Source organism: Pseudomonas sp. NPDC087615, assembly GCF_044743445.1.
In the GTDB taxonomy this organism is placed as follows: Bacteria; Pseudomonadota; Gammaproteobacteria; order Pseudomonadales; family Pseudomonadaceae; genus Aquipseudomonas; species Aquipseudomonas baetica_A.
Map to the genome: position 1 here is coordinate 57,672 of NZ_JBIUWM010000004.1, position 57,671 is coordinate 115,342.

Genomic DNA, 57,671 nt, shown 5'->3' on the forward strand with positions numbered 1-57,671 from the left:
AGCTGAGTGAATGCAGCCTGCGCGAGCAACGCTGGGTCGTGCTGGACCTGGAAACCACCGGGCTGAACCTGAACAAGGATCGGGTGTTATCGATTGGCGCCGTGGTGATCGAGGACGGCGCGATCGATTTCAGCCAGCAGTTCGAACGCACGCTGCAATGTCGTGAACTGAAGCTCAGTCCCAGTGTGTTGATCCACGGTTTGGGGCCAAACGCGATTGCCGCCGGCAGCGATCCGGCCGAGGCGTTGCTGGCGTTCATGGAGTTTGCCGGTGACAGCCCCGTGCTGGCGTTCCATGCACCGTTCGATCAGCACATGCTTGGGCGGGCACTGAAGGAACATCTGCGGCACAAGTTGCAGCATGTGTTTCTGGATGTCGCCGAGATTGCGCCGATGGTGTGCCCGCAAGCGAACATTCGTGAGGCCGGGCTGGATGAGTGGATCGACTGGTTCAAGCTTGAGGTGTTCGAGCGGCATAACGCGAGTGCCGATGCGCTGGCGACGGCAGAGCTGGCGTTGATTCTCTTCAGCCGAGCACGGGGGCAGCAGATTGATAGCCCGTTGAATCTTCAACAGCGGTTGAGTCAGTGGAAGCGACGGCAGCAGGTGCCGTCCTTCTAGATCATCACCCATCACATCCCTCGCCAGCCACGCCGCATCTGAATAGGCTAACCTCCTGCTCTTCGCCGACCACCGAGGTTCACCCATGTCCACACCCAGCATGACCCTGTTCCACAACACGCTCTCCCCGTTCGTTCGCAAAGTGATGGTGATGCTGCACGAAACTGGCCAGCAGGATCGCGTCGCCTTGCAAGCTTGTGTCCTCAGCCCGGTCAGCCCTGATGCGGCGCTCAACGCCGACAATCCGTTGGGCAAGATCCCGGCCCTGCGCCTGGCCGACGGCAATGTCATCCATGACAGCCGCGTGATCCTCGACTACCTCGACCACCAACACGTCGGCAATCCGTTGATCCCCCGTGACGGCTCGGCCCGCTGGCGGCGTCTGACCCTGGCCTCGATGGCCGACGGGATCATGGATGCGTCGGTGATGGTGCGTTACGAGCAGGTGCTGCGTGCTCCGGAAAAACACTGGGACGAGTGGATAGAGGCCCAGCGCGACAAGATCCGTCGCACCCTGGCCCTGCTGGAAAGTGATGCGATTGCCGAGCTGACCAGCCATTTCGACATTGCCGCGATCAGCGTGGCCTGTGCCCTGGGTTACCTCGACCTGCGCTTCCCGGATATGGGCTGGCGCGAGGCCAATCCGCAATTGGCCAACTGGTTCGTTGAAGTGAGCCAGCGACCATCCATGATCGCGACCCTGCCCAAACCTTAAATCGGCGGCGCTTGTTCCGGCCTCTTCGCGAGCAAGCCCGCTCCCACACTGGATTTCGGTAGGCAAGTCCTGTGTGTGGCTTGCCAGCGATGGCACCACCGCGGTGCCGGCGGAAGCGACGCAAAGATCAGCGTCACCAACACCTCTGCCTCTCGCTGATCCTCACGCAACCCGCTCATTGCATCGCCCCCACGTCAAACTCCAGTGGCTTGGCTGGCTTCTGACCGATCCCGTACCAATCCAGTTTGCGCGTCAGCACCATGAACACGCCGAGCAAGCCGAACAGCAACAGCGAGCCCATCAGCAGCGCGTAATCCTCGGCGCTGAGCAACCCGTAAAGCAGGCCATACAACGCTGCCAATCCCGCCGAAAAACACAAACCGTGTCGCACGCTGTGCAAGACGTGGCAGACGTAAAACCCGATCAACAACACGCAGCCACTGGCCGACAGCAGATACGCCAGGGCAAAGCCGATGTGCTCCGATAACGACAGCAGCAACAGATAAAAAAACGCCAGCGCCACACCCACCAACGCGTATTGCACCGGGTGCACTGCCAGGCTCTTGAGCACTTCGAACAGAAAGAAACCGGCGAACGTCAGGACAATGAACAGCAGCGCATATTTGATCGCCCGGTCACTCTTCAAATACTGATCCACCGGATCGATGAAGCTCACACCAAAGCTGCGACCGTTGAATGCCTCGCAATCATTGCCGCCAACACAACGACTCATGGCGTCTTGCAGGTTGGTGGAGAAGAACGTGGTCTGCCAATCGGCATTGAAACCGGCATCGGTGATTTCACGCTTGGCCGGCAAGAAGTTGCCGACAAAACTTGGATGCGGCCAGTTAGCGCTGAGGTTGACGCGGGTGGTCTTGCCCACGGGCAGCACTTGCAGCGAACCGGTACCTTGCAGGCGCAGGTCAAAACCGAACGCCAACTCCGTGGTTTGGCTGGTATCAAGCGACGGCAACGTGACCCGCACACCTTCACCCAGCCACCCCACCTGAGTACCCGGCACGAAGTCCAGACGCAGACCGTCGAGTTCCAGTTGTAGCGCATTTTCGATGCCGCGAATGTCGCTGATGCCCACGGCGAGAAACGGCGCATCGAACTGGTAATCGCTGAAATCTTCCTGGATGCCCAATTGCGCCGGTAGCGAAAAACTGCCGGTGATGCGGTTATCAGCATGGAACAACCGCGCCTCGTAAATACCCCGGGCACGCAATTCGGTTTGCACCTGGCCATCGAGTTCGAAGCGCTCGGGCAAGAAGTACAAACGCCCACGCTCTTCGCTTGGTTCGTCGTAACGCTGCTCGGTCTTGTCGTTGATCTTCCAGTTGTGAATCACTTTGCGATACGGCACCACCATCACCGGCCCGCTCAATTGCTGGCTGTAACTGGAACTGCGGGCAATGTCTTCCAGCACCCCGTCGCGCAGTTGCTGGCGGTCATCGATGATGCCGTCAATCATCAGCAAAGGGATGAGCAACAGCAGGATCAACAGGGCAATCGCCCCGAGCTTTATGGTCAGATTCTTGTTCATGGGACTCTCCCTGTTTTGATCGGCAGAGTCTGGTTGGGGGGTGTGGGGGTTTTGTGGGGGGAATGTGGAGATTGTGTGGAGACTTCACCGGCCCCTTCGCGAGCTTGCTCGCGTCGGCAGCGACTCGGTCTTAAGGCAAGCGCAATGTCACTTCAACGCCATTTTCAACATTACGGATGGTCATCGACCCACCATGTAATTTGACGACCTCTTCGACAAAGTTCAGCCCAAGCCCGGTGCTCTTGCGCCCACTGTCAGGGCGAGGCAACGAGTAAAACCGCTCGGTCAAACGAGGCAAGGCGTAGTCGGGAATCTGCGCCGTTTCATTGAACAAGCGAAACTCAACCTGCTCGCCCACCCGCTCGGCGCTGAAGCGCAACAACCCCTGCAGTGGCGTGAAATCCAGCGCGTTCTCCAGCAGATTGCCCAGCGCCTGACGCAACAGAAAGGGCTCACCCATCAGCAGCAGATCCGCCGCCACAGCCTGCTCAATGCGCAACTGTTTACCCTCGATGCGCGCCGCCTGCCCTTGCAGCAACTCATCCACAAGCACCGCCAGAGGCACCGCAGTGCGCTCTTCCAGCCCCTGACGCTGTTCAACTTGCGCCAGATTGAGCAACCGCTCGATCAACTGCTGCATCCGCGCACTTTCGCTGTCGATGTTGCTGACAAAACGCATTCGCTGAACCGCGGGCATTTCACCTTGCAGCAACTCCGCCGCACCACGAATCGCCGCCAGGGGGCTTTTCAGTTCATGGGTCAGCGTGTGCACGTAACGCTCGACGTAGGCCTTGCCTTCCAGTTGCGTGCGCATCTGCTCCACCGCTGTCGCAAGCTGCTCCAACTCACCACCGCGATAGTGCGGCACTTCCATCCGCCGCCCTTCGCTGACGGCCTGGGCGTAACCGGTCAAACGATGCAGCGCACGGCTCAACCACCACGACAGCAAGGCGCCGAACAACAGACCGAGGCCGATGAGCCCGGCACCATAAAACAGCAGGCGCCGTTCGGTGCGATCAACATAAGGTTGCAATGAGCTGTTGGGCTTGGCGACGGTCACCACACCAATGATCTGACCCTTGTCGCGGATCGGCGCGCCGACGTGCATCACCGAGGACGCGGGGTCATCCGGATCGCTGCGGCTGGAGCGTGCGCCGTACTCGCCACGCAACGTCAGATAGACGTCGTTCCAGCGCGAATAGTCCTGACCGACCGCCACACCACTGGAATCGAGCACGACGATGCCCTTGGCGTCGGTGACGTAAATGCGATGGTTGACCTGGTTTTTCGGCAGCCCCCAGATCGTCGCTCGCGGTTGGCGTTCGCCGTAGGCGCGCAGCAACTCGGGCCAGCGGTTCTCGCTGAGGGTGCCGGCCTTGAAATCGTCGCGCAGGATTTCCGCCAGCAGGTTGGCGGTGTCGACCAGGGTTTCTTCGGTGGACTGACGCACGCCGGGACGGATCTCCTCCATCACCGTGTTGAGCACGAAATAGCCGGTCAGGCCGACAAACAGCACATACACCAGGAATATCCGCAGGCCCAACGACATCAGCTATGCCCCGGGCTGTAGCTGTAACCGAGGCCGCGATGCGTCTGGATCGGCTCGGCGTCGGCCCGCACCAGACGCAACTTGGCGCGCACGCTTTTGATGTGGCTGTCGATGCTGCGCTCGTAACCGGCGTCGGCCGCGACGCCCAGTGCATCGAGCAATTGCTCGCGGCTGAACACCCGCTCCGGTTGTTCAAGCAGGCATTGCAACAGACGGAATTCGTGACGGGTCAGGCTCAGCGCCTGGCCGCGATAGCTGATCTGCACACGCTCCGGATCGATGCGAAACAGCCCTGACGTGGCGTCGATGATGGGGCGCGGCGCCATGCGTTTAAGGATAGCCCGGACCCGCGCCGCCACTTCCCTTGGGCTGAAAGGCTTGACCACGTAGTCGTCGGCGCCGATCTCCAGGCCCACCACACGGTCGATTTCGGCATCGCGGGCGCTGAGGAACAGCACCGGCACTTCGCTGAAACGCCGCAACTGTTTGCAGGTCTCGAAACCGCTGATGTCCGGCAGACCGATATCGAGGATGAGCAGATCCGCCGGCGTCTGCCGTTGATGTTCCAGCGCCGCCGCGCCGAGGCTCACCCAAGTGGTGGTGAACCCCTCGCCCTGCAAGGCAAAAATCAGCGTGTCGGCAATCGCCGCTTCGTCTTCGACAATCAGGATATGAGGCATGGCGTCCGAGCCTGTGGGTTAGGTGCGCGAACGGTGCCCCAAGCCTGACGCTACGTCAATGAGACCACTTAGCAGTCCGGCTTGTCGGCAGTGAAGCGCCGCGCCGGGTTCACCGCCGCGCCGAACTCACGCAAGGCCTTGGCACCGATCAGCAGCGGATAGTTGAAATTGCTGCGGTCGGTCAGGTTGACCTCCACGGTGCGTTTGACGTCACCCAGGCACAGTTCCAGATCGACCACCGGGCGCTTGGCGACTTCAGTGGTGTCGCCCTCGTCCTCTTCATCCGAGCGGCTCTTGATCTTGCTGATCCGCGCGACTTTGTGTTCGTAGACCTTGTTGCTGGCGTCCTTGGTGGCGAGGCGGAAGCGCACCCAGTTCTCCCCGTCGCGGGTGAAGGTCTCGATGTCTTTGGCCGACAGCGAGGCGGTCAGCGCGCCGGTGTCCATTTTGGCCTTGAGCACCTCACCGCCGATTTCCGGCAGCGCAATGTATTCGTAGCGCCCGTACAGGGTCGGCTCGGCGGCCATCACCGGCAGGGCGACGAGGGCAAACAGTGCAAGGAGGGATTTCACGTAAGGGGCTTCCTTGAAAAATGAGGGCGGCAGACGCGAGATTTTAGACACTCATTGAAGAATTCGTTCGCCTTGACCGGCCTTCGCGAGCAAGCCCGCGCCCACAAGCGGAACGCATTTCAAAATGTGAGAGCGGGCTTGCTCGCGAAGAGGCCAGAACAGTCGATACACATTTAACCCGCACAATACCGGTACAAAAGTGAAACATTCGTCAGCGCAAATTTGGCCTGCCGCCCGAAGCTGCTTATCATGGCGCGCCCATCCAACGTCATAGAGTTGCTTATGCGCCGCCTGCTCACCGGCTGTTTCGTCACCCTGCTGCTGTTGCTCAACACCCTGATCCTGATCGGGCCGTTGATGGTCTTTGCCCTGCTCAAACTGGTGGCGCCCGGCCGCTGGCGCGATTACGCGTCGTGGGCGGTGATGTGGATCGCCGAGACCTGGGCCGAGATCGACAAGCTGATTTTCCGCCTGTGCATCCCCACCCAATGGGACATTCGCGGCGGCGACGATCTGCGCGGTGACACCTCTTATCTGGTGGTCAGCAACCATCAGTCGTGGGTGGATATTCCGGCGCTGATCCAGACGCTCAACCGGCGCACGCCGTTCTTCAAGTTTTTCCTCAAGAAAGAGCTGATCTGGGTGCCGTTCCTGGGGCTGGCGTGGTGGGCGCTGGATTACCCGTTCATGAAGCGCTACACCAAGGCGTTTCTGGCGAAACACCCGCAACTGGCGGGCAAGGATCTGGAAATCACCAGGCAGGCCTGCGAGCTGTTCAAGCGCCAACCGGTCACCGTGGTGAATTATCTGGAAGGCACTCGCTACACCTGCGCGAAAAGTGCGCAGCAGCAATCACCGTTCAAGCATTTGCTCAAGCCCAAGGCAGGCGGCGTGGCGTTTGTATTGGCGGCGTTGGGTGAGCAACTGGATGCGATTCTCGATGTGACGGTGGTTTATCCACAGCCAAACATCCCGGGCTTCTGGGACTTGATCAGCGGCAACGTGCCGAAGGTGATCATCGACATCAAGACCCGCGAACTCGACCCGGCGCTGTGGCAGGGCGATTACGAAAACGATCCGGTGTTTCGCCAGAAGGTCCAGAGCTGGGTCAACCAACTCTGGAACGAGAAGGATCAGCGCATTGGCGAACTGAAAAACGCGCGCCGCTGAATCAGCTACCGGTGCCCGCGCCCCAGATGCTGCCCAGGCTCTGCAGGAGCGGGCCACCGACACCTTGATCACCGAGGTATTTGAGGAGCACCGGGGCAAACTGGCCGATCATCCCGCTGTCCATGCCCAAGGCGCCGAAGGCGTTGTTCAGATCGCTGGTGTTCTTGACGTTGCCCAGTGCGTTTTCCAGACCGGCTGACTTGCCCGACGAGCCCAGCAACCCGCTCAACGCCGCCAGGTTGCCGCTACCGCCCGACAGCTTGTCGATGCCCGGCACTTCTTTGGCCAACTGCGAATAATCGGTGCTGCTCAATTGGTTCTTGGCCAAGCCAAGCATGGCGCTCGTGCCGCCGACGGCTTGCTGAGGGGTAACCCCCAGACCAGTGACGGCTTGCAGCAAACCGGCCGTTTCCGAGGTCGGCGCAGCGGCGGTGGCAGCATTGCCGCCCTGCATGCTCGAAGCGGCCTTGGTCACATCGTCCAGGCTGAAACCGGCAAACACCGGGCTGGCCGCAAGGGTCATCAGCGAAGCCATGGCAATACCGCGTGAAATCTTCATTCAGACATCCTCTTGCGCTGTGAAAACCGCCCGTCAATGAACGGTAAAACTGCCGATTTGACCGGGCATCCGCCGGCATGTTCCAAGCCAGCGCATCCATTTTCAGCATAGCCACGTATACAGATCGTGAAACCCCTGGAATGATCGCGATGAATGGCATAACCGCTGTCGCTGAACTAGCCTGTGAACAGCCCGATATTCACCCTCGTCGCCGAACCTTTGCCTGGAGAGACGTCATTTCCCTCGCCGACACCGATCAGTTGCGACACCTGTTGGCCCAGTGTTCACTGGGCGACCGTCGCGCCTTCGAAACCCTGTACCGCAGCGTCGGCCCGCGCCTGCACGGCGTGGCCCTGCGGTTTATGGGCCGCACCGATCTGGCGGAAGAGGTGCTGCAGGAAAGCTTCGTGCGCATCTGGAACAACGCCTCGCGCTACGAAGCGCACCTGTCGGCGCCGATGACCTGGATGATCAACATCACTCGCAACCAAGCCATCGACCAGTTGCGCAAACACCGCGACCGGCCGCTGAGCGATGTCGAACAGGACGCGCTGGCGGACGAAAGTCCTTCAGCACACGACCAATTGAGCAGCGCCCGCGAAGCTCACGCCTTGAACCGCTGCCTGGACAGCCTCGACGGCATGCAACGTCAGTCGATCAGCGTCGCCTATTTTCAGGGTTTGTCCTGCACGGAGCTGGCCGAACACCTGGCCACGCCGCTGGGCACGGTGAAATCGTGGATTCGCCGTGGCATGGAACGCCTGCGCCGGTGCCTTGAATCATGAACTACCAGACCCCAGCCCTGCGCCGCGCCCTCGCCGCCGATTACGCCATTGGTTTGATGGGCTCGGCGGCGCGGCGACGTTTTGAACAGTTGCTGCTCGATGACGCGGCACTGCGGGCTGAACTGGCGCAATGGCAGGAAAGCCTGGTTTCTTTGACCGAAGCGCTGCCGGAACATCCGGTGCCTGACCGCGTGTGGCACGGCATCACCGCGCGGATCGAGCCACAAGTGCTGCATGTACCCGAGAAGCGGCCGTTCTGGAACTGGCTGCGCGTCACTGCCGCAGCCAGTTCACTGGTCGTGTTGGTATTGCTCGGCTCCCTGTACAACCGCGACGACACCCGCTACACCGCGACCCTTCTGAGCGCCGACGCGCAACCGGCGTTGAAGGTCCAGGCGCATGCCGATTACCTGCAAGTCGAACCGCTGACATTGGCGGCAATTGATGCGGATCGCAGCCTGGAACTGTGGGCAATTGCGGCCGATGGCAAACCGATCTCGCTGGGGGTGATCCCGGCGGGAGGCAAAGGCAAGGTTGAGTTGAGCGAGGCGCAGAAGGTGTTGATCGGCAAGCCGATAGCGCTGGCGGTGAGTCTGGAGCCCAAGGGTGGTTCGCCGACCGGGCAGCCGACGGGGCCGGTGCTTTATCAGGGTGCTTTGGCAGCCCTCTAATTGCCAAGATCAAAAGATTTCAGCCTTCGGCAGCGCCTTGGATTGTGTAGGCGCTGGCGAAGGCTGCGATTTTTTAAGTCCTTTAGTTGCAAGCCATGCGAATCGATATTTCAAAATGAACTATAAACCTGTCAGATCTGACAGTAGAAAAATTCATGGGGTGCTTGAACAATTGGCACTCCACGAAATGTAACGGAGTACACAACATGTTGAAAAAACTTACCGCTGGCGCTTTGATTGCTTTGGCTCTCTCGACTACTGCCTATGCGAGTACCTGTCCGCCTGCCAGTTCTTTCACGAAGAAAAATGATGGCACATTTGAGGTGAGTGGACCGACCAAGAAGCTGACTGTCGACGTTGACCCTGCGAGCACCAGCGAGAGTGCTGTGCAAGCGCTCAAATTTACTGCGGCACGCATCAAGGATAAAGACAGCAATGACGCCAGAGTCGTCTGCCAGTTCGAAGACGGCAAAATGAAATCGGATATTGGGGCATCGCTCGTCTGGCCAACGGGAAAACCAACTGCCGGCGACGGTGGCAATTGGCAAGGCGATGATTGCGCCACCAAAGACGGTGACGTTAAAAAGTGCGAGTTCAAATAACGTACGCAAGGTTAAGCATCTACAACAAAAAAAGGCAGCCCATGGCTGCCCTTCCCAAGCTTGAGATCCGGATGGTTGGACACCGCCGCCGCGACGTACATCAACAACTGGTCGGTGCGCGAGCGACAGAGCAGGTCGTTGAGGCAGTGATCGGCCAAGGACACCATGATCACCACTTTTCGCCGGTAGTTCGGCGCGGTCATTTCAAAGTCCATGCCGAGCGCCTGCCCTGACTCGACGAGACCGGGTGCAGAAGGTCGTAGGTGACGGTAAGCCTTGAGCCCAAAGCAGGATTGTAGACCGGGCATCCGACTAGGCCGGTTCTCTATCAAGGGGCATTGGCCGCTACCTAAACTTTTTAGACCTTTGAATGACTCAATCTAATGTTTAACCGATTTATCAAATAGGAATCACGGGCATGTCAGTCAGAGAAACCGGTACGGTCAAATGGTTTAACGACGAAAAAGGCTTTGGTTTCATTACTCCAAGTGGCGGCGGCGATGAACTTTATGTCCATTTCTCGGCTATTGAGATGAAAGGAGATAAAACTCTCAAAGAAGGGCAAACGGTTTCATTCTTAGCCGTGACGGGACAAAGAGGAATGCAAGCAGCCGCAGTTCGCCTTGAATGATCCATGGTCATAAAAAACCAAACAGAAACGGCACCTTTATCGGTGCCGTTTTTTCATCTTGGTTAAGCGTTACGCCGCACTAAACAACTTGTGCGGATCAATCACAAACTTCTTCGGCACGCCGGCATCGAACTCGCCGTACCCTTCCGGCGCCTGATCAAGGCTGATGACTTGCACGCCGACCACTTCGGCAATGTTGATGCGGTCCCACATGATCGCCTGCATCAGTTGGCGGTTGTACTTCATCACCGGGGTCTGGCCGGTGTGGAAGCTGTGGGATTTGGCCCACCCCAGACCGAAGCGGATGCTCAGGCTGCCCATTTTCGCGGCAGCGTCCACGGCGCCCGGATCTTCGGTGACGTACAGACCGGGAATACCGATCTTGCCCGCTACGCGCACCACGCCCATCAGCGAGTTGAGTACGGTGGCCGGCGCTTCGGATTTCACGCCGTCATGGCCGTGGCCGCGTGCTTCAAAGCCGACGCAGTCCACCGCGCAATCGACTTCCGGTTCGCCCAGCAGTGCGGCGATCTGTTCGTGCAGCGGCGTGTCTTTGGACAGGTCGACGATTTCGAAACCCTGCGCCTTGGCGTGGGCCAGGCGGATGGTGTTGACGTCACCGACGATCACCACCGCAGCGCCCAGCAAACGTGCCGAAGCGGCAGCGGCCAGACCCACCGGGCCGGCGCCGGCAATGTAAACGGTGCTGCCCGGGCCAACGCCGGCAGTGACTGCGCCGTGATAACCGGTCGGCAGAATGTCGGAGAGGCAGGTCAGGTCACGGATTTTCTCCATGGCTTTGTCGCGATCCGGCAGTTTCAGCAGGTTGAAGTCGGCGTACGGCACCAGCACGTATTCGGCCTGGCCACCGGTCCAGTCGCCCATGTCGACATAGCCATAGGCGCCGCCGGCACGGGCCGGGTTGACGGTCAGGCAGACGCCCGTGTGTTGCTCTTTGCAGGAACGGCAGCGCCCGCAAGCCACGTTGAACGGTACGGAAACCAGATCACCGATTTTCAGGTTTTCGACGTCGGAGCCTTTTTCGATCACCTCACCGGTGATCTCGTGGCCCAGCACCAAACCGGTCTGCGCCGTGGTACGGCCGCGCACCATGTGCTGGTCGGAGCCGCAGATGTTGGTGGAAACCACTTTGAGAATGACCCCGTGCTCGATCTTGCGACCGCGCGGGTCCTGCATTTTCGGATAGTCGATTTTCTGTACTTCGACCTTGCCAGCGCCGAGATACACCACACCACGATTGCCAGACATGCTTTCACCTCGCTGTTGTTTTTATGGAACCGCGCTGCCCAGGCAGGCAGCGCGTTAAGTGCTCGGGTACAGATGCTGATTGTTGTGTTGCCTGTTATGGCCTCATCGCTGGCAAGCCAGCTCCCACAGGATTCGGGCTGGATTCAGATTTTGTATACGACACAAATCCCTGTGGGAGCTGGCTTGCCAGCGATGGCGATTTAGAGAACGACCGTGCGATTGGCGTTGAGAAACACCCTGCGCTCAATGTGATAACCAACGGCCCGGGCCAACGTCAGGCCCTCGATATCCCGCCCCTTGGCAATCAGATCTTCCGGGTAATGACTGTGATCCACCGCCTCGACGCCCTGGGCGATGATCGGCCCTTCATCCAGATCGTTATTGATGTAATGCGCCGTCGCCCCCACCAGTTTCACGCCTTTGTTATAGGCCTGGTGATACGGCTTGGCGCCCTTGAAGCCCGGCAGCAGCGAGTGATGAATGTTGATCGCCTTGCCATCAAGCTTGCGGCACAACTCCGGCGACAGTACCTGCATGTAGCGGGCGAGGATCACCAGCTCAGCGCCGGACTCTTCGATCACCTGCCACACCTGACGCTCCTGCGACGGCTTGTCGTTGGGGTCGAGGGGGAAATGGTAGTAGGGAATCTGGTGCCAGTCGGCCAACGGCTTGAGGTCCGGGTGATTGGACACCACCGCCGCCACGTCCATCGACAACTGGCCGATACGCTGGCGGTAGAGCAAGTCGTTAAGACAGTGATCGGCCTTGGAGACCATGATCACCACTTTTGGCCGGTAGTTCGGCGCGGTGAGCTCGAAGATCATGCCGAAGGCCTGACCACGCTCGCCGAGGCCGGCGCGAAAGGATTGTTCGTCGAAACCGTCAGGCTGGCGGAATTCCACGCGAATGAAAAAGCGGCCCGAGAGCCGGTCATCGAAGGAATGGTGCTCGGTGACGTAGCAACCCTGCTCGAACAGAAAACGCGTCACCGCGTCCACAGTGCCGAGAACGCTGGGGCAGTCGGCGGTCAGAATCCATGTGTCTGGGGCGCGGCTCATCGTTTTGTCTCCTAGGCTTGGACGCTGAGGCCGTACTCGGCCGATGCATCCTGCAACCACAACCACCAGTAATCCGAAAAGCTGCGGCGGATCAGCAGTTCCCAGGTGTCTTCAGCGGTATGACGGATCATCAACTGCGATTTGGCGAACACCGTGCCGACCGCTTTACCGACCGGGAAGTTATTCGGATGCACGTCGTAGCTGGTGGATTTCATCAGGACCTGACGCACATTCGGACCGCTCAGTTCGAGCACTTGCTGGCCGCCGCTGACGTTGACGATGGCGATGTGCAGATCGCCCAGCGCTTCACGCAGCTTTTGCTCGGCAGCGAACTCTTCACCGCTGGGCACGATCAGCAGCCATTCATCCGGGCCCATCCATTGCAGACTGGTTTCACCTTTGACGATGACGCTCAGGGCGCCGGGCAATTCGATGCCCAGGGCTTTGTGCACACCGGCGGCGAAAGCAGCATCGTGGCCATCGCCACGAAGGGTCAGGTGGCCGAGGAGTTTTTTCTCACGCACGATCACGCCGGCGTTCTTGCGGCCCTTGCCGACCAGGCTGGCGAGGTCGGCATGATGCAGCGACGACTCGGCACGGGCACCGGTGGTCGGGCGTTGTTGGTACACGTTGGCTGTGGTCATAAAGCACCTATATCAATTCTGTTGGTCCGGCCCTTGTGGTGGCTGGACTGCCGCCTTCGCGAGCAAGCCCGCTCCCACAGGGGACTGATGCCTGACACAAATTCCATTAACGATTCGATACCTGTGGGAGCGGGCTTGCTCGCGAATCGATCAGACGAATCACACCCACTGACACCCCACAGGATCCGAACCATCAAATATTCTGCCGATCACCCTTCGGATCGAAGAACACCGAAGACACAATCTCCGCCTCGATCACGCTGCCATCAGCCAGCGGTGCAAACACCCGCTCGCCCATGCGCTTCAGACCGCCCTTGACCACACCCATGGCAAACGAATAACCGAGGGAGTTGTGTGCATAACTGGAGGTCACGTGGCCGACCATGGTCATCGGGATCGCTTGTTTGGTGTTGAACACCAACTGCGCACCTTCCGGCAGCCACACATTCGGGTCGATCGGTTTCAGGCCCACCAACTGTTTGCGCTGATCACGCACGCAGTCTTCACGGTTCATGCCGCGCTGACCGATCCACGAGAACGGTTTGGTGCGACCGACGCACCAGCCCATGTTCAGGTCGTCCGGGGTCATCGAGCCGTCAGTGTCCTGGCCGACGATGATGAAACCTTTCTCGGCGCGCAGAACGTGCATGGTTTCAGTGCCGTACGGGGTCAGGTTGTACGGTTTGCCGGCCTCGACGATTTTCTCCAGCACGCCCATCGCATAGTCGGCCTGCACGTTGACTTCGTATGACAGCTCACCGGTGAACGAGATACGGAACACCCGCGCCGGCACACCACCGACCAGACCTTCTTTCCAGGTCATGAACGGAAACCCTTCGTTGCTCAGATCGATGTCGGTCACGGCACTGAGCAGCTTGCGGCTGTTCGGGCCGGACAGGGTCATGGTCGCCCAGTGGTCGGTGACGGAAGTGAAGTAGACCTTCATGTCCGGCCATTCGGTCTGGTGGTACAGCTCCAGCCATTGCAGCACGCGCGCGGCGCCGCCGGTGGTGGTGGTCATGACAAAGTGGTTGTCGGCCAGGCAAGCCGTCACCCCGTCGTCGAAGACCATGCCGTCTTCTTTGCACATCAAACCGTAACGGGCCTTGCCCACGTCGAGCTTGGTCCAGGCGTTGGTGTAGACGCGGTTGAGGAACTCGCGGGCATCCGGGCCTTGAATGTCGATTTTGCCCAGGGTCGAGGCGTCGAGCAGGCCGACGCTGTCGCGCACGGCTTTGCATTCGCGCTTCACCGCTGCATGCAGGTCTTCACCGTTTTTCGGGAAGTACCAAGGGCGCTTCCACTGACCGACGTCTTCGAACTCGGCGCCGCTCTTCACATGCCACGCATGCAGTGCGGTATAGCGAACTGGTTCAAAGATGTGCCCACAGTGACGACCGGCCACGGCGCCGAAGGTCACCGGCGTGTAGTTCGGGCGGAACATCGTGGTGCCCATCTGCGGGATGGTCACATTCAGCGAACGGGCGGCGATGGCCAGACCGTTGACGTTGCCGAGCTTGCCCTGATCGGTGCCGAAGCCCAGCGCGGTGTAGCGTTTGACGTGCTCGACCGACTCGAAACCTTCGCGGGTCGCCAGTTCGATGGCGGCGGCGGTGACGTCGTTTTGCAGGTCGACGAATTGCTTCGGCGCACGGGCCGTGCCCTTCTCATGCGGCACCTGGAACAGTGCCAGCGTCGGCTCTTCGAGACGGCTCAGGGCTTTGGGCAGCGTGCCTTCGACCGCCGCGAAACCGGCTTCACTGGCAGCGCGCACGCCACCTTCAAAACCATCGGCCAGCGAATCGCCGAGACCGTAAACGCCGTTGATGCCACCGACGCACACGCGTTTCTGCGGTGCTTCGCCCGGTATGAAACCGAGGATGTCTTCGCGCCAGGTCGGCTTGCCGCCCAGGTGCGAGGCCAAGTGAACCACCGGGCTGTAACCGCCGGAACTGGCGACCACATCGCAGTCGAGCCATTCGCCCGGGCTGGTCACGGCGTGCGCCTTGACATCAATCGCGGCGACGCGGGCAGCGGTCACGCGCTTGCTGCCACGGGCCTCGATCACGGCACTGCCGGTGAGGATGCGGATGCCTTTGGCGCGGGCTTCTTCCACCAGCGCACCGCGCGGATTGCTGCGGGCATCGGCGATAGCCACCACTTGCAGGCTGGCGTCGAGCCAATCCAGCGCCACGCGATAGGCGTGATCGTTGTTGGTCGACAGCACCAATTTCTTGCCCGGCGCCACGCCGTAACGGCGCACGTAAGTCGAGACCGCACCGGCGAGCATGTTGCCCGGCACGTCGTTGTTGCCGTAGACCAGCGGACGCTCGCAAGCGCCGGTCGCCAGCACCACACGCTTGGCACGAACGCGGTGGATGCGCTGACGCACCTGGCCGATTGGCGCGCGGTCACCGAGGTGATCGGTGAGGCGTTCGTGAATGGTCAGGAAGTTGTGGTCGTGGTAACCGTTGACCGTGGCGCGCGGCAACAGCAGCACGTCCGGGGTGTCCTTCAGTTCAGCGATGACGCTGGCAACCCAATCCATCGCCGGCTTGCCGTCCAGGCTTTCGCGGGAATCGAGCAGGCTGCCGCCGAACTCTTCCTGCTCGTCAGCCAGAATCACCCGAGCACCACTGCGCGCAGCCGCCAATGCAGCGGCCAGACCCGCAGGGCCAGCGCCGACGATCAGCACGTCGCAGTGCTGGTTCATGTAGTCGTAGGTGTCCGGATCGACTTCGGTCGGCGAACGGCCCAAACCGGCAGCCTTACGGATGTACTTCTCGTACGTCATCCAGAACGATTGCGGGTACATGAAGGTTTTGTAGTAGAAACCCGGTGGCATCAGCTTGCCGCCGACCTTGCCGAGAATCCCCATCATGTCGTTGTTGACGTTGGGCCAACCGTTGGTGCTGGTGGCGACCAGGCCCTGATACAGCGCCTGTTGTGTGGCGCGCACGTTGGGGATCTGCGTGGCTTCGGTCGCACCGATCTGCAGCACGGCGTTTGGCTCTTCGGCACCGGCAGCGAAAATGCCCCGTGGACGCGAATACTTGAAGCTGCGGCCAATGATGTCGACGCCATTGGCGATCAGCGCAGCGGCCAGCGAGTCACCCTCGAAGCCTTTATAGGTCTGACCGTTGAAGGTGAAGCTCAGCACTTTGTTGCGGTCGATCCGTCCACCATTGGACAGGCGATTGGTCTGGCTCATACCTTCTCTCCCAGCGCCGTCGTGGCTGTTTTTGCAGGGTCAGCCTTGTCAGTGAATTGCGGCTTGGTGCCGATCTTGTAGGTTTCGAGAATCTCGTAGGTCACGGTGTCGCGGGTGGCGTTGAAATACTGGCGGCAACCGGCGACGTGATCCCACAACTCATGGTGCAGACCGCGCGGGTTATCGCGGAAAAACATGTAGTCGCCCCACTCCTCATCCGAGCAGTTGGCCGGATCGAGCGGGCGCGGGATGTGCGCCTGACCGGATGCGTGGAATTCCTCTTCGGAGCGCAGTTCGCCGCAGTGAGGACAGAAGATATGCAACATGGGGATTTCTCCTGTTAGTGGGCGACGGCAGCAGCGCCGTGTTCGTCGATGAGTGCGCCGTTGTGGAAACGGTCGATGGAAAACGGTGCAGCCAATGGGTGCATTTCACCCTTGGCCAGGCTCGCGGCAAACACGTTGCCCGAGCCAGGTGTGGCCTTGAAGCCACCGGTGCCCCAACCGCAGTTGAAGAACATGTTCGGTACCGGGGTTTTCGAAATGATCGGGCAGGCGTCCGGGGTGGTGTCGACGATGCCGCCCCACTGGCGGTTCATGCGCACCCGCGACAGCACCGGGAACATCTCGACGATGGCTTGAATGGTGTGCTCGATCACCGGGTACGAACCACGCTGGCCGTAGCCGTTGTAGCCGTCGATACCGGCGCCGATTACCAGATCGCCCTTGTCGGACTGGCTGATGTAACCGTGTACGGCGTTGGACATGATCACGCTGTCGATAATCGGTTTGATCGGCTCGGACACCAGCGCTTGCAGCGGGTGGGATTCGATCGGCAGACGGAAACCGGCCAGTTTCGCCATGTGTCCGGAATTACCGGCCGTCACCACGCCGACACGCTTGGCGCCGATGAAGCCTTTGTTGGTTTCGACGCCGATGCACACGCCGTTTTCCTTGCGAAAGCCGATCACTTCGGTCTGCTGGATCAAGTCCACACCGAGGGCGTCGGCGGCACGGGCAAAGCCCCAGGCCACGGCATCGTGACGGGCGACGCCGCCGCGACGCTGGACGGTCGCGCCCAGCACCGGGTAGCGCGTGTTTTTCGTGCAGTCGAGGTACGGAATCTCGTCAGCCACTTGCTTGGCGTTGAGCAGTTCGCCATCGACGCCGTTGAGGCGGTTGGCGCTGACCCGACGTTCGGAATCGCGGATGTCCTGCAGGGTGTGGCACAGGTTGTAGACGCCACGCTGGGAGAACATCACGTTGTAGTTCAGGTCTTGCGACAGACCTTCCCACAATTTCATCGCATGTTCGTACAGGTGCGCCGACTCGTCCCACAGGTAGTTGGAGCGCACGATGGTGGTGTTGCGCGCGGTGTTACCGCCGCCCAGCCAGCCTTTTTCGACCACGGCCACGTTGGTGATGCCGTGCTCTTTCGCCAGATAGTAGGCCGTCGCCAGACCGTGCCCGCCGCCGCCGACGATGACCACGTCGTAAACCTTTTTCGGCGTGGGCGTGCGCCACATGCGCTGCCAGTTTTCGTGGTGGCTGAGGGAGTGTTTGAAGAGGCCGTAGCCCGAATAGCGTTGCATAGTCATTTAGTCCAGAACAGCCTACCAAAGACATATACACCATAAATAACACACATAAACAACTAATACATCTCACAGGGCCGCAACCTGCTGGGCGACATTGGCCTCGACGTCGGCATCGCCGAGGTTGTCGAGGATGTCGCAGATCCAGCCGGCCAGCGTTACACACTGAGTCACCTTGAAGCCGCGCGTGGTCACCGCCGGGGTGCCGATGCGCAGGCCCGAGGTGACAAACGGCGACTGCGGGTCGTTCGGCACGGCGTTCTTGTTGACGGTGATGTGGGCACGGCCGAGGGCGGCGTCGGCGTCTTTGCCGGTCAGGCCCTGACGGATCAGGCTGACCAGAAACAGATGATTGTCGGTGCCGCCGGACACTACATCGTAGCCACGTTTGATAAATACGCTCGCCATCGCCTGGGCGTTGTCGATCACTTGCTGCTGATAAGCCTTGAAGCCCGGCTCCAGCGCTTCCTTGAAGCACACGGCTTTACCGGCGATGACGTGCATCAGCGGGCCGCCCTGGGCGCCGGGGAACACCGCAGAGTTGAGCTTCTTCTCGATCTCTTCGTTGGACTTGGCCAGGATCAGGCCGCCACGCGGACCGCGCAGGGTTTTGTGCGTGGTGGTGGTGACCACGTCAGCGTACGGCAGCGGGTTCGGGTACAGGCCAGCGGCAACCAGACCGGCGACGTGGGCCATGTCGACAAACAACAGCGCCCCGACCTTGTCGGCGATCTGGCGGAAACGCGGGAAATCCAGGGTCTTGGAGTAAGCGGAGAAACCGGCCACGATCATCTTCGGCTGGCACTCAACGGCCAAGCGCTCGACTTCGTCGTAATCGATCAAACCGGTCTTGGTGTCGATGCCGTACTGCACGGCGTTGTACAGCTTGCCCGAGGACGACACTTTGGCGCCGTGGGTCAGGTGACCGCCGTGGGCCAGGCTCATGCCCAGAATGGTGTCGCCCGGCTGGATCAAAGCCAGATAAACGGCGCTGTTGGCCGAGGAACCGGAGTGCGGCTGGACGTTGGCGTAATCAGCGCCAAACAGTTGCTTGGCGCGTTCGATGGCCAGCGCTTCGACTTTATCCACATGCTCGCAGCCGCCGTAGTAGCGCTTGCCCGGATAACCTTCGGCGTACTTGTTGGTGAGGCCGCTGCCCTGGGCTTGCATCACGCGTTTGCTGGTGTAGTTCTCCGACGCGATCAGCTCGATGTGATCTTCCTGACGTTGCTCCTCGGCATTCATCGCCGCCAGCAGTGCATCGTCGTAACCCTGGATCTGGTCTTGCTTGCTGAACATCGCGTCTCTCCCAGCGGCGGCGGTGCGCCATTCGTCTCGGTCAGGCACCGGCGTGCCCTTTGATGCGATGGTATGACCGGCGCAGACAGCTCAAATGCCTACGGACGCCACGCAAAGGTGCGTTTACGACATGGCGGGAAATGTCGTTGAAAACACTATCCTCAAACCTGCACAGCCCCCCTGTGGGAGCGGGCTTGCTCGCGAAGGCGCAGTGTCAGTCGACACCAATGCCGTCAGATACAACGCTTTCGCGAGCAAGCCCGCTCCCACAGGGGTTATGTGTAGGCCGCACGAATGGCGAGCAGCAGAAGAAAATGCGCAGGATAGAGGGCGTAAGCCCAGCGTCGCATGGGTGGCGGATGAAGCGACCGGGTCTGTCGCAACAGAAACAGGCCAAGCAGTGGCGCAATCAGACAAGTGATAAGGCCGAAGATCGCTACTTCATTGCCCAATTGCGCCGACTCGAAAAGCACCCGCCACTGATTCGCCGCCAGACACACCAGCCCCGGCAACAGGTTGAAATACCATTGACGACGAATCACCAGCAGCATCGCCAACGGCAATAACACCCCGAACAAACCGAACATCAGTCGCTCCGAGAACAGCGCGGCGAGCAGCAGACTCGCGGCGCCGAGCAGTCGCGAAACCAACGCTCCATCCTGCCAGCCCCGCGCCACCAGCAAACCCAGCGCCAGCGTCGGCATCACGTTCAAGGTGTCGGGATCCGGAATGTACAGCCGATAGGGGATTTCGCTGATGGCACTGAACAACAGCAACCACCCCAGATAGCGCCATTCGGTCTTGCGCACACCATCACGGGCAAGATTCGCCGCCATCGCCAGACAGAACCACGCAAACGCCAGCCGCCCCGGCACGTAAAGCCAATCGACGCTGATCCCGACATATCGCAGATGATCGAGCAGCATGCTTGCAAGCGCTAACCACTTGAGCAGATCCAGCGCGCCGTCACGTTGACTCAGGTGCATAATCGGCCCGTGTCCTTGTAAAGTTCTGACAGCGACATCCCGTGTGCTCCCCGGATGATCTTCGGTAAAGTGCGCAACCCTCATTGACCAACGAAGCGTCAAAAGCGCTTCGATCACGGAAGCCGGCCATGACCGACAAGAGCCAACAATTCGCCAGCGACAACTATTCCGGCATCTGCCCTGAAGCCTGGGCTGCCATGGAACAGGCCAACCACGGCCACCAACGCGCTTACGGCGACGATGAATGGACAGCGCGAGCCGCCGACCATTTCCGCAATCTGTTTGAAACCGACTGCGAGGTGTTCTTCGCCTTCAACGGCACCGCCGCCAACTCGCTGGCGCTGTCGTCGCTGTGCCAGAGTTACCACAGCGTGATCTGCTCGGAAACCGCCCACGTCGAAACCGACGAATGCGGCGCCCCGGAATTCTTCTCCAACGGCTCGAAACTGCTGATCGCCCGTACCGAAAACGGCAAGATCACCCCGGAATCGATCCGCGAAGTCGCGCTCAAGCGCCAGGACATTCACTACCCCAAACCGCGCGTGGTCACACTGACCCAAGCCACCGAAGTCGGCAGCGTCTACACCCCGCAAGAAGTCCGCGCCATCAGCGCGACTTGCAAAGAACTGGGCCTGCACCTGCACATGGACGGCGCACGCTTCTCCAATGCCTGTGCATTCCTCGGCTGCTCGCCGGCGGATCTGACCTGGAAGGCCGGTGTTGATGTGCTGTGCTTCGGCGGCACGAAAAACGGCATGGCCGTGGGTGAGGCGATTCTGTTCTTCAACCACAAACTGGCCGAAGACTTCGACTACCGCTGCAAACAGGCCGGACAACTGGCGTCGAAAATGCGCTTCCTGTCGGCGCCGTGGGTCGGCATCCTCGAAAACGACGCTTGGCTCAAATACGCGCGCCACGCCAACCACTGCGCGCAGTTGCTGGCGGAGCTGGTCAGCGATATTCCCGGCGTGGAGTTGATGTTCCCGGTGCAGGCCAACGGCGTGTTCCTGCAACTGTCGGAACCGGCGATTGCGGCGTTGACCGCAAAAAACTGGCGTTTCTACACCTTCATCGGCAAGGGCGGCGCACGCTTCATGTGCTCGTGGGACACCGAAGAAGAACGCGTGCGTGAGCTGGCCCGTGATATCCGCGAAGTCATGTCCGCCTGATAGCTCCCCTCCCCTGTGGGAGCGAGCCTGCTCGCGAAGAGGCCGGCACATCCGACATAGAAGTCGGCTGACATGCCGCTTTCGCGAGCAGGCTCGCTCCCACAAAAGCTCGCCCAATCCAATCGCTCCTCCTCATTCGCACCTGAAGACTTGGTCTACATTGTCTGTCGAGCCTCCGCTCACACAACAATAAGCAGGAGCATCGGCATGTCGCTACAAGGCAAAACCCTGTTCATCACCGGCGCCAGCCGTGGCATTGGGCGTGAGATTGCGCTGCGCGCCGCCAGGGACGGGGCCAATATCGTCATTGCGGCGAAAAGCGCCGAACCGCATCCCAAGTTGCCCGGCACCATCCACAGTGTGGCTGCGGAGGTCGAAGCCGCCGGCGGAAAGGCTCTGGCCCTGCAAGTGGATGTGCGTGAAGAAGAGGCTGTGCGCAAAGCGCTCGCGCAGGCCAATGAACATTTCGGCGGCATCGATGCACTGGTGAACAACGCCGGGGCGATCAAGTTGACCGGCGTGCGACACATCGAACTCAAGCGCTTCGACCTGATGCACCAGATCAACACCCGCGCGGTGCTGTTGTGCAGCCAAGCCGCCCTGCCCTATCTGAAAAAATCCGCCGGACACATTCTCAATCTGTCACCGCCGCTGAATCTGGCGAGCAAGTGGTTCGCCCAATACAGCCCCTACACCGTGACCAAATACGGCATGAGCATGCTGACGCTGGGCATGAGTGAGGAATTCGCCAATGACGGCATCAGCGTCAATTCGCTGTGGCCGCAGACCATGATCGCCACGGCGGCCATCGAATTTCAGTTGGGCAGTCGGGAGTCGTTCAAGCAGGCGCGGACACCGGCGATCATGGCGGATGCGGCGCATGTGATTTTGAGTAGCCGCGGACGCCAGATCAGCGGGCGGTTGTTGATTGATGAAGAGATTTTGCGCGAGCACGGCGCGACTGAATTCGACCACTACCGTTTCGAGCCGGACAGCGACGCCGCTTTGATGCCCGACCTGTTCGTGGATTGAAACTCCCTCCCCTGTGGGAGCGTGCGTGCTCGCGAAGGCGTCAAATCAGTCAACATCAGTGTTGAATGACATACCGCATTCGCGAACAAGCCCGCGCCCACATTTGTACTGCGGTGAAATCTAGAATTCGATCCGCACGTCGCCTTTGGGCACGCTGCAGCACGACAAGATAAACCCTTCGGCCTCGTCTTCCTCGGTGATCCCGCCGTTGTGGTCCATCTCGACTTCGCCGCCCAGCTTCATGACCTTGCACGTCCCGCAAATCCCCATGCCGCAGGCTTTCGGAATCATCAGCCCAAGCTTGGCCGCCGCTGCGTGCACGGTTTCGCCCGGTGCCACGCGAATGCTCTTGCCGGACGCGGTGAATTCCACCTGATGCAGGTCTGCCACATCGATTTCCGGTGCGTCCGCGGCTTGTTCGGCCTGTTCCACCGCGTCGGCGCGGGCCTCGGGAGGCGTGGCGCCGAAGGATTCCTCGTGATAACGCGCCATGTCGTAACCGGCCGCTTCCAGCAAGCGTTTGACCGCGCTCATGTACGGCGTCGGGCCGCAGCAGAACACCTCACGCTCAAGGAAGTCCGGGACCATCAGTTCGAGCATCTTGTGGTTCAGATAACCGCGATACCCGGCCCACGGCTCGCCCAGACCATGCTTCTCGCAGATCAGGTGCAAACTGAAGTTGTCGATCCGCGACGCCATGTGCTCCAGCTCGCGGTGGTAAATGATGTCTTTGGGCGAGCGGGCGCTGTGGATAAACGTCATGTCGACGTTGGCGTTGGTGTCGTAGAACCAGCGCGCCATCGACATCACCGGGGTGATACCGACGCCGCCGCTGAGGTAGAGCACTTTCGGGCCCGGAAAATCGATGGCGTTGAACAGCCCGACCGGCCCGTGCACCGCCAGCTCCTGACCTTCATGCAGGTTGTCGTGCAGCCAGTTCGACACTTTGCCGCCCGGCACCCTTTTGATGGTCACCGAGAAGCTGTAAGGCACCGACGGCGAACTGGAAATGGTGTACGAGCGCATGATCGGCTGGCCTTCGATTTCCAGCTCCAGGGTGACGAATTGCCCAGGCTTGAAGAAGAACAGGATCGGCTGATCCGCCATGAAGCAGAAGGTGCGCACGTCCCAGGTTTCCTGGATGACTTTGACGCAACGGACGATGTGTCGGCCATTGGCCCAGGTCTGAGTGGTGACCGGATTCAGGAAGCTGTTGGACATGCTGTTCTCCACGGCCGACTGTCGGCCTTCATGTGGCGATTCTGCGTATAGCGCAGAGGGCCCGTTTACCTATCCGCGACATTGACATACTTATGGCAACCAGCCCCCTATCACTAGGGGATACGCGTCGGGAACAGATTGCGCCATGTCGCCCATGGATAAGGTTGCGACCTGCGCCGGGCCCACACTCAGCGCCACATCAACACAGATTTTCTGCGCCTTGCGATGTAACCGTATCAGCCACTATTCGCCGGCCACCCTGATGGCCATGAGGAACATATCGATGGACGTCACCACTACCCTGAGCTTGGGCGATCCACTGGAACCCGCACGCAAGGCCACCGCACAGATGTTGCAGGAACGCGAGCGCACCTTTTCGCTGCCGCAACCGTTCTACAGCGACGAGCGGCTGTTCGATATCGACATGCAGGAAATCTTCCAGAAAGAGTGGCTGATCGCTGGCATGACCTGCGAAATCCCGGCCAAGGGCAACTACCTGACCCTGCAGGTCGGCAAGAACCCGATCATCGTCATTCGTGGCGCCGAAGGCGTGGTGCATGCCTTCCACAACGTCTGCCGTCACCGTGGCTCGCGCCTGTGCACCAGCGAAAAGGGCAAGGTGGCCAAACTGGTCTGCCACTACCACCAGTGGACCTATGAGCTGGACGGTCGCCTGCTGTTCGCCGGCACCGAAATGGGCGCCGACTTCGACATGAAGCAGTACGGCCTCAAACCGGTGAACGTGAAGACGGCCGGCGGTTACATCTTTATCAGCCTGGCGGAAAACCCGCCGGCCATCGATGACTTCCTGTCGACGTTGAACCACTACATGGAACCGTACGACATGGAGAACACCAAGGTGGCGATCACCACCACCTTGATGGAAAAGGCCAACTGGAAACTGGTACTGGAAAACAACCGCGAGTGCTACCACTGCAACGCCTCGCACCCCGAACTGCTGAAAACCCTGCTCGAATGGGACGACGTCACCGACCCACGCGCCGATCAGGCGTTCAAGGATCACGTCGCTGCCTCCGCCGCTGCCTGGGAAGCCGAGAAGATCCCTTACGCCCATGCCAGTTTCGGCCTGCGTAACCGCATCGTGCGCATGCCGCTGCTCAAGGGCACCGTGTCGATGACCCTCGACGGCAAACAGGGCTGCGCCAAACTGATGGGCCGGATCAAGAACCCGGATCTGGGCTCGATGCGCATCCTGCACCTGCCGCACTCGTGGAACCACTGCATGGGCGACCACATCATCGTCTTCACCGTGTGGCCGATCAGCGCCCAGGAAACCATGGTCACCACCAAGTGGCTGGTGCACAAGGACGCGGTCGAAGGCGTGGATTACAACGTCGAGCGCATGCGTCAGGTGTGGGACGCGACCAACGATCAGGACCGCCGTCTGGCCGAAGAGAACCAGCGCGGGATCAACTCCACCGCGTACCAGCCGGGGCCGTACTCGAAGACCTACGAATTTGGCGTGGTGAATTTCGTCGATTGGTACAGCGAGCGCATGCTGAACAACCTCGGCGCCGAGCCAGCCCCTTACCTCAAAGGTGTGCCGGTTCAGGGCTAACAGCAACAGCTTCGCGAGCAAGCCCGCTCCCACATTTTGGAATGCGTTCAAACTGTGGGAGCGGGCTTGCTCGCGAAGGGGCCGTCACAGTCACCCAATCACTTCGATGACCACCTCACCGACCCATCCTCACCAATAAACTCCTCAATAATCTCCTCCCCCACCAACCTGATCTTCGCGTACCCATTCAACACCCGCAGCGGATACGCCGGATCGTTCGCATCCTGAGTCTCCGACCACAACACCCGAGAATGCCCGTCCAGTTCACTGGCGTTGCCATAAGGTATCGCTCCGTGCCCGGCACATCGCGCCTGCAAGCCGCCCTGCTGCGCGTAGACGATGCCGTTGTGCAAATGCCCCCAATACCAATAATCCGGCTCACGCCCCAGCGCATCGCACACCGGTTGATACAGCGCGGTCTTGTTGTGCCCGGAAATATCGAAACCCTGATGATGGCTGAGCACCATGATTTTTTTGCGTTTCGGCAAGCCTTTCATCCACTGGATTTGCGGCTCGTTCAAGGTGCCGTCCATATAAAGGTTCAATGCCTCAGACGCGTACGCCGAGTCGAGTCCGACCACCAGCCAATCATCGTTGATCAACGCAAAATAACTGGTGCCCTGCTGCCCCGGAAAACGCTTGGCGAGTTCCTTGAAGTAGCCGTGGGCGCCGCTGTACATCTCGTGGTTGGAATTGAGGGTGAATGAGCCATGGGTGCCCATCGGCCATCCGGCCATGTCGACGTCTTCCTGCGAGTGGCTGCCGGCGTAATACACATCGCCCAGATGGATGGTGAAATCGGCCTGGGCCAGTTGCATCTGGTTGGCCACCGACACCGCCGGCGCGTGGCTGTCGAAAGGGCCGGTGCCCCAGTCGCCGGCAATCGCCAGGGTCACGTCGCGCTCCATCTGCACTACCGCCGGATCGGTGCCGAATGTCGCGTGATGACGCAGGTTTTCGATCCACTTGAGCAGCGCCTCGCTCCATAGCAGATCGAGCAGTTCCCACTTGCGACAACCGAGCAGGCTGCCGTCCTTGAGCACTCGGGTTTGCAGCTGATCGCTCGACTGCGGCAACGGCGCGGCGTTGCCGATGCGCAAGATCGACAAGCCGTGAGACAGCTCCCAGGGCACGCCCGGTTCGTCGTCCGGCAACTCGCCGTTTTTCAGCACGTACTGCGCCTGATCGTGCCCCCGCTGGAGCAGCTTGATGATGGCCTCGAACTCATGCGGCTCAAGCTCGCTGACGAGCTTCATCCAGGCCATTTCCATGCGGGTGACCAAACCGTGAATACGTACTTTGACCTTGTCGTACTCGTGTTCCCAATGACTGACCAGTGACATGGCGTAATCCTCTCTCCGTAAGGGTTCACAGGGTTTTCATGAATTCGATCAGCGCGCGCTTGTCGTCGTCCGACAGCGTCGTGCCATACAGGTGACCGCTGTTGTGGTTGCCCTCCAGCCGCGTGTCGTACTTGAAGTCCGCCGAGGCCTTGGCCTGCGCGCCGCTGGTGACGAAACCGACGTTGACCGGGTCGTAAATGTCGGAGCCGGTGATGAACACCTGCGGACGTTTTTCCGGCGGTTGCAGCAAGTCCCACAAGGTCGGCACCGAGCCGTTATGCAGGTACGGCGCGCGCAGCCAGATACCGTCGGTGGGCGTGTTGCTGTAGCTCTGGGTTTTGCGATAGGCGCCGAAGTCAAATGGCGGTTTTTTGAAGGTATGGAACGCCGCCACCAGACCGGTGGTGAACGAGTCCAGCCGATGCGGATCAGTGCCGAGCTGATCGATGTTGGTGGTGACCTGACCCGTGTCGGCACGGCCGAAGTCATGGCAACCGGCACAGTTCGCCTCCCAGACCGGTTTGCCCTGCGCGACCTTGGCCTGATCCAGCGCCCACGGCCACGCCGGGGCTTTGTGCCCGAGCAGCCAGTTGGTCACGCGGTTGAAACTGGGTGGCAGTACCGATTCCGCTGTCGCCCCCACGGCCATCGCGGCAGCGTAGTTGCGTTCGTGGATCTTGTTGTTATTGCCGTCCCAATGCAGGTACATCGATTCGCGTGGTTTCTGGTTCCACACTTGCGGCAGGTCGACGGTGCCGATGGTTGAGTCATCCGGGAAGCCGAACACCACCATTTTCGTCGGGTTGAACGTATCGGTGCGCCCCGGCCCTTGCGGCGGGCGCAGCTTCTGCCAGGCGTAGGCCTGCTTCTGCTTGAGCAAGGCGCTTTTCGCCATCGGCATGATCAGGTAACGGTTGTAGAGCTTCTCGAAAAAGCCCAGCTGGAATTTGCTGTTGATCGCCGCCATCACCGCGTCGGTGGTGAATGTCGGATCGCTGGCGCAGTCGTAGGCAAACCACTGGAACGCTTGCAGTTGCAAGGTATTGGCCGGCGCACTCGGCACATTGACGGCGACGTCGCTGGCATTGGCGCGGTAAGACCCGGTGTGGCACAGCGCGCAATTGGGCTCGACGGTCGGGTAGCCGATCTGCCGCTTGGCCATGCCAATGGGCAGGTCCTTACCGTTCTCGAAGAGAAAACCGAAGACTTCCCAGCCTCCGGGCTTGGGCATTTTCTCAGGGCACATCTGCGGCAGCACGGCGAACAGGTAATACGGGATTCGCGCTTCGATGCCGAGGCCGATGGCAGCGTATTTGTAGTGGTCTTCGTCGGAGGCGTATTCCTGCTCTGGCACCACGCGCAGCATCTGATACCAGGTTTGGTAACCGATGAAACCCAGTAATGCCACGACCACCAAGGTGCCGACCTTGAAACTGTGGCGTTGCCAATGTCGCGACCACGCGGCGCGCCATTGGCGCCAGCCCTCGCAGAGCAGTGCCAGCGGTCGATTCTCAGGCGTGGTACCCAGGTACAGCAGAACGCCGAGGATCAGGAAAAAACTCAGATCGCCCATCAGCATCGGCACAAACACCGAGCCCTGAATACTGGTGTTGATCAGGTAAATCCAGAACACCACGGCGATCAGCCGTGTCAGCACGCACAGCCAGGAATGCACCACGTAACGCGACGCGTTGAACCCCGACGGCATGTAAAACACGCTGATGCCCACCAACAGCATCCCGGCGTTTTCCAGCCACGGATCGGAGAGTTGCGGCGGCAAACCGACCACCGATGTCAGCAATCCCGGCGCGAACAGCGCGGGGATCGCGAACACCATGTTCATCGCAATGCCTAGCCAGATGAAGCGTTGAAACCAGCGGATGTAGGTGTCCATGTCATCCATTTCCTTGTACAGACCCAAGAGATGTAGCGCCTGACCTTCAGCTATCGCTGGCAAGCCCGCTCCCACAGGGTCTAGAGGTGTGCACAGGATCTATGCCTGGCACCACCCAATGTGGGAGCTGGCTTGCCAGCGATGCAGTCGACTCGGTTTCAAGTCAACCCAGGGCCGTTTTCTCCAGGTGTTCAAGGATGATCGGATACACATCAACCACCGCGTTCTTGCCGAACATGCAGTCGATGTGGCCGTAGCCCGGCACGACCTGCCGGCTATAGCGATCCGGCCCGTGCAGGTCACACAAGCGCTGATAGGTCTTGAGCGTGCTTTGCGGCAAATAACACTGGTTGTCGGCACCGCTGATAAAGCAGATCGGCATGGTCAACCGATCAAAGTGCGGCATGTACACATCGTTGCCTTTGAAATCCACCAGATGCCCTTTGCGCACGATCAGCGCCAGATGCTCGAAGGTCTCGATATTCGATTCGCCGAACAGTTCGTGCAGGTTGTCGTGCAGGGTTTCGTTGAGGGTGTCGTGACGGTACAGCGACGCGTACATAAAGGTGATGCGGTGGCACACCGGGTTGGTGCAATAGCCCTGGGCTTCGATCCGTGCGTAGCCGTTGAGGGCCTTGTCGTAGAGCCTGTTGAACCAGTTCTCCTTGCTGTCGGCGTAAGCCGTCATCGATTTGATGCCGACGGCGTCAAGCATCCCCGGCAGGTGCAGCCCGGCCTTCAACCCCGTTGCGGTGGCAACCACCGTGTCGGCGGCAATCTGCGAACAGACTACCGAGCGCACACCCTGCAACCCGGCCAGCAGCGACATGAAAAACGTCGTCGCGCCATAGCAATGCACCACGCATTGCACGTCTTTGGCAGCGGTTTGCTGTTGAATCTGCGCAATCGCAGCCTTGAAGTCGTACTGGGCGATCTGGTCGCCGTTCCATTCCTTCTTGCTCGCCGGCAGCAGAATGCTCACGCGAAAATCCAGCAGCCAGACGTCGTAATCGTGCTTGCACAGGTATTCGAGCAGGTTGGTCTGAATGGTGTCGGTGGAAAAGATGTTCGAACCCACACCCAAACCATGCACCAGCATTACCGGGCCTTTACTGCCGGCCTGATAGCGAGTCAGGCGCAGTTCGACGCCATCCTCGGTGGGGAAGAAATGCACCGCCGGGGATGGCGCATCCAGCGGCCGTTTCAGCCGTGGTGGCGCGTCGGGGTTGAAGTAGATATCACCGGCAAACACCCCGCCATAACTCTCCCAGAGAATGCCTGCGAAGAACTTGCCAAAGCGCGCCAGCCCTTCAATGCGCTCGCGCTCGTTGCGCGCGTTGAGCACTTTCATGGTGGTCATCTGCTTGGCGAAATCGGTCGGATGAATGTGCATCACCCCGGAGCCGATCACCTCGCCCGACTTGTCAGGCCCGCGATACAACGTCACATAGAGGGTGCTGGTGTCGTGCCAGATGTTCAGCACGCCGTTGTCTTCCGGCACGGTTTTGAACGCGCTGAAGAAGTATTCGCTGCCGTCTTCGGCGGTCAGTTTCATGTCGTACTTCATGTGGCGCGTATCGACCTGCTCCTCGAATTGTTCGAACAGGTTGAACACGCCGTTGCTTGCGGTCAGCGGCTGTGGCGACAGCGCCGAGGCATTGACCGTACCGACAATGGTCGCGGCGTGTTCCGGCTCCTTGATCATCCGGTTGAGGTCGTTGGCGGTGATGGTCAGGGTGAAGTCGATCGGCGAATTGTCTGCCTCGCCGCGTTTGGCCGCCGCTTCATAGACTTTCAGATCGGTGCTTTGCGCAGCAGTGAACGCCCGGGAGAAATAGCCCTTCATGGTTTCGGTAAACTGCACGCCAAGGGTCGGCGGCGCGACCTGTTTGCTCGGTGCGGATGGCAGCGTGTAATCGATCTGCCAGCCACGGTCAGCGGCGAGCAAGCCCATATTGCGTTCACTGACGGCGGAGATGGTCAGCAACGGATTGACTGCCAGTGAGGTCGGAATCACCGCACCGTCAGTCACGTACAGATTGGCGTACACGTCGGTGCCACTAGCGCCGCTGAATACCTGGCCCTTGTGGTTGACCACGCCTTGCCCGGCGTCCTCGCCCATCACGCAACCGCCCAGTGGATGCACTGAGACGATGCTGTGCTTGAGCAGCTTGGTCCAGATCGGATTCTCCACCCAGACGCCGCCCAGCGCCTTGGTGCTCTGATACAGCCGATCATTGCCAAGTTTGAAGTTTTCCTGCTCGCCGACGCCCGGCCAGTCGATGCGCAACTGATCCTTGTTATCCAGCACCATCCGCCCCTGGCCACTGTCGTGGCTCATGATCAGGTAGGTCTGCATGTTGTGCAGCGCGCCGTAATACGGGCCGCGCAGGAAGCTTTCGGCCTCGCGTTCCTTGTATTTCACCTTGCCACTGAAACTGTCGTCGGTGGCCACGCCGATCATCTCGGCGAACCCGGCCATGCTCGGCACCATTGGCCGGCCGAGAGCACCGGGGATCGAGCCTTCCTCAATGACCATGCGGCTGCGCCAGTCGCCCTCGGTGCGCATGTCGATGATCGAGGTGATGCACGGGCCGACCGGGTGCAACTCCTTGGCCGGGTGCGCGCCGAAACCGATGCCGTTGATGGTCTGCTCACAGTTGTGGCCGAAGCCAAGGATGTCGCCATTGCCGCTCATGTTCTCGCCGAGCTGGCCGGACATCACCAGGCCTTTGTCTCGAGAGCGCAGAAGAAGCTCAGTGGAGCCCAGCGTGCCGGCGGACACCACCACAATGTCAGCCTTCACGAACAATGTCGGCGCCGAGAATTTCTCACGGCCGCTGTCCAGATACTGGAAGTGCACGATCCAGCCGTCACCGTCACGCTCCAGATGCCGCACTTGGGCCTGACAGAAAATCTCCGCGCCGTGGTTCCAGGCGTCCGGCAGATAGTTCATCAGCGTGGTGTTCTTGGCCTTGTTGTTACAGCCCGAGACGCAGTCACCGCAGTGGTTGCACGGCAGTTGTTCGACGCCGACGTGGTTGAGGTTGTTCGGCAGTTTGTCGAAGGTCACGTTGATCGGCGGCTTGTAGAAATGCGCGCCTTGCTTGAGGTACTCCGCGGACTTTTTGTTGGCGTCGAGCTTGGGCAGATTGGGTGCAGTGTCCGGATAAGGATTGGGTTTGAGCATTTCCCGGGCACGGGCGTAGCCGTCCTTGAGCAGCGTGTCGCGGTGTTCACGCACTGCCTGTGGCCAGCGCGGATCATCGAACACGCCGGGCTCCGGCTCCAGGGCCACATTGGCGTTGATCAGCGAAGTACCGCCGAGGCCGCAACCGACCACAACGTTTTGCTGAGCATTGACATGCAGGTCGAACAATCCGGTGCGCGAGCCAATGTGGCCGTCGGGATCATGCACCTGCAATTCTTCGGTGGCGGCAATCATGGTGTTGGGGTATTCGCCGGGCTGAATCTCCCGACCGCGTTCCAGCAAACACACACGTTTACCAGCCCGGGACAGGCGCGACGCAGCAATGCCGCCGCCATAACCGGAGCCAATGACAATGACGTCGTAGTGTTCCTTGATCTCGCTGATGGGCGTTGCGATCCGTGTCATGAGGTGGTTCCTCTCTCAGGCAGATGGGGCAACTCTGCGGTTGCCTGCAATCAATGGGCGAACGGGCACCTGGCCTCCGGGCTAACCCGGCGACAGCACAGCGGTTTGGGCGGATTTAACGGCTACAAGTGAGCGCGCTGAATGGCAGCAAGACGCGCCGAACGCTTTCGCAGCGAAGGCGGCACTGGCGCGCAGAACTTGCGGGGGGTGTGGGCTGATCGATGGGGATGGCTATCCATCAGGCGTTCTCCCTGAACCAGATGTGGATAAGTAGTCGCTGTCCTTGTGCCATCAAAGTGAAGACAGGGGCCGGATCGAAGTCAAGGCAGCGGCTTAGACCTGTATGAAATCTGATCAATAGCTATTTGGACTATAGCCGGTGGGGCTTACAGGGTTTAGCGAACAAGTTATCCACATAGCCACCCACAGCAAATGGGGACAACTGTGGATGACTGGAAAAATAACTGGCTGATTGGCGAAGAAATATCGTGACTTATCCAGAACGACGGTTTGCGCAACAGATTGAGTGTTTTTTGATCACATCTTTGTAAGCCACGGTTTTAATGGCCTGTAGAGGATGGCGAACACGTTATCCACAGAAGCGCCAACAGAGTTCGGGGGTAACTTTGCCCGGTCTGTGGAAAAGCGCTGGAGGCTGTGTGAATTTAAGGTTTACGGGAGAGTTTTCCGTGGAAACAGATGAATTGACTGTTTTTTAATCAAATCTTCGCAAGCCACGGTTTGTATAGGCTTCAGCCGATAGCGAACATCTTATCCACAGAAGCGCCAACAGAGATTGGGGGCAACTCGCTGAGTTATTCAGGAAGAAAAGCTCGGAAAAACCGCTACTTAGGCTGGTTGTTTTTTGATCTTGGGTCTGCAGGGCTTGATTGGCGTGGTGTGCAGGGATGGGCGAACACGTTACCCACAGATTGGCCAACAGGGATTGTGGGTAACGTGCTCTCAACCGTAGGTTGTTCGCGGGTATCAGGCACGATGCATCAGATAGGCGTCACCCGTCACCCGGATCATCGGGTGAGGCGTCACCTGACAGGTTTTGACGATGGCGAAACCATGCCTTTCATAAAACCTTCTTGCGCCGGTATTGGCGGCATAGTCGATCAGGCTCAAGCCATTGAGCGCCAGGTGCTCTGCACGCGCCTGAGCATACTCAAGAAACTGCACGCCCAAGCCCTGATTACGCCAGCCTTCATGCAGCGCCAGGCTGGAGATGTAGAGCGTGTCCACAACCTCCATATCGGCGTAAGGCGCCAGCACCGGGTCGGTAGGGGGTGTCGGATCAGGATTTTCGCGTGTGACATAACTGTGCATCATTCCGATGACGCGGCCCTCGGCTTCGGCAATCAGACAGTTCTGCCAGGAAAAATCCACATCGTCGCGGGCATAACGCCGCTCGCCGACATTCAGCAATGGCTCGCCCGGCTCCGCCAATTGGCTCCAGATGTAATCCGAGGCGCCCTCCGAGGAGATCTGAAACAAACGCGCAATGTCGCGCGCATCCGTGCGCCGGGCAGGTCGAAACTCAACGGTCATTCACTTGACTCCTCGGGGGTTTGAGCGGGTGTTTTAACCTCTGACTGACGCTGATCGCAAAGGAATGCAGGGGATTTTTCATGTCAACAAATGACAGCTTGCCGAACACACACTTGTGGGAGCGGGCTTGTTCGCGAAGAGGCTGTATCAGTCAACATCAATGTCGCCTGACACACTGCTTTCGCGAGCAAGCCCGCTCCCACAAGGGGATTGGAAGGGTGTCAGCGGACCACGCCTTCTTCGATCAGCAGTTTGAGGATGGCCTCGGCGCCGGCTTGTGGAGTGACGCCTTTAAGCACCTGCCCACCACCGCCACTGGCTTTGGCGGTGGCGGCTTTCATGCGGTCGGCGCCGCTTTTGGCCTTGATCACTTTCAGGCGTTTGGGCCTTGGTTTGGCCGGTTGCAGTGTCGCTACCGCCAGCAGTTCATCGTCCAGCACTTCCACGTCTTCGGCGTTCAGCACACCGCGCCGCGCCGGGCCGTAGGCACTCTGTCTCGGCTTCGGCGCTGCGTTATCCACAGTCGCCAGAAACGGCAGCTTCACCTTCAACCGCCGCCGCTGTCCACGGGGCAACGCTTGCAGCACCAGCGCCGAACCGTCATTGATCGACTCGACCTGCGCCAGCCCGACCACCAGCGGCCAGCCCAAACCCTCGGCCAGCAGGAACGGCAACATCCCCGAACCTTCACCGGTTTCCGCCTGACTGCCGGTCAGCACCACCTGCGCCCCGGCATCGCGCAGGTACGCGGTCAATGCCGGCAACGCATCGGCGCCAGCAGGTTGCTCAAGCACATGCATCTGCTCAAGGCCCATACCCAAGTAGGCGCGCAGCGCCGGTTCCGCAACATCGCCGGCATGCAGCACTTGCAGATTATCCCCCGCCAGTTGCAAGCCGAGTTCCACCGCGCGTGCGTCCTGTTCGGCGCGGCGTGGCCGGCCGGAGGTCGGATGAGCGCCGATTGAAACCAAACTGATGATTGTTGTGTTCATAGCCGTTCCTTAAGCCGCATCGCGCTTGGCGTCGTTGCGGTAGGCCTCTACCGCCGCGATCAAGGCCTGAAGAATGTCCGCGCTTTCGCCGATCACCGACAGGTCGGCACGCTTGATCATGTCGCAGCCCGGATCGAGGTTGATCGCCACCACTTTGTCGCAGGCACCGATGCCCTGCAGGTGCTGGATCGCCCCGGAGATACCCACCGCGACATACACCCGCGCGGTGACCCAGGTGCCGGACGCACCGACCTGGCGGTCGCGCGCCATGAAGCCATCGTCCACCGCCACCCGCGAGGCGCCTTCGGTGGCGCCGAGAGCGGCGGCCGTCTGGTGGAACAGTGCCCAGTCCTTGACCCCGTTGCCACCGGAGAAGATGAACTCGGCTTCGGCCATCGGGATCGCCGACGGATCCACCGCTACGGCGCCCAGATCCTCGATCCGCGACAGGCTGCGCGCGACAGCTGTGGATAACTCCACCGACAGTGCTTCGTGGCGGGTTTCGCTGACCGGTTCGGCACATTCGGCGGACGCCAGAATCAAGCGAGCCACCGGACGAGCGAGATCCTGCAACCCGGCACCCGCGCGGCCGATGCACTCTTGATCCTTGACCTGCCACACCCGTGTAGCCGGGCGTTCGCCCAGTGCAGCAGCAAAGCGCCGACCGAGTTCGCCGCCACCGCTGCGACTGTCTGGCAGCAGCCAGTGGCGCGGGTTGAACTGGTTATCCACAGCCCGCAGGCCCTGGATCCGTTGTTCCGGTGCATAACCGCTGAATGCTTCGCCTTCCAGCACCAGCAGGCGGTCAACGCCGGCCGTGGCGAAAGCGTTTTCCTTGTGCTCGCCGAAGACCACGGCCAACACCGCGCCGTCCTTGCCGGCCAGTTGATGCGCGAGGCCGAGCAAGTCGCGGTCGTGGCTGCTCAGGCGGCCGCCGACCATGTCGGGCACCACGCTGATGTAGAACGCCGGGGCCGGCACCTGATGCAGCGGCAATTGCACTTCAACCGTGGCCGAGCGTTTGACCGCCCCGCCCTGCTGGGCGCCGCTGCGGTCAATACGTTTGAGGCCGTTGGGGCCGATGAAACCGATGCCGTGGAGGTTCTTGCGGATAACCCCATTGGGGCCCATCCAACTGTGTTGCGCCGGTTGCATGGCCGCGTGCAGCGGGTGCAGACGGTTACGCGCAATCCATTCGGCGCGCGGGTCGCGGCGGATAATGTCGCTCATCAGTGGGCCTCCGCGGGTTCACGTTTGGCCGGCATAGTCGGCTTGCCTGGCGCGGCGTCTTCGAGCAGCGCGTCGGCCACCAGTTCGGCGATGTCCTTGATCAGCGGACGCGGTTCGACCACGCCTTCGAGCATCGCCGTGCACTGTGGACAACCCACGGCCACCAACTCGGCGCCGGTCTCACGGATGTCGTCCATGCGCATGTCGGGAATCCGCTGCTTGCCTGGAATATCGGTGATCGGTGCGCCGCCACCACCGCCGCAACAGCGCGAGCGGAAGCCGGAACGTTGCATTTCCTTGATCTCGATGCCGAGGGCGCGCAGCACTTCACGCGGCGCCTCATACTCGCCGTTGTAACGGCCGAGGTAGCACGGATCGTGATAAGTCACGCTGTTGCCTTTGTGCTGACCGAGGTTGAGCGCGCCGGCCTGGATGATTTCGGCCATGTAGGTGCTGTGGTGCTGCACCAGATAGTTGCCGTCGAAGGCGCCGTATTCGTTTTTCAGCACATGGAAGCTGTGCGGATCGCAGGTGACGATGCGGTTGAAACTGTATTTGGCCAGGGTCTGGATATTGCGTTTGGCGAGCGACTGGAAGGTTGCTTCATCACCAAGACGTCGGGCCACGTCGCCGCTGTCGCGCTCTTCGAGCCCGAGCACGGCGAAGTCGACCTTGGCCGCTTTCAGCACTTTGACGAACGCACGCAAGGTGCGCTGGTTGCGCATGTCGAAAGCACCGTCGCCGACCCAGAACAGCACGTCGGTGGATGTCTTCTCGCTCAGCAGATTGAGGTTCAGATCCGCCGCCCAGTTCATCCGCCCGCCCGGAGCGAAACCGCCAGGGTTGTCGGTGGCGATAAGGTTTTCCAGAACTTCGGCGCCCTTGTTCGGCGTCGCGCCTTTTTCCAGCGTGAGGTGGCGGCGCATGTCGACGATGGCGTCGACGTGCTCGATCATCATCGGGCACTCCTCGACGCAGGCGCGGCAGGTAGTGCACGACCACAGGGTTTCGGCATCGACCAGACCGTTGACGATCGGTTGATGCGGATTGCCGCTGTGTTCGCCGACCGGTTTACCCGGATAAGGGCTGCCGGCGAATTTGGCATCAGTGCCGCCAGCGAGGCCGACGACCATGTCCTGAATCAGTTTTTTCGGGTTCAGCGGCTGGCCGGCAGCGAACGCCGGGCAGGCTGCTTCGCACTTGCCACACTGCACGCAAGCGTCAAAACCGAGCAACTGGTTCCAGGTGAAATCCTTGGGTTTTTCCACACCCAGTGGCGCCGATGGATCGTTGAGGTCCAGCGGTTTCAAACCGGTCGAACGGCCACCGCCAAAGCGCTCGGCGCGGCGGTGCCAGGCCAGGTGCAGGGCACCGGCGAAGGCGTGCTTCATCGGCCCGCCCCAAGTCATGCCGAAGAACAATTCCGACACGCCCCACAGCACACCGACGCCGAGAATCACCGCCAAGATCCAGCCGCCGAAGTTCTCCGGGAGAATCCCGGCCACCGGCAAGGTCACCAGGAAGAACGACGCCGAGAACGCCAGCAGGCTTTTCGGCAGGCGCATCCACGGACCTTTCGATAGCCGCGCTGGCGGGTTGAGCCGGCGCCGGTAAACGAAGATCGCACCGACGAACATCACCGCCGTCATCAGCAGCAAGGCATACCCGAGAATGCGGTTATGCAGGCCGAAACCGTGTACCAGAATCGCCAGCACAATCGACGCCACCGCACCGCCGGCCGTGGCGACGTGGGTGTTGGCGATGTATTTGTCCCGCGCCACCACATGGTGCAAGTCGACCATGTAGCGCTTGGGCATGGCGAGCAGACCGCCGATCAGGTCGACCTTAGAGGCCCGGCCCCGACGCCACATCGCTACCCGCCGCAACGCGCCGAGGACGCCGAGGCCCAGGGCTGCGAACAACAGGATTGGAAGAAGGGTGTTCAACATAGGTGAAGCTCCCACCAGTACAGCCTGGAGAAACACGATCCGCTTTACTGTGGGAGCGGGCTTGCTCGCGAAAGCGGTGGATCAGTCAGCTCATGTAGAACTGACAGAATGCATTCGCGAGCAAGCCCGCTCCCACAGGGTTTTGTGCACGCCGTTAGAAATCCTTGCACAACCGCAGGGCGTCGTAGATCGCGGCGTGGGTATTACGCTGCGCCACGCAGTCGCCGATGCGGAACAGCAAGTAGCCGTCACCGGTGGTGCTCAGCGATGGCTGCGGCTTGATCGCGAACAGTGCGTCGATGTCGATCTGGCCCTTGTTGCGCGAACCGTCCTTGAGCCCGTAATACAGCTCTTCGTCCGGGCGCACGCCGTTTTCCACCACCACCTGATCGACCACCCGCTCCTCTTTGGCGCCGGTGTATTCGTTCTCCAGCACAGCAACGAGTTTGTCGCCTTCGCGGTAGACCTTCTCCAGCATCATGTCGCCGGTCATGATCACTTCTTTCGGGTACATGCTGCGGTAGTAGGTCGGGAACGACGTACCGCCGATGGCCACGCCCGGTTTGATGTCGTCAGTGACGATCTCGACCTGGCTGCCCTTGTCGGCGAGGAAGTCGGCGACCGACATCCCGGTGAACTCGCAAATGGTGTCGTAGACGAGCACGTTCTTGCCCGGTGCAACCTTGCCGTCGAGCACGTCCCAACTGCTGACCACCAGCCCTTCGGCGGCGCCCCAGTGTTCGTTCTGCTCCAGGAACGGATGCCCGCCAACCGCCAGCACGACCACGTCCGGACGCAAGTCCATGATGGCCGCCGCATCGGCAGCGGTGCCCAGACGCAGGTCGACTTTCAAGCGCGCCAGTTCCAATTGGAACCAGCGGGTAATGCCGGCGATCTGGTCACGCTGCGGTGCTTTCGACGCCGTGGTGATCTGCCCGCCAATGAATTCCTTCTTCTCGAACAGGGTCACGTCGTGGCCGCGTTCAGCAGATACCCGTGCCGCTTCCATCCCCGCAGGGCCGGCACCGACCACCACCACTTTGCGTTTGACGCCAGTGGATTTCTCGATGATGTGCGGCACGCCCATGTATTCACGGGAGGTCGCGGCGTTCTGGATGCACAGCACGTCCAGCCCTTGGTACTGGCGGTCGATGCAGTAGTTGGCGCCGACGCACTGTTTGATCTGATCGATCTGGCCCATCTTGATCTTGGCGATCAGGTGCGGGTCCGCGATGTGCGCGCGGGTCATGCCGACCATGTCGACGTAACCGCCCTCGAGAATGCGCGTGGCCTGGTTCGGGTCCTTGATGTTCTGCGCATGCAGCACCGGCGCTTTCACCACTTCCTTGATCCCGGCCGCCAGATGCAGGAACGGCTCCGGTGGATAACTCATGTTGGGGATCACGTTGGCCAGGGTGTTGTGGGTATCACAACCCGAACCGACCACGCCGATGAAGTCGATCATGCCGGTGTCGTCGTAATACTTGGCGATCTGCTTCATGTCTTCGTGGGACAAACCGTCCGGGTGGAACTCGTCACCGCACAGACGGATGCCGACACAGAAATCATCGCCGACTTCCTTGCGCACAGCCTTGAGCACTTCCAGACCGAAACGCATGCGGTTCTCGAAGCTGCCGCCCCATTCATCGGTGCGTTTGTTGACGCGCGGGCTCCAGAACTGGTCGATCATGTGCTGGTGCACGGCGGACAGCTCAACGCCGTCCAGACCACCGGCCTTGGCCCGCGCCGCCGCAGTGGCGTAGTTGCCGATCACCCGCCAGATTTCTTCCGGCTCGATGGTTTTGCAGGTCGCACGGTGAACCGGCTCACGGATGCCCGACGGTGACAGCAGGGTCGGCCAATGCTCGCCGTCCCAGCGCGAGCGACGGCCCATGTGGGTAATCTGGATCATGATCTTGGCGCCATGCTTGTGCATGGCATCGGCCAGATTCTGGAAGTGCGGGATGATCCGGTCGTCCGCCAGGTTGACCGATTTCCACCAGCCTTGCGGACTGTCGATGGCCACGCTGGAGGAGCCACCGCAAATCGCCAGGCCGATGCCGCCCTTGGCTTTCTCTTCGTAATATTTGACGTAGCGGTCGGTGGTCATGCCGCCGTCGGTCGCGTAGACCTCGGCGTGCGCGGTGCTGAGCACGCGGTTGCGGATGGTCAGTTTGCCGATCTGGATCGGCTGGAACATTGCTTCGAAAGCCATGGCGGGTTCCTCGACTTACAACGGCTTGACGGTGAACAGGCCGTCTTCGTGGCCCTCTTCGGAGCCACCGTAGACTTGCTCGGCGACGGTGCGAATCTTGCTGCCGCGAGCCTCAAGAATCTGATCCATGGCCCCGGCAAACCAACCGGTGAACATGTAGTCGACCTTGCGCCCGACCTTGCCGTAGACGTAGACGAACGCCGAGTGTTCGAGCTTGACGCTGGCGGTGCCTTTGTCGAGGTCGATGTCCTGGATCTTGAACAGGCCCCAGCCGCGTTGCGACAGGCGCTTCATGTAGTGTTCGAACACCGCGACGCCTTCCAGGCCGTGGCATTCAGCTTCTTTTTCACACCAGTGCCACGCGGATTTGTAGCCGGCCTTGTAGAGGATTTCGGCATAGGCTTCAGCGCCCAAAACCTCTTCGATGCCCATGTGGTTGTTGACGAAAAAGTGGCGCGGCACGTACAGCATTGGCAGGGCGTCTGAGGTCCAGACACCGGTCTCGCTGTCGACTTCGATTGGCAATTGCGGGGCGATCTTGGCCATGGAAACTTAACTCCAGAAAAATTTGTGTGTTGCCCTCGGCGCGGACGGCCGAGGGAAAGGATTCAGAAGTGCGGTGGCTTATTCGCCCCAGACGTCCTTCAGGACGTTCACCCAGTTCTCGCCCATGATCTTGCGCACCACGCGCTCGGAGTGGCCGCGTTTGAGCAGGGTTTCGGTCAGGTTCGGGAACTCGCCGACGGTGCGGATGCCCAGCGGGTTGATGATCTTGCCGAAGCTGGTCAGACGGCGGGCGTAGCCCTTGTCGTGGGTCAGGTATTCGAAGAAGTCCTGACCATGGCCCTGGGTGAAGTCGGTGCCGATGCCGATGGAATCTTCGCCGACGATGTTCATCACGTATTCGATGGCTTCGGCGTAGTCGTCGATGGTCGAATCGATGCCCTTGGCCAGGAACGGCGCAAACATGGTCACGCCGACGAAACCACCGTGGTCGGCAATGAACTTGAGTTCTTCATCGGACTTGTTGCGCGGGTGCTCTTTAAGCCCCGACGGCAGGCAGTGGGAGTAGCAGACCGGTTTTTTCGATTCGAGGATGACTTCCTCGGAGGTCTTGGAACCGACGTGGGACAGGTCGCACATCACGCCGACGCGGTTCATCTCGGCGACGATCTCGCGACCAAAACCCGACAGGCCGCCGTCACGCTCGTAGCAACCGGTGCCGACCAGGTTCTGGGTGTTGTAGCACATCTGCACGATGCCGACGCCGAGCTGCTTGAACACCTCGACATAGCCAATCTGATCTTCGAACGCGTGGGCATTCTGGAAGCCGAAGAGGATGCCGGTTTTGCCCTGCTCCTTGGCTTTGCGGATGTCGGCCGTGGTGCGCACGGGCATCACCAGGTCGCTGTTTTCGCGGATCAGTTTCTGGCTGGCAGCAATGTTGTTCACGGTCGCCTGAAAGCCTTCCCACACCGACACCGTGCAGTTGGCCGCCGTCAGACCGCCCTTGCGCATGTCTTCGAACAGCTCGCGGTTCCATTTGGCAATGATCAGACCGTCGATAACGATGCTGTCGGCGTGTAATTCGGCTGGGCTCATCAGGCGTCCCCTTATTGGCAATTCATGCGCCGAATCGTCTGCCGGCGCTTTGGGGCCAGCATATGCCTCGGTGCCGGGGCGACCGGGTGCAAAAACGACAGGGGAATTGCCGAAAGCGTCAATCCGCGACAAAGGGTCACTAACCGCCCCGAACGGCCACCTGTTCAAGCCTGCTCGCTTAAGCCAGAATCTGGCGCATCTTGCAAACACCACTGGATAAGAGCGGCGACATCAATGAAATCGATCTTCCTGGCTTTGGCCCTGCTTGCGACCGGCGCACACGCCGCCGAAGAGTCCGAGAACAACCCGTGCGACGCCGTCGAAAACGACATCCAGACCCTGGAATGCTCGACCTACAGCCGCACCACCGCCGAAGACCTGCTCAAGGACAACTACGCCAGCCTTACCGAACGCATGCAAACGGCGTACGGCAAGAACGCCGCGCAACTGGCTGACATCACCGCCAAACTCAAAACCGCCCAGCAGCAGTGGCTGAAGACGCGGGATGCGGATTGCGCGGTGGAGGCTTTCCCGGCGACGGCGGGCAGCAAGGCGTTCAAGATTGCGCAAAATGACTGCGTGGCGCGGATGAGTGATGAACGGTCGGAGTTTTTGGAGTCGATTGGGCAGGAGTAACTTTGAAACCAAGAAACATGCCGACCAACATCGAGGATTGGCCGGACGGGGAATAGAAGCAAAGATCTAAAAATCTAATATAAGACTTATATTTCCAGAACCATGAACGCACCTACTGACATTTAAATCATCAATGATGCCGAGGGCAAACCGGTCTTCGTGGTCATTCCCTATGCGCAGTACGTTGCGCAAGGCCTTCGGAATCTCCTCCGGGCAGCTTGAGCTATAGCCGGTTACGGTGTGAATACCTGCCGCATAAGCCAGGCATTCACTCCGCCACCCGGTGCCAGCATCAGTCGTGAAAAGGAGACCGATGCTTCACATGATCGAGGATCAGACGTGGCGTCTCATACTCATACTCATACCCCAAGTCAGTGATATCGCTCACACTCCGAGCAGACTGCGCAAACGGCTCAAGCACATCATCGTAGTTATGTCCTTTCGGACCATTGACCAGCGGCGCGTAATGCGGCGCCCAACGTTCGTTGCTCTGTAGCATCAGCGACTGCCAGTCTGCCCACACTTTGTCGACAAAGCAGTGATGCAAGAAGAACACTGGATCATCCGGAGACGTCATCGGCAGCATATTGCCGCCCACCCAGAGGTGGACGCGATTATGCAGTTGTGAACCCGCAGTGGTTACCTGCGGATCGCCGCGCTGTGTGATCCAGCCTTCCAGACGATTTCGGAAACCGCGCACAGTTGGTCCGGAATCATAGGGCGGTGTGTCGTAAAGACTTTCACGCAACGCCATTTGCAGATCTTGCGGTGTCGGCAATGAGTTCACGACCAGCCCGAACTGGCGCTTCAAACCAGGACCTGGCAAATCGTCATCCGGATAGGAGGGAACGGGCCATTGTCCGTGCTTAAAGGCAAACCGACCGGTTGCGACACGCCAGTCATCGCCTTCAACACCATTACCGCCCATAAAATCCTCAGCCCACACCGGAGAGTTGAGCGGATCGGCGGCATCTTCGGTCCAGTTCCAGTACGGAATCGTGATGGAAGGGTTAATCACCTGAAGGTCATTTTCGAACTTCAGCAAAAATGCCCGGTGCCATGGCAGGAATGAAGGCCCACGGTGAGCACCATTGCGGTAGTTTGGGTCGTTTGGTTCATGCGGCAACACTGTGGGCTTCATGACCTGATGATGCAGGTGCACATACTCGTCGTATTGGCCTGACTGTTTGAGCTGGAGGCAGGCGGCGACGAAGTTGTTTTTTTCGTTTTGGGTCAATGAGCGAATGTTCTTGCGCAGCTTCATGTCTTCAGTCCCTTGAGCGAAGTTACGAAATGGGAGAGGACGACCATCGCCCCAATCCCTCGGCAACCAAGCTAGGCGCCAGTCAGAAGGGTGTCTACTGTCAGAAATTACAGGTCAGCAACGATTTCCGACCAGCGGTATTGCTCCGTTCGGGCACCGACGCGAGGTGACTTGACCGCCCGACTGCGTCAACATGACCGCCATCCAATTCGCTCATAAGGTCACTCGCCCATGAACATCTGCGGCATCGAAATCAAAGGCAGCGAAGCGATCATCGCCGTGGCCGCTCTCGACGGTTCGGTCCTGAGCCACGTTGCTCTTGCCACCAAGAAGATCGCCCTCGACGACGATGACGAAGCTGCCAACGTGAAGCTGTTCGCCGCGCAGGTAGCGTCGTTTGTGCGGGAGAATTCGATTGACCGGATTGCGATCAAGAAGCGCAGCAAGAAGGGCGAGTTTGCCGGTGGGCCAACGACGTTCAAGATCGAGGGTGTGTTTCAGTTGTTGGATGGTTGTGAAGTGACGTTGTTGTCGCCACAGACGATCAATGCGCAGGCCAAGAAGCACAACTTCGAGCTGCCGGGGACGCTGAACAAGTATCAGCATGAGGCTTACAAGGCGGCCTGTTCGGCGCTGGTGAAGAAGTAACCCGATTCCCGACATCACATTGGAACCTGTGGGAGCGGGCTTGCCCGCGATGGCGGTGTGTCAGGCAATAACAATGTTGGATGTGCTGGCCTCATCGCGGGCAAGCCCGCTCCCACAGGGTTTTATGGCGTTACTGAAGCCGTTCAGGCCTGGGCGGTATGCCGGTCTTCGCGGGGGCAGCGGGCGAATTTTGCCCGGTAGCTGCGGGTGAAATAGGACGGCGATTCAAACCCACAGGCGATGCTCACTTCCAGCACGCTCATGTCGGTCTGGCGCAACAACTGCTGGGCCTTTTCCAGCCTTAACCGCAGGTAGAAATTGCTCGGCGTGTCGTTCAGATGCAACCGAAACAAGCGCTCCAATTGCCGGCGCGTCACCTTGATCGATTCCGCCAACGCCAACGTGGTCAGCGGCGGTTCGCTGTGTTGTTCCATCTCGCCAATCACCTGAACCAGTTTCTTGTTGTTGATCCCGTAACGCGTGGCGACTTCCATGCGCTGGTGATCTTTGCGCGGACGAATGCGCCCCAGCACGAATTGTTCGCTGACCTGAATTGCCAGTTGCGGGCCATGGGCCTGGGCGATCAGGTCGAGCATCAGGTCGATGGACGCCGTACCGCCCGCCGAGGTGATGCGCCGACGGTCGATCTCGAACAGCTCCTGGGTCACGCTGAGCTGTGGATAAGATTCCTTGAAGGCGTCAATGGCTTCCCAGTGCAGGGTCAGGCGGTGGCCATCGAGCAGGCCCGCCTCGGCCAGAACGAAGCTGCCGGTGTCGATGGCGCCGAGGGTGACGCCTTCGTTGTCCAGCCGTCGCAGCCAATGTTCAAGCGTCGGCGTGGCGAACTTCAGTGGTTCGAACCCGGCCACCACCCATAACGTCGCGCCTTTCTTCAGCGGTTCCAGCGCCGCGTCGGCGTTGACCGACATGCCGTTGCTCGCCAGTACCGCCCCGCCGTCAGCGCTCAGCACATGCCAGCGGTACAACTCGCCGCGAAAGCGGTTGGCGACCCGCAGCGGTTCGATTGCCGAGATAAAGCCGATGGCGGAGAACCCCGGCATCAGCAAGAAGTAGAAATCCTGAGACATGGGCGCACTCGATTCGCGGGTAACGAGAGGGAGGGTAGCGTGGCTCGTTGATACGCCGATTGTCGTCGTCGTTCAAGCGCGCAGGTCGCTACAGTGCAAGTGCCCGTCGCCGTAGTGCGCTTTCACGGGGGCGTTGCTGCGTAACTTTGCATCACCGGCGCAACAGACGCCGGAACTCACAATAAACAACCTGCCGAGGAACCCGACATGAAACGACTGATCAGCAGCTGCGTTCTTGCACTCAGCGGTACCGCTTTCTTGAGCGCCAGCGTCATGGCCGCCGAACCCGCGTCTTGCCAGAACGTGCGCATGGGCGTGGTCAACTGGACCGACGTGATCGCCACCAGTGCCATGACCCAGGTCCTGCTCGACGGCCTCGGCTACAACACCAAACAAACCAGCGCGTCCCAGCAAATCATCTTCGCCGGGATTCGCGACCAGCGTCTGGACCTGTTCCTCGGCTACTGGAACCCGCTGATGACCCAGACCATCACCCCGTTCGTCGACGCCAACCAGGTCAAAGTCCTTGACGCTCCAAGCCTCAAAGACGCCCGTGCCACCCTCGCCGTGCCGACGTATCTGGCTGACAAGGGCCTGAAAACCTTCGCCGACATCGCCAAGTTCGAGAAAGAACTGGGCGGCAAGATCTACGGCATCGAACCGGGTTCGGGCGCCAACACGCAGATCAAGGCGATGATCGCCAAAAACCAGTTCGGCCTCGGCAAGTTCCAGTTGGTTGAGTCCAGTGAAGCGGGAATGCTCGCCGCCGTCGATCGCGCCGTGCGTCGCAAGGAAGCCGTGGTGTTCTTCGGCTGGGCGCCGCACCCGATGAACGTCAACGTCAAGATGACCTACCTCACCGGCAGCGATGACGCGCTCGGCCCGAACGAGGGCATGGCCACCGTGTGGACCGTCACCGCGCCGAAATACGCCGAACAGTGCCCGAACATCGGTCGCCTGCTGAGCAATCTGACGTTCACCGCTGAAGACGAGAGCCGGATGATGCAACCGCTGCTCGATCACAAGGACGCCTTCGAGTCGGCCAAGCAGTGGCTCAAGGATCACCCGGCAGACAAACAGCGCTGGCTCGAAGGTGTGACCACTTTCGACGGCAAACCGGCGGCCGAAAACCTGCAACTGACCCGCAAATAAAGCCACCCTGAATCACCGTTTCGCAGCCCGCGAAGGGCTGCGAACAGCCCCATCACGCCTGAAGGAAACTGCCTCATGAACCACGACGTCATCATCACCTGCGCACTCACCGGTGCTGGCGACACGACCGCCAGGAGCCCCCACGTACCGGTCACCCCGAAACAGATTGCTGCCGCCGCCGTGGAAGCGGCCAAGGCCGGCGCCACCGTTGTGCACTGTCACGTCCGCGATCCGCAGACCGGAAAATTCAGCCGCGACGTGGCGCTGTACCGCGAAGTGATGGAGCGCATCCGCGAGGCGGACGTCGACATCATCGTCAATCTCACCGCCGGCATGGGCGGCGACCTGGAAATCGGCGCGGGCGAGAAGCCGATGGAGTTCGGCCCGAACACCGATCTGGTCGGCCCGCTGACTCGCCTGGCTCACGTTGAAGAGCTGCTGCCGGAAATCTGCACCCTCGATTGCGGCACCCTGAACTTCGGCGACGGCGACACCATTTATGTCTCCACCCCGGCACAACTGCGCGCCGGCGCCAAACGCATCACCGAGTTGGGCGTGAAAGCGGAGCTGGAAATTTTCGACACCGGTCACCTGTGGTTCGCCAAACAGATGATCAAGGAAGGTTTGCTCGATAACCCGCTGTTCCAGCTATGCCTGGGCATTCCGTGGGGCGCGCCGGCCGACACCACCACCATGAAAGCCATGGTCGACAACCTGCCGGCGGACGCGGTGTGGGCTGGGTTTGGTATCGGCCGGATGCAGATGCCAATGGCCGCGCAAGCGGTGCTGCTGGGTGGCAACGTGCGGGTCGGGCTGGAAGACAACCTGTGGCTGGACAAAGGCGTGCTGGCGACCAACGGTCAACTGGTCGAACGCGCCACCGAGATACTCAGCCGCTTAGGCGCCCGGGTCCTGACCCCGGCCGAGGGCCGGAAAAAAATGGGCCTGACCCAGCGCGGATAAATCATCACTCATTTCCCCCCTGTGGGAGCGGGCTTGCTCGCGAAGGCGATGGCTCTGCCCATAACGATGCGTCGGCTGTACCGGGCTCTTCGCGAGCAAGCCCGCGCCCACAGGTTTCTACGAATTATTCAGGATGTGACCATGAGCTTTATCACCGAAATCAAAACCTTCGCCGCCCTGGGCAGCGGTGTTATCGGCAGCGGCTGGGTCGCCCGCGCCCTCGCCCACGGCCTCGATGTCGTGGCCTGGGATCCGGCGCCCGGCGCTGAAGCGGCGCTGCGCAAACGCGTGGCCAATGCCTGGGGTGCGCTGGAGAAAAACGGCCTGGCGCCGGGCGCGTCGCAGGATCGTCTGCGCTTTGTCGCGACCATCGAAGAATGCGTGCGCGATGCCGATTTCATTCAGGAAAGCGCCCCGGAAAGGCTGGAACTGAAACTGGAGTTGCACAGCAAAATCAGCGCAGCGGCCAAGCCCAACGCGTTGATCGGCTCCAGTACCTCGGGCCTGCTGCCCAGTGAGTTCTACGAGAGTTCGACCCACCCTGAGCGCTGCGTGGTCGGCCACCCGTTCAACCCGGTTTACCTGTTGCCGTTGGTGGAAGTGGTCGGCGGCAAACACACCTCGCCCGAGGCCGTGCAGGCGGCAATGAACGTCTACGAATCCCTCGGCATGCGCCCGTTGCATGTGCGCAAGGAAGTGCCGGGGTTCATCGCCGACCGTTTGCTCGAAGCGCTGTGGCGCGAGGCGCTGCACCTGGTCAACGATGGTGTGGCGACCACCGGCGAGATCGATGACGCGATTCGTTTTGGCGCCGGTTTGCGCTGGTCGTTCATGGGCACGTTTTTGACTTATACGTTGGCCGGTGGCGATGCCGGGATGCGCCACTTCATGTCGCAGTTCGGCCCGGCGTTGCAGTTGCCGTGGACGTACCTGCCGGCACCGGAGCTGACCGAAAAATTGATCGATGACGTGGTCGACGGCACCCGCGAGCAGCTTGGCGAGCGCAGCATTTCGGCACTGGAGCGCTATCGTGATGATTGCCTGCTGGCGGTGCTGGAGGCGGTGAGGACTACCAAGGAGAAGCATGGAATGAGTTTCAGCGAATAATCCTTGCTCAACAGTTCCGGCCCCTTCGCGAGCAAGCCCGCTCCCACAGATGACCGCATTCCCATGTGGGAGCGGGCTTGCTCGCGAAGACGGCAGCCCAGCCACTATCAATGTTGGATCTGACACCATGCCCACCCTCACCACCTACCAAACCCGCATCATCCCCGACTGGGTCGACTACAACGGCCACCTTCGCGACGCCTTCTACCTGCTGATCTTCAGCTACGCCACCGACGCCCTGATGGACCGCCTCGGCATGGACAGCAACCATCGCGAAGCCAGCGGCCACTCGCTGTTCACCCTGGAACTTCACCTCAATTACCTGCACGAAGTGAAGCTCGACACCGACGTCGAAGTACGCACGCAAATCATCGGTCACGACAGCAAACGTCTGCATCTCTATCACAGCCTGCATAAAGTCGGTGAAGACCAGGAGCTGGCCGGCAACGAACAAATGTTGCTCCACGTCGACCTCGCCGGCCCGCGCTCGGCACCGTTCAGCGCAGACACCCAAAGCCACCTGCAAGCCATCGTCGCCGAGCAGGCCGACCTGCCCGCTCCGGCTTACCTCGGCCGCGTCATCGCCCTGCCATCGGCCCGGTAAAACCCACGATCGAGCGAGATGAGTGTTTGCTGCGCAGATCGGTTTCGCTGACGGACAGGCAAAAAAAGCCCCGATACAAGCCGTGACAGGATCGGGGCTGAGGGTACTGTTGAGGAGCTGCCGTGCGAGGGTGACCAAACCGTCGTGTTGCAAGCTGAAGCCAGTTTGCCCACTCCCTTTGACAACGAGTTAGCCGAAAACGACCCGTTCATAGTCGTAGCAGCCACTGCGACAAATCGCCCTTGCCGTCCCTCCCCTTGCCTACCAGAATCGAGTGACGACCTCCGTTGCTGAAGAAGGATTCGCCTCATGATGTTTGCCGATTTGATCGATCAGGAAGACCTGTTGGGACAGCTCAAGGCATTGGGATTACAGGTGCCGATCGGCTCGACAGCCGAGCAGGCATGTGAATTCGCAGTGCTGGGTCTGGACGATGCTCGGGCATTCGAATTGCGCAAAATGGTCAAGGATATGTACACCAGCGGTGCCAGCATCCAGCCCGCTGTGCGCCAGGCGATCGATAAACAGTTGTTGCCGGCATTGGCGCACTACCAACAGACCCACAGCGCCTGAACAAGCCAATCGCCAGCAGGCTGGCTCCCACAGTTTTTGTGTCTGACCACATTTTTGTGATCGACATCCATCCTGTGGGAGCTCGCCTGCTGGCGAAGAACGATGGCTCGGTTTACAGCCTTACGCTGGCAAAAGTCGACTCATTGCGCGCCTGACTCAACGCCGACATCGGCCCCGACAGCGGCGACAGCACCATCGCCTGCGGCAACTGCATCATTGCCACCTGCTGGGTGGTGTTGGAGCCGACGCGCTCGTCACGCGGCGGAATGCCGAAGTATTCGCGGTAGCACTTGGAGAAGTGCGGCGTTGAGACGAAACCACACACCGAAGCCACTTCGATGATCGACATCGGCGTCTGCTTGAGCAGTTGCCGGGCACGAATCAAACGCAGCTTGAGGTAGTAACGCGACGGCGAGCAGTGCAGGTATTTCTGGAACAACCGCTCGAGCTGACGACGGGACACGGCGACATACACCGCCAGCTCGTCGAGGTCGATCGGTTCCTCAAGGTTGGCCTCCATCAGCGCGACGATTTCCTGCAGCTTCGGCTGGTTGGTGCCGAGCATGTGCTTGAGCGGCACGCGCTGGTGATCCTGTTCGTTGCGGATGCGCTCATAGACGAACATTTCCGAGATCGCGGCGGACAGTTCACGGCCGTGATCGCGGCTGATCAGGTGCAGCATCATGTCCAGCGGCGCGGTGCCGCCGGAGCTGGTGAAGCGGTTGCGGTCGAGGGTGAACAAGCGAGTGCTCATGGCTACACGCGGGAAAGCTTCCTGCATTGCCGCCAGGCATTCCCAGTGCACGCTGCAATCGAAACCGTCGAGCAGCCCGGCGCATGCCAAGGCCCAACTGCCGGTGCATACGGCACCCAGACGACGCGACTGACGTGCCTGGCTTTGCAGCCAGGAGACGTGTTCACGGGTCACGGTGCGCTGGATACCGACACCGCCACAAACAATCACGGTGTCCAGAGGAGGCGCTTTGCGCATCGAGGCGTCGGGCGTGATTTGCAGACCGTCACTGGCCCACACCTGGCCGCCATCGACGGTGAGGGTGCTCCAGCGAAACAGTTCACGACCGGACAATTGGTTGGCCATGCGCAGCGGCTCAACCGCAGAGGCCAGGGAAATCAGCGTGAAATTGTCCAGCAGCAGAAAGCCGATGGATTGAGGCGCACGGTTCTGGGGTTGAGCCCCTGAGTTGAACGACGTCATCGCGGTATCTCCTCACACAAAGCGGGTGAAGGCCTCAGGCGGAGGCTCTTGTTTTTGCCGACGCTCTCGAGTGGGAGACGGGCTTTGTTATGACAGAGCAATTGCCATGCCTAAAATTGAATGGCCGTTCAATAACTCCTGAAAACGACGTCACGACGTGTCTATATGAGACGTCAGACGATAGGTGTTTTGAAGTGCCATCAGCGAGGGTGAAAGCTCTGCCCCGTTGCCTGTGAGCAGATCGGTATCACTTGTGGGAACGGGGCTGCGCGCCGTTGGCAAGGAGTGTCACCACAGGCACAGGTGACGGACGGTAGGGTGTGCTGATTGCCTGTTACAGGTGGGAAAGACTCTTATCTGATTGCGACGCGCTAAAAGGTGGCGTCTTGAATTATGCGTGTTCACTTAGCGAGCAGTTTTGACTGGTCTGGCCCTTCGCGAGCAGGCTCGCTCCCACATTTGGAATGCATGCTCCTGTGGGAGCGAGCCTGCTCGCGAAGAACTCACCTCGGTGTCACTGATTCAGCACTCAACCGCACTGACCGCCAAACCACCGCGCGAGGTCTCTTTATATTTGTCATGCATGTCGGCACCGGTATCACGCATGGTGCGGATCACCCGGTCCAGCGAGATGAAGTGCTGACCATCGCCACGCAACGCCATTTGCGCGGCGTTGATCGCCTTCACCGCCGCAATCGCATTGCGCTCAATGCATGGCACCTGGACGAGGCCGCCCACCGGATCGCAGGTCAAACCGAGGTTATGTTCCAGGCCAATTTCCGCCGCGTTGCACAATTGCTCAGGCGAAGCGCCAAGAATCTCCGCCAGCCCCGCCGCCGCCATCGCGCAGGCCGACCCGACCTCGCCCTGACAACCGACTTCGGCACCGGAAATCGACGCATTCTTCTTGCACAGAATCCCCACCGCCGCCGCCGCCAGAAAGTAGTCGACCACGTTGGCGTCGGTGACCGCTTCGCTGAACTTCATAAAGTAGTGCAGCACCGCCGGAATGATCCCCGCCGCACCGTTGGTCGGCGCCGTGACCATGCGCCCGCCCGCCGCGTTCTCTTCATTCACGGCAAGGGCGAACAGGTTGACCCACTCCATCGCGCTCAGCGTCGAGCCGATCACGTTGGGCTTGTTCAATTCCTGCAGGCTGCGATGCAACTTCGCCGCACGCCGACGAACATTCAATCCCCCGGGCAGGATGCCTTCGTGCTTGAGGCCTTGTTCGACGCAATCTTGCATCGCTCGCCAGAGTTTCATCAGCCCGGCGCGGATTTCCTCTTCGCTGCGCCAGACCTTTTCGTTGGCCATCATCAAGTCGGCGACGCGCAAGTTGTGTTGCTTGCACAGCGCCAACAACTCCACGGCACTGGAGAAGTCATAGGGCAGTTCGGTGCGATCCAGATCCATCACACCGCTGCAGGCTTGCGCCTCATCCACGACAAAGCCGCCACCGACCGAGTAATAGGTGTCGCGATGCAGGGTAGCGCCATCACCTTCGGCGATCAGCGTCATGGCATTGGGGTGGAAAGGCAGGTTCTCTTCGATCAGACGCATGTCCCGGGCCCAGACAAAGGGCACCGTCAGGCGACCGTCCAGCAAGAGCGTATCGGTTTCGCGTAGCGCCTGGATGCGCGGGCCAATCTGTGCGGGATCGATTGCATCAGGCCATTCGCCCATCAATCCCATGATCACCGCGTTGTCGCTGCCATGGCCGATACCCGTGGCCGACAGCGATCCATAAAGCTGAACTTCGACACGCCGAACGTCATCGAGCAGGGCCTTTTCTCGCAGGCTTTGCACGAACAGAGCAGCGGCGCGCATCGGGCCCACAGTATGGGAACTGGAAGGGCCAATGCCGATTTTAAACAGGTCGAAAACGCTGATTGCCATGGGCGAATATCTCAAGTTCAAACACGTCCCGACACGGCTGCGCCGGGCGGCGCAGCAGCTACGCTTGACGCCGGTATTCCCACATCTTCCGGTTTTTGCCGTAAGGTTGACGTCTGACACCGACGTAGTCTTGTCCACTAACGCCGTGTGTCGGTGAGGCTCTATCCACTCGCTTTTTGGTGGCCCAGGGAGCCGCCAATGGGTGGAAAAAAGCTGTAAGCGACGTTACCGACACTAGATGCGACCACGCCTGTACTGGATGCGACCCTACCTGTAGGCGTCGGATATGCACTGGTACATGATCATTTACGACTTGATTGCAAGGCTGCGTGTCAGAACACGTTTCACGCACCTACCGACCGCAACATTCATAAGTGCGGGTATCCCGTCGGAACACCGCCCAAAAAACACTCAGGAGTCCCCCCATGAAAGGTTCCCCCTCGTTGTTGTTGGCCGCCATGCTCAGTCTTCCTCTTCTGGCCCAGGCTTCAGAACCGGAACAATGCAGCACCGTCAACTTCTCCGATGTCGGCTGGACCGATATCACCGTGACAACCGCCACCACCAGCGTCGTACTCGACGCACTGGGGTACAAAACCAAGACCACCATGATTTCCGTACCGGTGACCTACAAGTCCCTGGCCGACGGCAAGAACATGGACATTTTCCTCGGCAACTGGATGCCGACCATGGAAAACGACATCAAGGCCTACCGCGATGCCGGTACCGTGGACGTCGTGCGCACCAACCTCAAGGGCGCCAAATACACCCTCGCTGTGCCGCAAGCCCTGTACGACAAAGGTCTGCATGACTTTGCCGACATCGCCAAATTCAAGAAAGAACTCGACGGCAAGATCTACGGCATCGAGCCTGGCAACGACGGCAACCGTCTGATCCAGAGCATGATCGACAAAAACGCTTTCGGCCTGAAAGACGCCGGTTTCAAAGTCGTGGAATCCAGCGAAGCGGGGATGCTGTCGCAGGTCGACCGCGCCCAGAGACGTGACACCTCTGTCGTGTTCCTGGGCTGGGCACCCCATCCGATGAACAAACGCTTTCACATTCAATACCTGACCGGGGGCGATGACTTCTTCGGCCCGGATTTCGGCGCCGCCACCGTGGCCACCAACACCCGCAAGGGCTATGTCGAAGAGTGCAGCAATGTCGGCCAGTTGCTGAAGAACCTGGAGTTCACCGTCGACATGGAAAGTGAGCTGATGGGCAATGTCCTCGACGACAAGATGAAGCCCGAAGCAGCAGCCAAAGCCTGGCTGAAAAAGAATCCACAGGTGCTCGATACCTGGCTCGCTGGCGTGACCACCATTGACGGTAAACCAGGCCTTGCGGCCGTGAAAGCCAAGCTCGCGCAGTAACCGCCTTATGCCGGGCGAGTGCGCTCGCCCGGACTGTTTATTCCTTGCATGCGGACGTTCACTACCATGCTGATTGATCAGAAAATACCTTTAGGCCAGTACATCGCGGGTTTCGTTGAATGGTTGACCGACCACGGCGCCAATACATTCGACGCAATCGCCGTGACACTGGAAACGATGATCCACGGCGTGACGTTTGCGCTCACCTGGTTCAACCCTTTTGTCTTGATCGGCCTCATCGCCGTGCTCGCCCATTTCATCCAGCGCAAATGGGGACTGACTGCTTTTGTGATTGCGTCCTTCCTGCTGATCCTCAATCTGGGGTACTGGCAGGAAACCATGGAAACCCTCGCCCAGGTCATGTTCGCGACCCTGGTCTGCGTGGTCATCGGCGTGCCGTTGGGCATCGTCGCCGCGCACAAACCGATGTTCTACACATTGATGCGTCCGGTTCTCGATCTGATGCAGACCGTACCCACCTTCGTTTACCTCATTCCTACCCTGACCCTCTTCGGGCTGGGCGTGGTGCCGGGCCTGATCTCCACGGTGGTGTTTGCCATCGCTGCGCCGATCCGCCTGACCTACCTGGGCATCCGCGATGTCCCGCAAGAACTGATGGACGCCGGCAAAGCCTTCGGCTGCTCGCGTCGCCAATTGCTTTCACGGATTGAGCTGCCTCACGCCATGCCGAGCATCGCTGCCGGCATCACCCAGTGCATCATGCTGTCGCTGTCGATGGTGGTGATCGCTGCACTGGTAGGCGCCGACGGACTCGGCAAACCGGTGGTCAACGCACTGAACACTGCTGATATCGCCCTGGGCTTCGAAGCAGGCCTGGCGATCGTACTGCTGGCGATCATGCTCGACCGTATCTGCAAACAGCCCGAAGCCAAAGCAGGGGGTGACGCATGAGCATCATTCGCTTCGAAGACGTCGACGTAATTTTCTCCAAGGACCCGCGCGAGGCACTCAAGCTGCTGGATGAGGGCATGACCCGCAACGAGATCCTGAAAAAGACCGGGCAGATCGTCGGCGTGGAAAAGGCCAGCCTCGACATCAACAAAGGCGAAATCTGCGTGCTGATGGGCCTGTCCGGCTCCGGCAAGTCGAGCCTGCTGCGTTGCATCAACGGCCTCAACACCGTGAGCCGCGGCAAGCTGTTCGTCGAACACGAAAATCGTCAGATCGATATCGCATCCTGCACCCCCGCCGAACTGAAAATGATGCGCACCAAACGCATCGCCATGGTGTTCCAGAAGTTCGCGCTGATGCCGTGGCTGACGGTTCGCGAGAACATCAGCTTTGGTCTGGAAATGCAGGGCCGACCGGAAAAGGAACGCAGGAAACTGGTCGACGAAAAACTGGAACTGGTAGGTTTGACCCAATGGCGCAACAAGAGGCCTGACGAACTCTCCGGCGGCATGCAGCAGCGCGTCGGCCTTGCTCGTGCACTGGCGATGGACGCCGACATTCTGCTGATGGACGAACCGTTTTCGGCACTCGACCCGCTGATCCGCCAAGGCCTGCAGGATGAACTGCTGGAACTGCAACGCAAGTTGAACAAGACCATCGTCTTCGTCAGCCACGACCTCGATGAGGCGCTGAAACTGGGCAGCCGCATCGCGATCATGAAGGACGGTCGCATCGTCCAGTACAGCGTGCCGGAAGAGATCGTGCTGAACCCGGCGGATGACTATGTGCGGACCTTCGTGGCGCACACCAATCCGCTCAACGTGCTGTGCGGGCGCAGCCTGATGCGCACGCTGGATAACTGCAAACGCATCAACGGTTCGGTGTGCCTGGACCCGGGCGACGACTCGTGGCTGGATCTGGCCGAGGGCAACACCATCAAAGGCGCGCGGCAGAACGGCTCGACACTCAACCTGCAGAACTGGGCACCGGGGCAAGCGGTTGAAGCGCTGGAGCGCAAACCGACGCTGGTGGACTCCAATATCGGCATGCGTGACGCCTTGCAGATTCGTTATCAGACCGGCAACAAACTGGTGCTGCACGATAACAATCAGGTCGTAGGAATTCTCGGTGACAGCGAGTTGTATCACGCGTTGCTGGGCAAGAACCTGGGGTAATAATCCCGGACACAAAAACGCCGCGAGAGGATCGCGGCGTTTTTGTTTATCAGGGAGTCAGGTCAAACCGTGTTGTGGCTGATGGCCCTTTCGCGAGCAAGCCCGCTCCCACAGTTGAAATGCATGCCAATGTGGGAGCGAGCCTGCTCGCGAAGAAGGCGACGCGGTGCTTCAGACAGAAACACCGCGCCACTTGCTGTTTAGCTGTACACCCGGCCAAGGAGCTGCCGATGGCTTTCAAACTGATCGAGCACATCCCGCGTGATCTGATCCTGCGTGAAGCCCATCAGGTCGTAATCCTGGCTGCCGCTTTGCAGATACACCTCCGCGCGGTAGAAACGCTGACGTGCCTCTTCAGACGCCACCGATTCGGTAGGGGTTGCGAGGTAACCGTCCAGACTCACTTCGTAAACGAAAGGGTTGCTCTCTTCCATCTCGATGCGCACGCCCATGCAGCGCTTGGATTTACCCAGCAGCGTTTGCACTTCCAGCCCCTGAGCACGCATTTGCGCAGCAGCGTTTTCCAGCGCAGGGCTGACTTGCTTGTCCATGAAACGCTGCACTACCGACTGGCTCGGTTGCAGGTCCAGCTGAGTCAGACGCTCGCTGAAACCCCGACGACCACGTTCGGCCAGTTGCGCTTGCTCCTCTTCGATCAGCACGTCCTGACGCATTGCCTTGTGCAGGCCGAACATGAAGAACACCAGCACCACCGAGAACGGCAGACCGGCCAGCACCACCATCGTTTGCATGGCTTCGAAGTTACCGGCGAACAGCAGACCGACGGTCACCAGAGTGATCACCACCGACCAGAAGATCCGCAGCCAATGCGGCGCATCTTCATCGACGTTGCCGCCCTTGCAGGACAGGTTGGCCATCATCACCGCACCAGAGTCGGCCGGGGTCAGGAACAGCACGAAACCAACGAAGATCGACACACCGATGACGATTTTCGACGCCGGATAGTGCTCAAGCAATTGATAGATCGCCATCGACGGCTGTTCCAGCGCCGTCTTCCCGAGCTCAACCGCCCCATGGTTCATCACCAGATCCAGCGCCGAGTTGCCGAAGATCGACAGCCAGGCCAGCGTGAAGCCCAGCGGAATCAGGAGCACGCCGGCGACCAGTTCACGCACGGTACGCCCACGGGAGATACGCGCGATGAACATGCCTACAAATGGCGCCCAGGAAATCCACCAGGCCCAGTAGAACAGCGTCCACAGGCCCAACCAGCGGTCAGACTTGGCGCTGTCGCCTTCATAGACGTACAGGTCGAACGTCTTCAGCACCGCGCCGTTGAGGTAGTCGCCGATGTTCTGCACAAAGCCGTTGAGCAAGTGCAACGTCGGGCCGAACAGCAGGACGAAAATCAGCAGACCGCTGAACAGCACGATGTTCAGGTTGGACAGACGACGGATACCGTTTTCCACACCGGACACGGCAGCGATGGTCGCCACGGTGCTCATCACGATGATCACGATCAGCAGGTTAGTGTTGCTGTGTT

General features: G+C 60.1%; 49 protein-coding genes and 2 pseudogenes (2 of these 51 cut by a window edge). 21 read left to right on the plus strand and 30 right to left on the minus strand.

Annotated elements, in window-relative coordinates; all coding sequences use genetic code 11:
• Together ACIOU6_RS03765 and ACIOU6_RS03770 are read left to right on the plus strand one after the other, a co-directional pair.
• Positions 1-620: the 3' portion of a PolC-type DNA polymerase III gene (locus ACIOU6_RS03765; protein WP_221731141.1), read on the plus strand. The gene continues 88 nt to the left of window position 1, outside the view; only the last 620 of its 708 coding nucleotides appear in the window; its start codon lies beyond the left edge, outside the window; it ends in the stop codon at positions 618-620.
• 85 nt (positions 621-705) lie between these two features.
• On the plus strand, positions 706-1,335 hold the full coding sequence (locus tag ACIOU6_RS03770; RefSeq protein ID WP_401133956.1) for a glutathione S-transferase: 630 nt from the start codon (positions 706-708) through the stop codon (positions 1,333-1,335).
• Between the two features lie 175 nt (positions 1,336-1,510).
• On the opposite strand, the gene creD is transcribed toward ACIOU6_RS03770, so the two are convergent.
• The 4 genes from creD to ACIOU6_RS03790 form a co-directional block, all read right to left on the minus strand.
• Positions 1,511-2,881, minus strand: a complete 1,371-nt coding sequence (gene creD / locus ACIOU6_RS03775) for a cell envelope integrity protein CreD (RefSeq protein ID WP_401133959.1) — start codon at positions 2,879-2,881, stop codon at positions 1,511-1,513.
• 130 nt (positions 2,882-3,011) lie between these two features.
• Positions 3,012-4,430, minus strand: a complete 1,419-nt coding sequence (gene creC, locus ACIOU6_RS03780; protein ID WP_401133962.1) for a two-component system sensor histidine kinase CreC — start codon at positions 4,428-4,430, stop codon at positions 3,012-3,014.
• The gene (gene creB / locus ACIOU6_RS03785) at positions 4,430-5,110 is read right to left on the minus strand and encodes a two-component system response regulator CreB (protein ID WP_221731145.1); all 681 of its coding nucleotides are present in this window, start codon (positions 5,108-5,110) and stop codon (positions 4,430-4,432) included. Before creB ends, creC begins: the two co-directional genes overlap by 1 nt.
• Before the next feature lie 68 nt (positions 5,111-5,178).
• Positions 5,179-5,682 carry an ATP-dependent zinc protease gene (locus tag ACIOU6_RS03790; RefSeq protein WP_221731146.1) on the minus strand — a complete coding sequence of 168 codons (504 nt, stop codon included), beginning with the start codon at positions 5,680-5,682 and terminating at the stop codon, positions 5,179-5,181.
• A 282-nt stretch (positions 5,683-5,964) separates the two neighbouring features.
• On the opposite strand from ACIOU6_RS03790, the gene ACIOU6_RS03795 reads away from it, so the two are divergent.
• Positions 5,965-6,852 (plus strand): acyltransferase, encoded by an 888-nt coding sequence (locus ACIOU6_RS03795; RefSeq protein WP_401133965.1) that lies wholly within the window; start codon positions 5,965-5,967, stop codon positions 6,850-6,852.
• Between the two features lies 1 nt (position 6,853).
• On the opposite strand, the gene ACIOU6_RS03800 is transcribed toward ACIOU6_RS03795, so the two are convergent.
• On the minus strand, positions 6,854-7,411 hold the full coding sequence (locus ACIOU6_RS03800) for a DUF2780 domain-containing protein (RefSeq protein ID WP_221731148.1): 558 nt from the start codon (positions 7,409-7,411) through the stop codon (positions 6,854-6,856).
• 149 nt (positions 7,412-7,560) lie between these two features.
• On the opposite strand from ACIOU6_RS03800, the gene ACIOU6_RS03805 reads away from it, so the two are divergent.
• From ACIOU6_RS03805 to ACIOU6_RS03815, 3 genes are all read left to right on the plus strand, one after another.
• On the plus strand, positions 7,561-8,196 hold the full coding sequence (locus ACIOU6_RS03805; protein ID WP_401133968.1) for a sigma-70 family RNA polymerase sigma factor: 636 nt from the start codon (positions 7,561-7,563) through the stop codon (positions 8,194-8,196).
• Positions 8,193-8,867: an anti-sigma factor domain-containing protein gene (locus tag ACIOU6_RS03810; protein ID WP_401133971.1), complete on the plus strand. Its 675-nt coding sequence runs from the start codon at positions 8,193-8,195 to the stop codon at positions 8,865-8,867. The genes ACIOU6_RS03805 and ACIOU6_RS03810 overlap by 4 nt, the downstream gene beginning before the upstream one ends.
• 206 nt (positions 8,868-9,073) lie before the next feature.
• The gene (locus ACIOU6_RS03815; RefSeq protein ID WP_401133974.1) at positions 9,074-9,469 is read left to right on the plus strand and encodes a hypothetical protein; all 396 of its coding nucleotides are present in this window, start codon (positions 9,074-9,076) and stop codon (positions 9,467-9,469) included.
• Positions 9,470-9,495: 26 nt separating this feature from the next.
• On the opposite strand, the pseudogene ACIOU6_RS03820 reads toward ACIOU6_RS03815, so the two are convergent.
• Positions 9,496-9,714, minus strand: a pseudogene (locus ACIOU6_RS03820) (formyltetrahydrofolate deformylase); the annotation flags it as partial.
• Positions 9,715-9,887: 173 nt separating this feature from the next.
• Between ACIOU6_RS03820 and ACIOU6_RS03825 the strand changes: the two are divergent.
• Positions 9,888-10,100, plus strand: coding sequence for a cold-shock protein (locus ACIOU6_RS03825; RefSeq protein WP_401133977.1), 213 nt, complete (start codon positions 9,888-9,890; stop codon positions 10,098-10,100).
• A gap of 69 nt (positions 10,101-10,169) precedes the next feature.
• On the opposite strand, the gene fdhA is transcribed toward ACIOU6_RS03825, so the two are convergent.
• The 8 genes from fdhA to ACIOU6_RS03865 form a co-directional block, all read right to left on the minus strand.
• Positions 10,170-11,369, minus strand: coding sequence for a formaldehyde dehydrogenase, glutathione-independent (gene fdhA / locus ACIOU6_RS03830; RefSeq protein ID WP_042561444.1), 1,200 nt, complete (start codon positions 11,367-11,369; stop codon positions 10,170-10,172).
• Positions 11,370-11,569: 200 nt separating this feature from the next.
• Complete coding sequence (gene purU, locus ACIOU6_RS03835) at positions 11,570-12,427, minus strand: formyltetrahydrofolate deformylase (protein WP_221731152.1); 858 nt, start codon at positions 12,425-12,427, stop codon at positions 11,570-11,572.
• Positions 12,428-12,438: 11 nt separating this feature from the next.
• Positions 12,439-13,071 carry a sarcosine oxidase subunit gamma gene (locus tag ACIOU6_RS03840; protein ID WP_064589553.1) on the minus strand — a complete coding sequence of 211 codons (633 nt, stop codon included), beginning with the start codon at positions 13,069-13,071 and terminating at the stop codon, positions 12,439-12,441.
• A 193-nt stretch (positions 13,072-13,264) separates the two neighbouring features.
• Positions 13,265-16,282 (minus strand): sarcosine oxidase subunit alpha, encoded by a 3,018-nt coding sequence (locus ACIOU6_RS03845; protein ID WP_221731153.1) that lies wholly within the window; start codon positions 16,280-16,282, stop codon positions 13,265-13,267.
• A complete protein-coding gene (locus ACIOU6_RS03850; RefSeq protein WP_221731154.1) occupies positions 16,279-16,608 on the minus strand; it encodes a sarcosine oxidase subunit delta in 330 nt (109 codons plus the stop codon). Before ACIOU6_RS03850 ends, ACIOU6_RS03845 begins: the two co-directional genes overlap by 4 nt.
• 14 nt (positions 16,609-16,622) lie before the next feature.
• The gene (locus tag ACIOU6_RS03855) at positions 16,623-17,873 is read right to left on the minus strand and encodes a sarcosine oxidase subunit beta family protein (protein WP_401133982.1); all 1,251 of its coding nucleotides are present in this window, start codon (positions 17,871-17,873) and stop codon (positions 16,623-16,625) included.
• A 72-nt stretch (positions 17,874-17,945) separates the two neighbouring features.
• Positions 17,946-19,175 (minus strand): serine hydroxymethyltransferase, encoded by a 1,230-nt coding sequence (gene glyA, locus ACIOU6_RS03860; protein WP_401133985.1) that lies wholly within the window; start codon positions 19,173-19,175, stop codon positions 17,946-17,948.
• 275 nt (positions 19,176-19,450) lie between these two features.
• Entirely contained in the window at positions 19,451-20,161 is a 711-nt protein-coding gene (locus tag ACIOU6_RS03865; RefSeq protein ID WP_401133988.1) for a TraX family protein, read from the minus strand.
• 128 nt (positions 20,162-20,289) lie between these two features.
• Between ACIOU6_RS03865 and ACIOU6_RS03870 the strand changes: the two genes are divergently transcribed.
• Complete coding sequence (locus tag ACIOU6_RS03870) at positions 20,290-21,330, plus strand: low specificity L-threonine aldolase (protein WP_221731158.1); 1,041 nt, start codon at positions 20,290-20,292, stop codon at positions 21,328-21,330.
• 207 nt (positions 21,331-21,537) lie between these two features.
• A complete protein-coding gene (locus tag ACIOU6_RS03875; protein ID WP_401133991.1) occupies positions 21,538-22,362 on the plus strand; it encodes an SDR family oxidoreductase in 825 nt (274 codons plus the stop codon).
• A 120-nt stretch (positions 22,363-22,482) separates the two neighbouring features.
• Here the strand turns inward: ACIOU6_RS03875 and gbcB are convergent, their stop codons facing one another.
• On the minus strand, positions 22,483-23,583 hold the full coding sequence (gene gbcB / locus ACIOU6_RS03880; protein ID WP_221731160.1) for a glycine-betaine demethylase subunit GbcB: 1,101 nt from the start codon (positions 23,581-23,583) through the stop codon (positions 22,483-22,485).
• 283 nt (positions 23,584-23,866) lie between these two features.
• On the opposite strand from gbcB, the gene gbcA reads away from it, so the two are divergent.
• Complete coding sequence (gbcA, locus tag ACIOU6_RS03885; protein ID WP_221731161.1) at positions 23,867-25,162, plus strand: glycine-betaine demethylase subunit GbcA; 1,296 nt, start codon at positions 23,867-23,869, stop codon at positions 25,160-25,162.
• Positions 25,163-25,260: 98 nt separating this feature from the next.
• Here gbcA and ACIOU6_RS03890 read toward each other — a convergent pair whose 3' ends face one another.
• From ACIOU6_RS03890 to ACIOU6_RS03935, 10 genes are all read right to left on the minus strand, one after another.
• Positions 25,261-26,505 carry a metallophosphoesterase gene (locus ACIOU6_RS03890; protein ID WP_221731162.1) on the minus strand — a complete coding sequence of 415 codons (1,245 nt, stop codon included), beginning with the start codon at positions 26,503-26,505 and terminating at the stop codon, positions 25,261-25,263.
• A 25-nt stretch (positions 26,506-26,530) separates the two neighbouring features.
• Positions 26,531-28,399: a hypothetical protein gene (locus tag ACIOU6_RS03895; RefSeq protein ID WP_221731163.1), complete on the minus strand. Its 1,869-nt coding sequence runs from the start codon at positions 28,397-28,399 to the stop codon at positions 26,531-26,533.
• A gap of 163 nt (positions 28,400-28,562) precedes the next feature.
• Positions 28,563-32,015: a GMC oxidoreductase gene (locus ACIOU6_RS03900; protein ID WP_401133996.1), complete on the minus strand. Its 3,453-nt coding sequence runs from the start codon at positions 32,013-32,015 to the stop codon at positions 28,563-28,565.
• A 987-nt stretch (positions 32,016-33,002) separates the two neighbouring features.
• Positions 33,003-33,569 carry a GNAT family N-acetyltransferase gene (locus tag ACIOU6_RS03905; protein WP_401133999.1) on the minus strand — a complete coding sequence of 189 codons (567 nt, stop codon included), beginning with the start codon at positions 33,567-33,569 and terminating at the stop codon, positions 33,003-33,005.
• 221 nt (positions 33,570-33,790) lie between these two features.
• Positions 33,791-34,561, minus strand: a complete 771-nt coding sequence (locus tag ACIOU6_RS03910) for an electron transfer flavoprotein subunit beta (protein WP_401134002.1) — start codon at positions 34,559-34,561, stop codon at positions 33,791-33,793.
• 9 nt (positions 34,562-34,570) lie between these two features.
• A complete protein-coding gene (locus ACIOU6_RS03915; protein WP_401134005.1) occupies positions 34,571-35,791 on the minus strand; it encodes an electron transfer flavoprotein subunit alpha/FixB family protein in 1,221 nt (406 codons plus the stop codon).
• Positions 35,791-37,740, minus strand: a complete 1,950-nt coding sequence (gene dgcB, locus ACIOU6_RS03920) for a dimethylglycine demethylation protein DgcB (protein WP_221731168.1) — start codon at positions 37,738-37,740, stop codon at positions 35,791-35,793. Before dgcB ends, ACIOU6_RS03915 begins: the two co-directional genes overlap by 1 nt.
• A gap of 154 nt (positions 37,741-37,894) precedes the next feature.
• Positions 37,895-39,955 carry a dimethylglycine demethylation protein DgcA gene (gene dgcA, locus ACIOU6_RS03925; protein WP_221731169.1) on the minus strand — a complete coding sequence of 687 codons (2,061 nt, stop codon included), beginning with the start codon at positions 39,953-39,955 and terminating at the stop codon, positions 37,895-37,897.
• Between the two features lie 15 nt (positions 39,956-39,970).
• Positions 39,971-40,501: a DUF5943 domain-containing protein gene (locus ACIOU6_RS03930; protein ID WP_047303843.1), complete on the minus strand. Its 531-nt coding sequence runs from the start codon at positions 40,499-40,501 to the stop codon at positions 39,971-39,973.
• 78 nt (positions 40,502-40,579) lie between these two features.
• Positions 40,580-41,557: a dipeptidase gene (locus ACIOU6_RS03935; RefSeq protein WP_221731170.1), complete on the minus strand. Its 978-nt coding sequence runs from the start codon at positions 41,555-41,557 to the stop codon at positions 40,580-40,582.
• Positions 41,558-41,791: 234 nt separating this feature from the next.
• On the opposite strand from ACIOU6_RS03935, the gene ACIOU6_RS03940 reads away from it, so the two are divergent.
• Positions 41,792-42,193, plus strand: a complete 402-nt coding sequence (locus tag ACIOU6_RS03940) for a lysozyme inhibitor LprI family protein (RefSeq protein WP_401134010.1) — start codon at positions 41,792-41,794, stop codon at positions 42,191-42,193.
• A 126-nt stretch (positions 42,194-42,319) separates the two neighbouring features.
• Positions 42,320-42,385: pseudogene (locus ACIOU6_RS03945) on the plus strand (transcriptional regulator); the annotation flags it as partial.
• Between the two features lie 100 nt (positions 42,386-42,485).
• Here the strand turns inward: ACIOU6_RS03945 and ACIOU6_RS03950 are convergent.
• Positions 42,486-43,457 carry a tyrosinase family protein gene (locus ACIOU6_RS03950; protein WP_339495284.1) on the minus strand — a complete coding sequence of 324 codons (972 nt, stop codon included), beginning with the start codon at positions 43,455-43,457 and terminating at the stop codon, positions 42,486-42,488.
• Positions 43,458-43,688: 231 nt separating this feature from the next.
• Here ACIOU6_RS03950 and ACIOU6_RS03955 point away from each other — a divergent pair, with 231 nt between their 5' ends.
• Entirely contained in the window at positions 43,689-44,105 is a 417-nt protein-coding gene (locus ACIOU6_RS03955; RefSeq protein ID WP_401134014.1) for a DUF3010 family protein, read from the plus strand.
• 143 nt (positions 44,106-44,248) lie between these two features.
• Here the strand turns inward: ACIOU6_RS03955 and ACIOU6_RS03960 are convergent, their stop codons facing one another.
• Positions 44,249-45,193: a GlxA family transcriptional regulator gene (locus ACIOU6_RS03960; RefSeq protein ID WP_221731174.1), complete on the minus strand. Its 945-nt coding sequence runs from the start codon at positions 45,191-45,193 to the stop codon at positions 44,249-44,251.
• 207 nt (positions 45,194-45,400) lie between these two features.
• Here ACIOU6_RS03960 and ACIOU6_RS03965 point away from each other — a divergent pair, with 207 nt between their 5' ends.
• From ACIOU6_RS03965 to ACIOU6_RS03985, 5 genes are all read left to right on the plus strand, one after another.
• Complete coding sequence (locus ACIOU6_RS03965) at positions 45,401-46,345, plus strand: choline ABC transporter substrate-binding protein (RefSeq protein WP_401134017.1); 945 nt, start codon at positions 45,401-45,403, stop codon at positions 46,343-46,345.
• Between the two features lie 75 nt (positions 46,346-46,420).
• A complete protein-coding gene (locus ACIOU6_RS03970; RefSeq protein WP_221731176.1) occupies positions 46,421-47,308 on the plus strand; it encodes a 3-keto-5-aminohexanoate cleavage protein in 888 nt (295 codons plus the stop codon).
• Between the two features lie 141 nt (positions 47,309-47,449).
• Positions 47,450-48,415 carry an L-carnitine dehydrogenase gene (locus ACIOU6_RS03975; RefSeq protein WP_221731177.1) on the plus strand — a complete coding sequence of 322 codons (966 nt, stop codon included), beginning with the start codon at positions 47,450-47,452 and terminating at the stop codon, positions 48,413-48,415.
• 127 nt (positions 48,416-48,542) lie between these two features.
• Entirely contained in the window at positions 48,543-49,019 is a 477-nt protein-coding gene (locus tag ACIOU6_RS03980; RefSeq protein ID WP_401134021.1) for a thioesterase family protein, read from the plus strand.
• Positions 49,020-49,328: 309 nt separating this feature from the next.
• A complete protein-coding gene (locus tag ACIOU6_RS03985; RefSeq protein WP_221731179.1) occupies positions 49,329-49,592 on the plus strand; it encodes a hypothetical protein in 264 nt (87 codons plus the stop codon).
• Positions 49,593-49,704: 112 nt separating this feature from the next.
• On the opposite strand, the gene ACIOU6_RS03990 is transcribed toward ACIOU6_RS03985, so the two are convergent.
• Both ACIOU6_RS03990 and ACIOU6_RS03995 read right to left on the minus strand, forming a co-directional pair.
• A complete protein-coding gene (locus ACIOU6_RS03990; protein ID WP_401134023.1) occupies positions 49,705-50,808 on the minus strand; it encodes a GlxA family transcriptional regulator in 1,104 nt (367 codons plus the stop codon).
• A gap of 522 nt (positions 50,809-51,330) precedes the next feature.
• Positions 51,331-52,707 (minus strand): L-serine ammonia-lyase, encoded by a 1,377-nt coding sequence (locus ACIOU6_RS03995; RefSeq protein WP_401134026.1) that lies wholly within the window; start codon positions 52,705-52,707, stop codon positions 51,331-51,333.
• A 425-nt stretch (positions 52,708-53,132) separates the two neighbouring features.
• Between ACIOU6_RS03995 and ACIOU6_RS04000 the strand changes: the two genes are divergently transcribed.
• From ACIOU6_RS04000 to choV, 3 genes are all read left to right on the plus strand, one after another.
• On the plus strand, positions 53,133-54,080 hold the full coding sequence (locus ACIOU6_RS04000; protein WP_221731182.1) for a choline ABC transporter substrate-binding protein: 948 nt from the start codon (positions 53,133-53,135) through the stop codon (positions 54,078-54,080).
• 66 nt (positions 54,081-54,146) lie between these two features.
• Positions 54,147-54,992, plus strand: coding sequence for a choline ABC transporter permease subunit (gene choW / locus ACIOU6_RS04005; RefSeq protein WP_221731183.1), 846 nt, complete (start codon positions 54,147-54,149; stop codon positions 54,990-54,992).
• Complete coding sequence (choV, locus tag ACIOU6_RS04010; RefSeq protein ID WP_221731184.1) at positions 54,989-56,167, plus strand: choline ABC transporter ATP-binding protein; 1,179 nt, start codon at positions 54,989-54,991, stop codon at positions 56,165-56,167. The genes choW and choV overlap by 4 nt, the downstream gene beginning before the upstream one ends.
• Positions 56,168-56,367: 200 nt before the next feature.
• Here the strand turns inward: choV and ACIOU6_RS04015 are convergent, their stop codons facing one another.
• Positions 56,368-57,671 carry the 3' portion of a BCCT family transporter gene (locus tag ACIOU6_RS04015; RefSeq protein ID WP_401134100.1) on the minus strand. Its footprint extends 637 nt past the window's final position, so the window shows 1,304 of its 1,941 coding nt (coding positions 638-1,941); its start codon lies off the right edge, out of view; its stop codon occupies positions 56,368-56,370.

What these genes read in the sequence shown, in the direction of transcription:
- creB (WP_221731145.1), bottom strand. Translation starts at nt 5,110, where the DNA reads ATGCCTCATATCCTGATTGTCGAAGACGAAGCGGCGATTGCCGACACG.
- ACIOU6_RS03985 (WP_221731179.1), top strand. Translation starts at nt 49,329, where the DNA reads ATGATGTTTGCCGATTTGATCGATCAGGAAGACCTGTTGGGACAGCTC.
- ACIOU6_RS03940 (WP_401134010.1), top strand. Translation starts at nt 41,792, where the DNA reads ATGAAATCGATCTTCCTGGCTTTGGCCCTGCTTGCGACCGGCGCACAC.
- ACIOU6_RS03810 (WP_401133971.1), top strand. Translation starts at nt 8,193, where the DNA reads ATGAACTACCAGACCCCAGCCCTGCGCCGCGCCCTCGCCGCCGATTAC.
- ACIOU6_RS03900 (WP_401133996.1), bottom strand. Translation starts at nt 32,015, where the DNA reads ATGACACGGATCGCAACGCCCATCAGCGAGATCAAGGAACACTACGAC.
- ACIOU6_RS03995 (WP_401134026.1), bottom strand. Translation starts at nt 52,707, where the DNA reads ATGGCAATCAGCGTTTTCGACCTGTTTAAAATCGGCATTGGCCCTTCC.
- ACIOU6_RS03855 (WP_401133982.1), bottom strand. Translation starts at nt 17,873, where the DNA reads ATGCAACGCTATTCGGGCTACGGCCTCTTCAAACACTCCCTCAGCCAC.
- ACIOU6_RS03850 (WP_221731154.1), bottom strand. Translation starts at nt 16,608, where the DNA reads ATGTTGCATATCTTCTGTCCTCACTGCGGCGAACTGCGCTCCGAAGAG.
- dgcB (WP_221731168.1), bottom strand. Translation starts at nt 37,740, where the DNA reads ATGTTGAACACCCTTCTTCCAATCCTGTTGTTCGCAGCCCTGGGCCTC.
- choV (WP_221731184.1), top strand. Translation starts at nt 54,989, where the DNA reads ATGAGCATCATTCGCTTCGAAGACGTCGACGTAATTTTCTCCAAGGAC.
- dgcA (WP_221731169.1), bottom strand. Translation starts at nt 39,955, where the DNA reads ATGGCTTTCGAAGCAATGTTCCAGCCGATCCAGATCGGCAAACTGACC.
- ACIOU6_RS03980 (WP_401134021.1), top strand. Translation starts at nt 48,543, where the DNA reads ATGCCCACCCTCACCACCTACCAAACCCGCATCATCCCCGACTGGGTC.
- glyA (WP_401133985.1), bottom strand. Translation starts at nt 19,175, where the DNA reads ATGTTCAGCAAGCAAGACCAGATCCAGGGTTACGACGATGCACTGCTG.
- fdhA (WP_042561444.1), bottom strand. Translation starts at nt 11,369, where the DNA reads ATGTCTGGCAATCGTGGTGTGGTGTATCTCGGCGCTGGCAAGGTCGAA.
- ACIOU6_RS03975 (WP_221731177.1), top strand. Translation starts at nt 47,450, where the DNA reads ATGAGCTTTATCACCGAAATCAAAACCTTCGCCGCCCTGGGCAGCGGT.
- ACIOU6_RS03990 (WP_401134023.1), bottom strand. Translation starts at nt 50,808, where the DNA reads ATGACGTCGTTCAACTCAGGGGCTCAACCCCAGAACCGTGCGCCTCAA.
- gbcB (WP_221731160.1), bottom strand. Translation starts at nt 23,583, where the DNA reads ATGTCCAACAGCTTCCTGAATCCGGTCACCACTCAGACCTGGGCCAAT.
- choW (WP_221731183.1), top strand. Translation starts at nt 54,147, where the DNA reads ATGCTGATTGATCAGAAAATACCTTTAGGCCAGTACATCGCGGGTTTC.
- gbcA (WP_221731161.1), top strand. Translation starts at nt 23,867, where the DNA reads ATGGACGTCACCACTACCCTGAGCTTGGGCGATCCACTGGAACCCGCA.
- ACIOU6_RS03840 (WP_064589553.1), bottom strand. Translation starts at nt 13,071, where the DNA reads ATGACCACAGCCAACGTGTACCAACAACGCCCGACCACCGGTGCCCGT.
- ACIOU6_RS03960 (WP_221731174.1), bottom strand. Translation starts at nt 45,193, where the DNA reads ATGTCTCAGGATTTCTACTTCTTGCTGATGCCGGGGTTCTCCGCCATC.
- ACIOU6_RS03950 (WP_339495284.1), bottom strand. Translation starts at nt 43,457, where the DNA reads ATGAAGCTGCGCAAGAACATTCGCTCATTGACCCAAAACGAAAAAAAC.
- ACIOU6_RS03970 (WP_221731176.1), top strand. Translation starts at nt 46,421, where the DNA reads ATGAACCACGACGTCATCATCACCTGCGCACTCACCGGTGCTGGCGAC.
- ACIOU6_RS03965 (WP_401134017.1), top strand. Translation starts at nt 45,401, where the DNA reads ATGAAACGACTGATCAGCAGCTGCGTTCTTGCACTCAGCGGTACCGCT.
- ACIOU6_RS03905 (WP_401133999.1), bottom strand. Translation starts at nt 33,569, where the DNA reads ATGACCGTTGAGTTTCGACCTGCCCGGCGCACGGATGCGCGCGACATT.
- creC (WP_401133962.1), bottom strand. Translation starts at nt 4,430, where the DNA reads ATGTCGTTGGGCCTGCGGATATTCCTGGTGTATGTGCTGTTTGTCGGC.
- purU (WP_221731152.1), bottom strand. Translation starts at nt 12,427, where the DNA reads ATGAGCCGCGCCCCAGACACATGGATTCTGACCGCCGACTGCCCCAGC.
- ACIOU6_RS03845 (WP_221731153.1), bottom strand. Translation starts at nt 16,282, where the DNA reads ATGAGCCAGACCAATCGCCTGTCCAATGGTGGACGGATCGACCGCAAC.
- ACIOU6_RS03815 (WP_401133974.1), top strand. Translation starts at nt 9,074, where the DNA reads ATGTTGAAAAAACTTACCGCTGGCGCTTTGATTGCTTTGGCTCTCTCG.
- ACIOU6_RS03895 (WP_221731163.1), bottom strand. Translation starts at nt 28,399, where the DNA reads ATGGACACCTACATCCGCTGGTTTCAACGCTTCATCTGGCTAGGCATT.
- ACIOU6_RS03770 (WP_401133956.1), top strand. Translation starts at nt 706, where the DNA reads ATGTCCACACCCAGCATGACCCTGTTCCACAACACGCTCTCCCCGTTC.
- ACIOU6_RS03795 (WP_401133965.1), top strand. Translation starts at nt 5,965, where the DNA reads ATGCGCCGCCTGCTCACCGGCTGTTTCGTCACCCTGCTGCTGTTGCTC.
- creD (WP_401133959.1), bottom strand. Translation starts at nt 2,881, where the DNA reads ATGAACAAGAATCTGACCATAAAGCTCGGGGCGATTGCCCTGTTGATC.
- ACIOU6_RS03865 (WP_401133988.1), bottom strand. Translation starts at nt 20,161, where the DNA reads ATGCACCTGAGTCAACGTGACGGCGCGCTGGATCTGCTCAAGTGGTTA.
- ACIOU6_RS03910 (WP_401134002.1), bottom strand. Translation starts at nt 34,561, where the DNA reads ATGAACACAACAATCATCAGTTTGGTTTCAATCGGCGCTCATCCGACC.
- ACIOU6_RS03825 (WP_401133977.1), top strand. Translation starts at nt 9,888, where the DNA reads ATGTCAGTCAGAGAAACCGGTACGGTCAAATGGTTTAACGACGAAAAA.
- ACIOU6_RS03805 (WP_401133968.1), top strand. Translation starts at nt 7,561, where the DNA reads ATGAATGGCATAACCGCTGTCGCTGAACTAGCCTGTGAACAGCCCGAT.
- ACIOU6_RS03955 (WP_401134014.1), top strand. Translation starts at nt 43,689, where the DNA reads ATGAACATCTGCGGCATCGAAATCAAAGGCAGCGAAGCGATCATCGCC.
- ACIOU6_RS03800 (WP_221731148.1), bottom strand. Translation starts at nt 7,411, where the DNA reads ATGAAGATTTCACGCGGTATTGCCATGGCTTCGCTGATGACCCTTGCG.
- ACIOU6_RS03935 (WP_221731170.1), bottom strand. Translation starts at nt 41,557, where the DNA reads ATGAGCCCAGCCGAATTACACGCCGACAGCATCGTTATCGACGGTCTG.
- ACIOU6_RS03875 (WP_401133991.1), top strand. Translation starts at nt 21,538, where the DNA reads ATGTCGCTACAAGGCAAAACCCTGTTCATCACCGGCGCCAGCCGTGGC.
- ACIOU6_RS03890 (WP_221731162.1), bottom strand. Translation starts at nt 26,505, where the DNA reads ATGTCACTGGTCAGTCATTGGGAACACGAGTACGACAAGGTCAAAGTA.
- ACIOU6_RS03870 (WP_221731158.1), top strand. Translation starts at nt 20,290, where the DNA reads ATGACCGACAAGAGCCAACAATTCGCCAGCGACAACTATTCCGGCATC.
- ACIOU6_RS03930 (WP_047303843.1), bottom strand. Translation starts at nt 40,501, where the DNA reads ATGGCCAAGATCGCCCCGCAATTGCCAATCGAAGTCGACAGCGAGACC.
- ACIOU6_RS04000 (WP_221731182.1), top strand. Translation starts at nt 53,133, where the DNA reads ATGAAAGGTTCCCCCTCGTTGTTGTTGGCCGCCATGCTCAGTCTTCCT.
- ACIOU6_RS03915 (WP_401134005.1), bottom strand. Translation starts at nt 35,791, where the DNA reads ATGAGCGACATTATCCGCCGCGACCCGCGCGCCGAATGGATTGCGCGT.